This is a genomic window from Algoriphagus sp. (assembly GCF_029254265.1).
In the GTDB taxonomy this organism is placed as follows: Bacteria; Bacteroidota; Bacteroidia; order Cytophagales; family Cyclobacteriaceae; genus Algoriphagus.
Map to the genome: position 1 here is coordinate 1 of NZ_JAQWXX010000038.1, position 57,671 is coordinate 57,671.

The 57,671-nt window shown below is 40.4% G+C and carries 48 protein-coding genes (1 of these 48 running past the window's edge); 34 read left to right on the forward strand and 14 right to left on the reverse strand.

Going from position 1 to position 57,671, the window contains the following annotated elements; all coding sequences use genetic code 11:
* Positions 1 to 119 precede the first annotated feature (119 nt).
* Complete coding sequence (locus tag P8O16_RS04820) at positions 120 to 797, forward strand: DUF6090 family protein (protein WP_300311435.1); 678 nt, start codon at positions 120 to 122, stop codon at positions 795 to 797.
* A 260-nt stretch (positions 798 to 1,057) separates the two neighbouring features.
* Here the strand turns inward: P8O16_RS04820 and P8O16_RS04825 are convergent, their stop codons facing one another.
* Positions 1,058 to 1,612, reverse strand: a complete 555-nt coding sequence (locus tag P8O16_RS04825; protein WP_300311437.1) for a cupin domain-containing protein — start codon at positions 1,610 to 1,612, stop codon at positions 1,058 to 1,060.
* Between the two features lie 103 nt (positions 1,613 to 1,715).
* Here P8O16_RS04825 and P8O16_RS04830 point away from each other — a divergent pair, with 103 nt between their 5' ends.
* From P8O16_RS04830 to P8O16_RS04860, 7 genes are all read left to right on the forward strand, one after another.
* Positions 1,716 to 2,354 carry a TetR/AcrR family transcriptional regulator gene (locus P8O16_RS04830; protein ID WP_300311439.1) on the forward strand — a complete coding sequence of 213 codons (639 nt, stop codon included), beginning with the start codon at positions 1,716 to 1,718 and terminating at the stop codon, positions 2,352 to 2,354.
* Between the two features lie 214 nt (positions 2,355 to 2,568).
* Positions 2,569 to 3,573, forward strand: coding sequence for an alpha/beta hydrolase (locus P8O16_RS04835; protein WP_300311441.1), 1,005 nt, complete (start codon positions 2,569 to 2,571; stop codon positions 3,571 to 3,573).
* A gap of 160 nt (positions 3,574 to 3,733) precedes the next feature.
* Positions 3,734 to 4,027, forward strand: coding sequence for a hypothetical protein (locus P8O16_RS04840; protein ID WP_300311443.1), 294 nt, complete (start codon positions 3,734 to 3,736; stop codon positions 4,025 to 4,027).
* A 194-nt stretch (positions 4,028 to 4,221) separates the two neighbouring features.
* On the forward strand, positions 4,222 to 5,139 hold the full coding sequence (locus P8O16_RS04845; protein WP_300311445.1) for a diacylglycerol kinase family protein: 918 nt from the start codon (positions 4,222 to 4,224) through the stop codon (positions 5,137 to 5,139).
* Between the two features lie 213 nt (positions 5,140 to 5,352).
* A complete protein-coding gene (locus P8O16_RS04850; RefSeq protein ID WP_300311447.1) occupies positions 5,353 to 6,411 on the forward strand; it encodes an FAD-dependent oxidoreductase in 1,059 nt (352 codons plus the stop codon).
* Between the two features lie 304 nt (positions 6,412 to 6,715).
* Positions 6,716 to 7,858 carry a sterol desaturase family protein gene (locus P8O16_RS04855; protein ID WP_300311449.1) on the forward strand — a complete coding sequence of 381 codons (1,143 nt, stop codon included), beginning with the start codon at positions 6,716 to 6,718 and terminating at the stop codon, positions 7,856 to 7,858.
* Between the two features lie 113 nt (positions 7,859 to 7,971).
* The gene (locus tag P8O16_RS04860) at positions 7,972 to 9,399 is read left to right on the forward strand and encodes a DUF1593 domain-containing protein (protein ID WP_300311451.1); all 1,428 of its coding nucleotides are present in this window, start codon (positions 7,972 to 7,974) and stop codon (positions 9,397 to 9,399) included.
* A gap of 48 nt (positions 9,400 to 9,447) precedes the next feature.
* On the opposite strand, the gene P8O16_RS04865 is transcribed toward P8O16_RS04860, so the two are convergent.
* Positions 9,448 to 10,488 (reverse strand): putative zinc-binding peptidase, encoded by a 1,041-nt coding sequence (locus tag P8O16_RS04865; RefSeq protein ID WP_300311453.1) that lies wholly within the window; start codon positions 10,486 to 10,488, stop codon positions 9,448 to 9,450.
* Between the two features lie 252 nt (positions 10,489 to 10,740).
* Here P8O16_RS04865 and P8O16_RS04870 point away from each other — a divergent pair, with 252 nt between their 5' ends.
* The 17 genes from P8O16_RS04870 (at position 10,741) to P8O16_RS04950 (ending at position 27,325) form a co-directional block, all read left to right on the forward strand.
* A complete protein-coding gene (locus P8O16_RS04870) occupies positions 10,741 to 12,672 on the forward strand; it encodes a tetratricopeptide repeat protein (RefSeq protein ID WP_300311455.1) in 1,932 nt (643 codons plus the stop codon).
* Between the two features lie 88 nt (positions 12,673 to 12,760).
* On the forward strand, positions 12,761 to 13,387 hold the full coding sequence (locus P8O16_RS04875) for a response regulator transcription factor (protein WP_300311457.1): 627 nt from the start codon (positions 12,761 to 12,763) through the stop codon (positions 13,385 to 13,387).
* Between the two features lie 78 nt (positions 13,388 to 13,465).
* Positions 13,466 to 13,996 carry a hypothetical protein gene (locus tag P8O16_RS04880; protein WP_300311459.1) on the forward strand — a complete coding sequence of 177 codons (531 nt, stop codon included), beginning with the start codon at positions 13,466 to 13,468 and terminating at the stop codon, positions 13,994 to 13,996.
* Positions 13,997 to 14,068: 72 nt separating this feature from the next.
* Positions 14,069 to 15,868: a hypothetical protein gene (locus P8O16_RS04885; protein WP_300311460.1), complete on the forward strand. Its 1,800-nt coding sequence runs from the start codon at positions 14,069 to 14,071 to the stop codon at positions 15,866 to 15,868.
* 276 nt (positions 15,869 to 16,144) lie between these two features.
* Positions 16,145 to 16,633 carry a hypothetical protein gene (locus P8O16_RS04890; protein WP_300311462.1) on the forward strand — a complete coding sequence of 163 codons (489 nt, stop codon included), beginning with the start codon at positions 16,145 to 16,147 and terminating at the stop codon, positions 16,631 to 16,633.
* An 18-nt stretch (positions 16,634 to 16,651) separates the two neighbouring features.
* The gene (locus P8O16_RS04895; protein WP_300311464.1) at positions 16,652 to 17,497 is read left to right on the forward strand and encodes a metallophosphoesterase; all 846 of its coding nucleotides are present in this window, start codon (positions 16,652 to 16,654) and stop codon (positions 17,495 to 17,497) included.
* A gap of 63 nt (positions 17,498 to 17,560) precedes the next feature.
* On the forward strand, positions 17,561 to 19,153 hold the full coding sequence (locus P8O16_RS04900; protein WP_300311466.1) for a sulfatase: 1,593 nt from the start codon (positions 17,561 to 17,563) through the stop codon (positions 19,151 to 19,153).
* A gap of 105 nt (positions 19,154 to 19,258) precedes the next feature.
* The gene (locus P8O16_RS04905; protein WP_300311468.1) at positions 19,259 to 20,191 is read left to right on the forward strand and encodes an aldo/keto reductase; all 933 of its coding nucleotides are present in this window, start codon (positions 19,259 to 19,261) and stop codon (positions 20,189 to 20,191) included.
* A 112-nt stretch (positions 20,192 to 20,303) separates the two neighbouring features.
* Positions 20,304 to 21,329, forward strand: coding sequence for a zinc-binding alcohol dehydrogenase family protein (locus tag P8O16_RS04910; RefSeq protein ID WP_300311470.1), 1,026 nt, complete (start codon positions 20,304 to 20,306; stop codon positions 21,327 to 21,329).
* Positions 21,330 to 21,333: 4 nt separating this feature from the next.
* Positions 21,334 to 22,155 carry a sugar phosphate isomerase/epimerase family protein gene (locus P8O16_RS04915; RefSeq protein ID WP_300311472.1) on the forward strand — a complete coding sequence of 274 codons (822 nt, stop codon included), beginning with the start codon at positions 21,334 to 21,336 and terminating at the stop codon, positions 22,153 to 22,155.
* 7 nt (positions 22,156 to 22,162) lie between these two features.
* Complete coding sequence (locus P8O16_RS04920) at positions 22,163 to 22,690, forward strand: YcxB family protein (protein ID WP_300311474.1); 528 nt, start codon at positions 22,163 to 22,165, stop codon at positions 22,688 to 22,690.
* A gap of 35 nt (positions 22,691 to 22,725) precedes the next feature.
* Entirely contained in the window at positions 22,726 to 23,067 is a 342-nt protein-coding gene (locus tag P8O16_RS04925; RefSeq protein WP_300311476.1) for an L-rhamnose mutarotase, read from the forward strand.
* 64 nt (positions 23,068 to 23,131) lie between these two features.
* A complete protein-coding gene (locus tag P8O16_RS04930) occupies positions 23,132 to 24,673 on the forward strand; it encodes a M81 family metallopeptidase (RefSeq protein WP_300311543.1) in 1,542 nt (513 codons plus the stop codon).
* Positions 24,674 to 24,746: 73 nt separating this feature from the next.
* Positions 24,747 to 25,205, forward strand: coding sequence for a nuclear transport factor 2 family protein (locus P8O16_RS04935; RefSeq protein WP_300311478.1), 459 nt, complete (start codon positions 24,747 to 24,749; stop codon positions 25,203 to 25,205).
* Positions 25,206 to 25,208: 3 nt separating this feature from the next.
* On the forward strand, positions 25,209 to 26,150 hold the full coding sequence (locus P8O16_RS04940; protein WP_300311480.1) for an SGNH/GDSL hydrolase family protein: 942 nt from the start codon (positions 25,209 to 25,211) through the stop codon (positions 26,148 to 26,150).
* Positions 26,151 to 26,186: 36 nt separating this feature from the next.
* Positions 26,187 to 26,783: an alpha-ketoglutarate-dependent dioxygenase AlkB gene (locus P8O16_RS04945; protein ID WP_300311482.1), complete on the forward strand. Its 597-nt coding sequence runs from the start codon at positions 26,187 to 26,189 to the stop codon at positions 26,781 to 26,783.
* A 65-nt stretch (positions 26,784 to 26,848) separates the two neighbouring features.
* Positions 26,849 to 27,325, forward strand: a complete 477-nt coding sequence (locus tag P8O16_RS04950) for an acyl-CoA thioesterase (protein WP_300311484.1) — start codon at positions 26,849 to 26,851, stop codon at positions 27,323 to 27,325.
* A gap of 7 nt (positions 27,326 to 27,332) precedes the next feature.
* Here P8O16_RS04950 and P8O16_RS04955 read toward each other — a convergent pair whose 3' ends face one another.
* Together P8O16_RS04955 and P8O16_RS04960 are read right to left on the reverse strand one after the other, a co-directional pair.
* Positions 27,333 to 28,208, reverse strand: a complete 876-nt coding sequence (locus P8O16_RS04955) for a DUF808 domain-containing protein (protein WP_300311486.1) — start codon at positions 28,206 to 28,208, stop codon at positions 27,333 to 27,335.
* A gap of 252 nt (positions 28,209 to 28,460) precedes the next feature.
* Entirely contained in the window at positions 28,461 to 30,497 is a 2,037-nt protein-coding gene (locus tag P8O16_RS04960) for a family 20 glycosylhydrolase (protein ID WP_300311488.1), read from the reverse strand.
* A gap of 269 nt (positions 30,498 to 30,766) precedes the next feature.
* Here P8O16_RS04960 and P8O16_RS04965 point away from each other — a divergent pair, with 269 nt between their 5' ends.
* A complete protein-coding gene (locus P8O16_RS04965; RefSeq protein ID WP_300311490.1) occupies positions 30,767 to 32,098 on the forward strand; it encodes a GntP family permease in 1,332 nt (443 codons plus the stop codon).
* A 161-nt stretch (positions 32,099 to 32,259) separates the two neighbouring features.
* On the opposite strand, the gene P8O16_RS04970 is transcribed toward P8O16_RS04965, so the two are convergent.
* From P8O16_RS04970 to P8O16_RS04980, 3 genes are all read right to left on the reverse strand, one after another.
* On the reverse strand, positions 32,260 to 33,057 hold the full coding sequence (locus tag P8O16_RS04970) for an SDR family NAD(P)-dependent oxidoreductase (RefSeq protein ID WP_300311492.1): 798 nt from the start codon (positions 33,055 to 33,057) through the stop codon (positions 32,260 to 32,262).
* A gap of 201 nt (positions 33,058 to 33,258) precedes the next feature.
* On the reverse strand, positions 33,259 to 34,335 hold the full coding sequence (locus P8O16_RS04975; RefSeq protein ID WP_300311494.1) for a TIM barrel protein: 1,077 nt from the start codon (positions 34,333 to 34,335) through the stop codon (positions 33,259 to 33,261).
* Positions 34,336 to 34,367: 32 nt separating this feature from the next.
* On the reverse strand, positions 34,368 to 36,950 hold the full coding sequence (locus tag P8O16_RS04980; protein ID WP_300311496.1) for a c-type cytochrome: 2,583 nt from the start codon (positions 36,948 to 36,950) through the stop codon (positions 34,368 to 34,370).
* Between the two features lie 271 nt (positions 36,951 to 37,221).
* Here P8O16_RS04980 and P8O16_RS04985 point away from each other — a divergent pair, with 271 nt between their 5' ends.
* Positions 37,222 to 38,355, forward strand: coding sequence for a DEAD/DEAH box helicase (locus P8O16_RS04985; RefSeq protein ID WP_300311498.1), 1,134 nt, complete (start codon positions 37,222 to 37,224; stop codon positions 38,353 to 38,355).
* A 99-nt stretch (positions 38,356 to 38,454) separates the two neighbouring features.
* Entirely contained in the window at positions 38,455 to 39,294 is an 840-nt protein-coding gene (locus tag P8O16_RS04990; protein WP_300311500.1) for a metallophosphoesterase, read from the forward strand.
* A gap of 248 nt (positions 39,295 to 39,542) precedes the next feature.
* Here P8O16_RS04990 and P8O16_RS04995 read toward each other — a convergent pair whose 3' ends face one another.
* Complete coding sequence (locus P8O16_RS04995; RefSeq protein WP_300311502.1) at positions 39,543 to 40,640, reverse strand: bile acid:sodium symporter family protein; 1,098 nt, start codon at positions 40,638 to 40,640, stop codon at positions 39,543 to 39,545.
* Positions 40,641 to 41,259: 619 nt separating this feature from the next.
* Here P8O16_RS04995 and P8O16_RS05000 point away from each other — a divergent pair.
* Both P8O16_RS05000 and P8O16_RS05005 read left to right on the forward strand, forming a co-directional pair.
* Positions 41,260 to 42,558 carry an APC family permease gene (locus P8O16_RS05000; RefSeq protein ID WP_300311504.1) on the forward strand — a complete coding sequence of 433 codons (1,299 nt, stop codon included), beginning with the start codon at positions 41,260 to 41,262 and terminating at the stop codon, positions 42,556 to 42,558.
* Between the two features lie 36 nt (positions 42,559 to 42,594).
* The gene (locus P8O16_RS05005; protein ID WP_300311506.1) at positions 42,595 to 43,479 is read left to right on the forward strand and encodes a cation diffusion facilitator family transporter; all 885 of its coding nucleotides are present in this window, start codon (positions 42,595 to 42,597) and stop codon (positions 43,477 to 43,479) included.
* Here P8O16_RS05005 and P8O16_RS05010 read toward each other — a convergent pair.
* On the reverse strand, positions 43,476 to 44,672 hold the full coding sequence (locus tag P8O16_RS05010) for an acetate/propionate family kinase (RefSeq protein ID WP_300311509.1): 1,197 nt from the start codon (positions 44,670 to 44,672) through the stop codon (positions 43,476 to 43,478). The two genes, P8O16_RS05005 and P8O16_RS05010, sit on opposite strands and share 4 nt — an antisense overlap.
* Before the next feature lie 218 nt (positions 44,673 to 44,890).
* The gene (pta, locus tag P8O16_RS05015; RefSeq protein ID WP_300311511.1) at positions 44,891 to 46,981 is read right to left on the reverse strand and encodes a phosphate acetyltransferase; all 2,091 of its coding nucleotides are present in this window, start codon (positions 46,979 to 46,981) and stop codon (positions 44,891 to 44,893) included.
* A gap of 438 nt (positions 46,982 to 47,419) precedes the next feature.
* On the opposite strand from pta, the gene P8O16_RS05020 reads away from it, so the two are divergent.
* Both P8O16_RS05020 and P8O16_RS05025 read left to right on the forward strand, forming a co-directional pair.
* On the forward strand, positions 47,420 to 48,898 hold the full coding sequence (locus tag P8O16_RS05020) for an APC family permease (protein WP_300311513.1): 1,479 nt from the start codon (positions 47,420 to 47,422) through the stop codon (positions 48,896 to 48,898).
* A gap of 1 nt (position 48,899) precedes the next feature.
* Positions 48,900 to 50,351, forward strand: coding sequence for an aldo/keto reductase (locus tag P8O16_RS05025; RefSeq protein WP_300311515.1), 1,452 nt, complete (start codon positions 48,900 to 48,902; stop codon positions 50,349 to 50,351).
* A 205-nt stretch (positions 50,352 to 50,556) separates the two neighbouring features.
* On the opposite strand, the gene P8O16_RS05030 is transcribed toward P8O16_RS05025, so the two are convergent.
* The 4 genes from P8O16_RS05030 to P8O16_RS05045 form a co-directional block, all read right to left on the reverse strand.
* Positions 50,557 to 51,432 (reverse strand): bile acid:sodium symporter family protein, encoded by an 876-nt coding sequence (locus tag P8O16_RS05030; protein ID WP_300311517.1) that lies wholly within the window; start codon positions 51,430 to 51,432, stop codon positions 50,557 to 50,559.
* A 46-nt stretch (positions 51,433 to 51,478) separates the two neighbouring features.
* Positions 51,479 to 52,615: a DUF819 family protein gene (locus tag P8O16_RS05035; RefSeq protein WP_300311518.1), complete on the reverse strand. Its 1,137-nt coding sequence runs from the start codon at positions 52,613 to 52,615 to the stop codon at positions 51,479 to 51,481.
* 157 nt (positions 52,616 to 52,772) lie between these two features.
* Positions 52,773 to 54,062, reverse strand: coding sequence for a glycosyltransferase family 4 protein (locus P8O16_RS05040; protein WP_300311520.1), 1,290 nt, complete (start codon positions 54,060 to 54,062; stop codon positions 52,773 to 52,775).
* Between the two features lie 212 nt (positions 54,063 to 54,274).
* Entirely contained in the window at positions 54,275 to 55,729 is a 1,455-nt protein-coding gene (locus tag P8O16_RS05045) for an NADP-dependent isocitrate dehydrogenase (RefSeq protein ID WP_300311522.1), read from the reverse strand.
* A gap of 212 nt (positions 55,730 to 55,941) precedes the next feature.
* Between P8O16_RS05045 and P8O16_RS05050 the strand changes: the two genes are divergently transcribed.
* Both P8O16_RS05050 and P8O16_RS05055 read left to right on the forward strand, forming a co-directional pair.
* Complete coding sequence (locus P8O16_RS05050; protein ID WP_075351931.1) at positions 55,942 to 56,727, forward strand: enoyl-CoA hydratase-related protein; 786 nt, start codon at positions 55,942 to 55,944, stop codon at positions 56,725 to 56,727.
* 15 nt (positions 56,728 to 56,742) lie between these two features.
* Positions 56,743 to 57,671, forward strand: the 5' portion of a protein-coding gene (locus P8O16_RS05055; protein ID WP_300311526.1) for a lipopolysaccharide biosynthesis protein. 577 nt of this gene lie beyond the right edge of the window; the window shows 929 of its 1,506 coding nt (coding positions 1-929); the start codon lies at positions 56,743 to 56,745; the stop codon falls past the right edge of the window.

Genomic DNA, 57,671 nt, shown 5'->3' on the forward strand with positions numbered 1-57,671 from the left:
GGTAGAAGAATACAACACATTTGCTCCCCATTCTGCCTTAAATATGAAAACACCAAATGAATATTATAACTTTAAAATCGCAGCGTAACTAGTCCAACTTTTAATCGGAAAGAGCATATTTGAAATATGCTTTTGGTGAAATTGTGCTTGTTGTCATTGGGATATTAATTGCTTTGAGCATTAATAATTGGAATGAAAATAGAAAAACAGAAGAAAAAAGGAAAATTCATTATCGTCAGCTTCTTGTAGATTTAAAAACTGATAAGGATTATTGTAAAAATAGAATTGGCAATTTCGAAGCCATTTTGAAAAAATATGCAGATTATGAAAATGAATTTCAAAAAGGAGCATTAAATCTAGAGACCAGTTTAGAAAAAATAAGTGAGCTTCAGATAGGAGGAATACATTTATTCTTTAAAACAAATACAATCAAGACACTTATTAGTACTGGAGATATCAGTTTATTTCCGCAAAACATCAATAATAGCCTAACAACTTATTTAGATTTTCGAAACGAATTGATTAGTGCCAATAATACAAACGCCAATACAATGGTTGACATGATTGGGCAAATTACTTTATTAGGATATTCTTATGTTCGCAAGAGAACTGAAAGCCAACCAGAACTATCTGAAGAATTGAATATTCGAGCTAATATTCCTAAGATTTTTCTTCAACTTGAAGCCTATCATAGTTGGAAAGCGACCACACTAAAAACTTCGATAAAAAACATGAATGACTTAATTATAAATGCTGATTCAACAATAACTTTAATTAATAATGAACTAAAAAAATAACGAAAATACTAAGGCACCTATACGCAAACATAGATTTCATCTCTCGTACGACAGTTTTGTGGTTTATCAAACATCTGTTCTTCGTATGAACAGTTCACCTAATAATCCCCTGCCTGACCAATAGCTGAGGCACGTATAGCCAATGGTAGGACGCCCGTCCAGCATAGAAACACAAGATTTGGATCTCGGATAAAAAATTGACAAAAACCAACTAACTAATTTAAACGCGTGCCTTATAATGCTTCGCCATTGTTTGCAGGCTATTTTTTCGGAAAGGGGATAAAACCTCTATATCCAATTAGTTTTGCGAATCCACCTACTACTTTTGCCATAATCTTTTGAGCAGCTATTGGTGGTCCAACCACAAACAACTCGCCATAATATTCGTTCAAAATTGCAAAAAACTGCAACGTGCCCGGTAATCCGGTTTTCTTATTGCATTTGCCTTGTACGTCTAAGGCGTATAACGTTTCTAGAAAATCCTCTGTTCTTAGTGCTGGTCTAAATTCAAAAATGGCTACTACCTCTTCACTACCCTCATTCGCCCATTTATGAGCAGAATTTGCATTGGCAGTAAATTTTTCCCCCTTCTTCAAAATTCTCTTTTCTCCATCACAGGTTACACTCAATTCACCACTCACGACTTCGAAACTCTCGCTTTGGACCGGGTGATAATGTAAGGGTGGTCCTTCTCCACCTGGCCTACACCAAAATTTAAATTTCATTAATTCACCTTTTGAGTCTTCTGATGTAATTAAGAATTGACACTTATCACCAAAGGTTTTGTTTTCAATTACCTGATTTGTCTTTGCCATGATTCGCTTTTTAAGTTTAAAAATTAGGTCAGTGACCCAAAGTTAATACTTTGTTTTAAAAAATAGTACAACGACCTAATTATTTTTTATCTTTACATTCATTATGAGCAATAGAAGAGCAGATATATTGGAAACAGCCCTCGAATTATTTAATGAAAAGGGTATTGATGGTGTTACCACACGGGATATAGCAAAAAAAATAAAAATCAGTTTGGGAAATCTCACTTACTATTTCCCTGCCAAAAGTGATATGGTATATGCATTAGTGGAAGAATGGGGAAAGGCGGTTGACGAGGCACTTACCGACCATACAGATACAAATATGAATGCTTTGACCGATTATTTTTACCAGGTTAAAATTGTTTTCGAAACTCAACTAAAATATAAATGTATTCTGCAAAAACGCTATGGCGAAATAATTAACTCATTTCCGGATACGCAGAAATATTTGAGTGATTTTTTAAAAATCCGATTTGATTCGTGGGAGCAACTTAACAAACAACTGGTAAATGAAGAATTGGCAAGAAAGGAATTGGTTATAGAATCACATGCTCTAAGTGCCATGTTAAATATTCTTGCCATATTCTGGCAACAAGAATTTTTAATTTACTTCCCTGAGCTAACTGACAAGCAAAAGGTAGAAAAAGCACTGGCTATATTTTTTCAAGCATACAAGCCATATCTTACAAAGAAAGGACTTGACGAGTTGACACCATTACTAAAAGAGTTGAAGCATTACTGACAAAATGAATAAGAAAATTAACCTTGACAAAAGAACCTCTCGCTATAACACGGGTTTGGCAAAAAAGTGGGTTCAGAGGTTAATTGAGCATTCTACCTCGTATCAAAGTTCGTGCTTGGTTAACAGTGAAGTGCTTCAAAATCCGCTTCTTCGTCAATCGCCAAAACGTTAGTCAGAATTTGTCTTAAAAGAAAAATAATGGAATATTGAAACTATGAAACATCTTTTACTTCTACTATTGGTAGTTTTTGTGACTGGTTGTCAAAATGAGAACAGAAAAAATGTCCAGGAAAAAATATTTATTGAGTTAGGTGGCGAAGAACAATATGTGGAAATGACCGGTGCGTCTGAAGACTTACCTGTTTTGTTATTTCTTCATGGGGGACCAGGCTGGCCTCAGACTCCACATCTGAGGTATTTTAATGCTGATTTGACTGACGAAATGATTTTAGTTTCCTGGGATCAGGCGGGTAGCGGGCAATCTTTTATCCATAATCCCAACCCAAAAAACTTAAGCCCTGAAAGTTTGGTCAATGATGCACATGAGTTGACACAGTATCTAAAAAAGAAATTCAATAAGGAAAAAATATTTCTTGTGGGTTTTTCTTATGGTAGTGTCATTGGAATGAAATTAGCCGAAAAATACCCTGATGATTATTACGCCTATATTGGTGTCTCTCAGGTGATAAGTGTACCAGAAAGCTGGGACGTTTCTATGCAATGGTTAAAAGAGCAAGCCCAACAAAAGAATGATACAACAGCATTAAGGCGGTTGGATTTAATCGAAAAGAAGGACAGCACTGTTTGTGCTACCATTTTGAATTGTTTTATGAGCAAGTACGAACTTGTTGTAAAATACGGGGGAACAGTTTACGATACAGCTATTGCGAAAGAAATTGAGAAAGCGGAAACTATGTATGAGGATTACAAAGACTATGACAGGTTTGAAGCATTTAATTACACCTCGGCTCGAATGGATGGTGTTGCTTTCACCACTGACATTTCAAATATCACAGAATTAAAGATACCTGTTTATTTCCTTGGTGGTCGTCATGACTGGAACTTACCCAGTGTAGTAGCAGAAAACCATATAAACAAAATGACAGCTCCTGAAAAAAAATTCATTTGGTTTGAAAAATCAGGACATGAAGTACCGGATGAAGAGGCTGGAAAATTTAATCAAACCATCATTGAAATCGTGAAAGAAAAAAGCCGCTAGTCGAGTAGACGGCCTCGCCAACCATTAAGTTAGCGAGGTGCCCCTCTCACACCACTGTCGATAGCTATCGGCATATGGGTCATCCCGATAATAATCAGGACAGGCTGTATACGGCGGATATAGTAAACATGATTTAGAAAATCTTTACAGACAAAACCGGATGAATTCTTTTATTTCAATTGAATGTCCCACCAATCAATTTGAAAAAAATAATGAGTTAAGGAGAAGTTATCTTGTCGGGAATTTAAGCCGTGAAACAATCACATTAAGAGGATCGAATGATGGGAAAACCGGTGGCACGTATAAATTAAACTCTAATGAGTTTATTGATTCCAGACCTGAACATGCTGGACTTGGGGGTGATTACACCATTGTTGCAGAACAATTGGATACCAATGGTAATTGCGTGAAAAAATTTCTGGCAGTAAATAAGGGCTACCTATTAATTGATTAACAGGAATAATAAGCCAAAAAAGTAAACCAACAGGATTGACAATAATTCCCAGCTGCCTTCGCCAAAACTGAAAATGCTTACTTTTAATTGGCTTGAATTCTAGAAAGTAAATCTTAATTCAAACCTGCATTCAGATCGAGTTACCACCCAAGTTTAGGATTGTCTTACCAATCAGATTAACATATCTTTCGCTAATGAACATTGTGTTTGTAGTCAACAACAAAAATGAGCGATTGGCTAAAGAGATCCCAAAGCTGAGACAATACTGTCAAGATAAGGATCTAGGCAGTGTGCAATTCATCCCTACTATATGGAAAAAACATGCAATTGAAATCGCCAAAGAAGTCACTGAAAACGGCTGCAACTATTTAATTGCTGTTGGAGGTGATGGGACTTTGCATGAGGTCATCAATGGCGTCTTTCAAAGTAGCCTACCTGCTACTGAATACCCAGTAATCGGGCTTCTCCCTTACGGTTCGGCCAATGATTTTGCCAGGACAGCAGGCCTATCAAATTCGATCGAAGAACTGATCGGGTTAATTCAATCGAAAAGCACCCAACAAATAGATCTCGGAAAAATAGTAATCCATCAAAGCCAGGAAACTCGGTATTTTATCAATATCACAGGAATTGGGCTTGGTGCTTTAGTCATCCAGAAACTTGAAAAATCTACCAGTACGTTGAGCCCCAGCCTCAAATACTTTAAGTATATCCTAAAAGGCTTTCTTGACTATACTAAGAAGGAAGTGAACTGCACTAGCAGCCACTGGCAATGGAAGGGAAAGCTCCTTCAAATGGTGATAGCTAATGGACGTTACTTCGGAAATGCACTTTGCACCACTCCTGACGCCAAACTCACCGATGGACAGTTTCAGGTAGCCATCTTTGGGAATTTGAGCTTATGGTATTACCTAAAGAACTTAGTTAAATTGAAAACAGGAGTAAAAATCAAGCATCCACAAGTGAGCTACCATCAAACCAAAGAAATATTGATTGAAAGCATGGACGCCTGTGGGATTGAAGCTGATGGAGAATATCTAGGCCTTGCCCCAGCCACTTTAAGTGTACTTCCAAAAGCAATCAGTTTTTTAATGCATCCCGAGGCCAACTAGTGAATTGACTCACAGGTTAATTTTTCTCCACCAAATCTCGAAATACTACTCCATTTCATTCGCTTGTAAAAAGCCAGAAGCTGACATGGAAATGAGACCTTAGTTAGATGATTTAAAAAAAATAGGGCTATAAATAACCTAAAACCTTTAAACCTAAAAGATGCTAGCTATCAAATAATAGCTAAGTAAAGCTCATTAAACTATTTTCACCACATGATTATCATTATTGGAGCAGGACTTTCAGGTCTACTGACAGCATACCGATTAAAAAAAGCAGGAATTCCATTCAAAATTCTAGAGGCGAGAGATCGAATCGGAGGAAGGATAAATACGGTAAATGGAACCGATGATACGCCTGTGGAAATGGGTGCAACTTGGTTTGGTGATCAACATAAGCACCTAAAGGCATTACTGGAAGAGTTAGGGATTGAATACTTCGAGCAGTACATGGATCGCATTGTTTATTATCAGGCCTCCCCTACTTCCCCGACAGAATTGGTACAGATCCCACGCCAAGCTCCCAGTTATCGGATTTCTGACGGCACATCGAACCTTATTAATACCTTATACCAGAAACTGGATGAAAGTGACATCATCCTGAATCAATCCGTCAAGGAAATTAAATTCCTTGGAGATTCGATTCAGGTGATTACCGACAAGGTGTATGTAGGCAGCCAAGTGGTATTGGCGATTCCACCGAAATTATGGGCGAAAAGAATACAATTCGAGCCCAATCTCCCAGCCGATTTGATGCAAATAGCTGAGCAAACACATACCTGGATGGAAGACTCCATTAAAATTGCATTGACCTATAAAAGCCCTTTTTGGCTAGCTGAAGGTCGATCTGGCACTTTATTTAGCAATGCTGGCCCAATTACAGAATTCTACGACCACTGTAATCATCAAAGGTCGAAATATGCACTTTGTGGGTTCATCAACTCATCCTATAAGGAACTTCGTGATAGAGAGCGACGCGCTTTGGTTATTGCTCAATTAAAAGACGTTTTTGGAGCGAAAGCAGAAGTTTTTATGGATTATCTAGAATGTGTCTGGAGTAGGGAAGAAAACACTTTTGAAGCAGCCGAAATCCCTCATTACCCCCATCAAAATAATGGTAATCAGATTTTTAGACAATCATACTTTGGGGATAAATTAGTATTTTCCAGTTCAGAGTCAGCTTCTGAATCCCCCGGATACATGGATGGTGCAGTATGTTCGGCGAATTACATCGCCAAAAAGCTAATTGCTTTGAATGGCTTGAAATCGCTTTAATTGCCCTCAAAACCCAAACACCCTAGCCAGTTACGAATTAGTAAATGAGATGCTTCCAGATTTTGACAATCACATTGTCCAAAACTTCATTTACCCCAACAAAACATTGAAACCGATTGATTATGAGAAGTTTTTCACTGAACATTACTACATTTCATGGATAAGAGCTAATAAAAAAAAAGCAAGAAGTGATTAATATGGAATCTGAATTGATCAAGGAAACCGAGAAAGTTCTGAAATCAATGAATGCTGAATTGAACCAGTCAAATTGATAACTTACGGATCTTTCTAAAGAAAAAAGTGAATGACTCAACCCAAACGACTTAAAATAGGAGAAGGAATTATCAGTGGCTATTTATCTATTTTTTTAGCCATCCTATGTTTTGGAGGTACTGTTTGCGCTTATTTCCCTGAATACTTGACCACAAGCGACTTTCGGGAATTGTATAAGCCTGACTACGTTAAATGGGCTTTCTTAATCATTCTTACCCTCTCCTTCGGCTTCGCCTTATCCAGTTTCATTTTAAGCAAAAAAACTAAGCATGGCTTTTTTGCAACCTTACTTATCGCTGCTTCAATTTTTTTAGCAAATGGACTTCCCGAATTCCAAATCCAGGAAATTGATTCTAAATCATTCACTCTTGGAATGGATTGGCTTATTCTTGACTTATTGATTTCTGCACTAATATTCATCCCAATGGAATTGTTTTTGCCAAAAAGGTTAGAGCAAACAAAATTTCATGAGGAATGGAGAACTGATTTAGTCTATTTTATAATCAGCCATTTGCTGATCCAAGTCATCGGAGTTCTCGTCCAACTACCCGCAGTTAAATTATTTTCTAATATTGGCTTGACAGGATTACAAGAATGGGTTCAAGGAATTTGGTTTGTCCCGCAATTATTTCTTGCATTAGTAGTGTCAGACTTATTTCAGTGGATTTCACATTACTTCTTCCATAAAATCCCTTTTTTATGGCGCTTTCACTCGGTTCACCATTCCATAAAAGACATCGACTGGCTGGCTGGATCCAGAATCCATTTCGTCGATTTGATTTTGGTTCGAGCATTTTCTTTTTTACCTATTTATGTGCTTGGTTTTAGCCAATCTGTTTTTATCGCATACGTCGTTATTGTTTCCATTCAGGCAGTCCTTGCACACGCTAACACCCGAATTAATTTTGGTTTTCTTCGATATGTATTCGTCACACCACAATACCACCATTGGCATCATGCGGATGACCCAAAAGCATACAATAAGAATTTTGCCATTCATTTCCCATTTATTGACATGTTGTTTGGAACCTATTACCCTATTGGAAAGAGTTGGCCTAAAAGCACTGGACTTGGAGATGTGAAATTCCCAAAAGGATTTACCCGTCAATTTATTTTCCCTTTTTTCAAAGACCCTACTAAAAACAATAGCATTGAAGATCCCAGCGATCGCTAATTGATGAAGAAACTAAGCTCATGATGTGAATTTTAAAGTTAAATTGTTGACAAAGATTCACTATCCGATTCCCGGCCATAACTGTTGAGCTTTAAGTCCTCTAACCCTTAGCTATGAAAGTACTTTTCTTTTTTACCCTAATAGTTTTTCCGTTTAACTCCATTTTTGGGCAATCGATCCAGAAAAACAGAGTGATTATATTAACTGATATTGAGGCTGACCCAGATGATACCCAATCTTTGGTTAGGTTACTGTTGTACTCAAATCAAATCGACATCGAGGGAATTATAGCAACCACTTCCTGTTGGATGACTTCGAGTATTCACCCTGAATCTATTGAAAAAGTGATCACAGCTTATGGGAAAGTTCAACCAAACTTATTAAAACACGAATCTGGATTTCCCGAATCCAAAGCACTAGCTACTCTTATAAAAAGAGGCTTGCCTACATATGGAATGGCGGGTGTTGGCGAAGGAATGGATTCTGAAGGTTCGGATTGGATAATAAAGTCTCTGGAGGAAGATGATGATCGCCCTTTGTGGATTTCTACTTGGGGTGGCGTCAATACACTTGCTCAGGCCTTATACAAAATTGATAAAACCAAAAGCAGCTCGGAGGCAAAACGACTAATCTCAAAGCTTCGTGTTTACACCATTTCTGACCAAGATGATAGTGGGATCTGGATTAGGAACACTTTCCCTGATTTATTCTATATCGTAAGTCCCGGAGATGATTATGGCAGTGCTACTTGGACTGGAATCAATGGCGTCATCAGAGGGATTGATAATTCAAGTATCAGCAATTCATGGATCGCAAGTCATATCCAACAAAATCATGGCCCTCTAGGCGCAGAATATCCGGATGTGGCTTGGGGAGTAGAAGGTGATACGCCCGCTTTTTTATCGCTAATTCTAAATGGATTAAATAATGCCGAGCATCCCGAATGGGGTGGTTGGGGTGGTCGATACGAATTATCAAAGCCTGATTTCACCAAAACAAAAAAAGGAAATTCAATCGTACCTATAGCTCCAGAAACCAGAGCGATATGGACAAATACGAGTGATAATTATACTCCTTACCTTCTTAATGAATATGGCAGATCAGTGAAAAAGGACACTAGTTCATTTTTCAATGACAAGGTTACGCTATGGCGCTGGAGAGATGATTTCCAAAATGATTTTGCCGCCCGAATGGATTGGGGATTGATGTCTTTTGAGGAAGCCAATCACCCTCCGGTTCCAGTCTTAAGTCATCCGGACCAACTTACTGTCAAATCAGGAGCGAATTTCACCCTTGATGCTTTTGAAACTACCGATCCAGATGGAGATAGCTTTAGCTTCTTATGGTTTAATTATCCCGAAGCTGGTACCTATAAAAAGTTGATCCCGGTAAATGGCGCTGAAAATGTACACATGGTTTACTTCACAGCTCCTGAGGTAACAAAAGAAGAAACTGCTCATTTTATCCTTAAAGTGACAGACAGAGGAGAACCTCAATTATCACGATACAAGCGAGTAATCGTGACTATCTCTCCGGAATGATTAATTGTGATCAGGATTAATATCCTAGAATAAATAATTTATTCCAATCTACCTTTTAGCTACCAATCCATGAATAAACTTCATCTTTTCCACTACTCCTTGGCTGATCACAAAAGGGTAAACATCCGGTACGCCCATTGCCCGATTGATGCTATTAACAGCAAATGATAGCGGAACGCAAGTTTCTACAATCGTCTGAAAATCAGACTCAGTATATGGATCAAAACTCACATTTGCCTCCATTCCTTTCAAGGTCTCTGAAGGGTCAACTTTTACCCCAAAAAAGTGCGCAGTCTCTACCATATCCATGACGTGCAGGTAATGCGCCCAAGTCTCAGCCCAGTCTTCCCAAGCATGTGAGGTGGCATATTTACTGATAAAGGAGTTTTGCCAGTCCTCAGGAGCTCCTTTTTTGTAATAAGCTTTAAGCGATTCTCCATAAGAGACTCGCTCATCCCCAAAAACTGCTCTAAATTGAGCTAAAACATCAAGATCCGTGTAGACCAATCGATCCCAGAAATAATGTCCTACCTCGTGTCTCAAGTGACCAATTAAAGTACGATAAGGCTCCAAAAGCTGCATACGCATTTGCTCTCGGAGGACAGAGTCCGCTTCGCGGAGGAGAATGGTAATCACGCCATTTGCATGCCCGGTCATCAATTGGGAATTGGCATGGCGAGATACAAAATCAAAACAAAGTCCATTGACATCTTTCAATTTACTGGGAAGGGGTAAACCGATCTTTTGCAATTGATAAATTAGGCGGTGTTTCGCCACTTCAAGATTTTTCCATTTTGGGAAATTCTGCTCATCTGAAAGATTAGGAATCGTACGATTGAGCTGGCAGGCAGTGCAAAAGTTGGATGAGGATTCGACCGGGATCAACCAATTGCAAACATCGTGTTGATGATTTTTACAAAACTTATATTCAAGCTGTTCTCGGTCCGAAATCAATCGATCTGAATCTGCGTCAAAAGTAAGCATCTGTCGATCTGAATCGCGGTAACCAGATTTGTGTCCACAATTTCCACAGGAATAGCTTTCAAAAAACAGGGGGTGATGACAGTATCCGCATTGGAAAATCTTCATAAGATTGGAATAGGGCGTAAAGATGGAGGATTTTAAAGGGAAAGAGTAAAATTCTAAAGAATAGAATTTTTTCATTCAGTATTAAAACATCCGAAAATCAAGAATGCTTAGGAATTATATCCCTAATAATCCTACCTACCAACTGCCTGAAAAAATATGTTACGGCCTATTTTAAATTCATAATTTAATCGCCAATTTTCATAAGACCTAGCTCTTATCTGAACCTCACTTTGGGCTTTTAAAATCACCGCAATGCGTAACCTATTCGCCGCCATTCTTTTCTTATTCTGCCTTCCCTCTTTTGCCCAAAACAATGCTATAGACAGCTTGCAAACTCTATTGCAAAGCGCAAAAGGCAAAGAAAAAATTCAAATCTTAGTTGACCTTTGTTGGGAATATCGATTCTCAAATGCCGACAGTGCTAGAAAATATGGACTTGAAGCACTCGAGCTGGCCCGGAATGGGAAACTGAGAGAACTAGAAGGAGATGCCTTGCACAATCTAGGAATCACACATGAAGCCCAAGGAAATTATCAAGAGGCTTTAAAATATGAACTTCCAGCTTTAGAAATTCGAAAGGATCTAGGTAACGACTTGAAAACAGCAAACACCTTAAATAATCTAGGTATCATTCATGATGAATTAGGTAACCAGAAAAAAGCTTTGGAAAACTATTTTGAAGCACGAAAAATCTATGAACATCTAGGTGATAAATCCAAAATTGCAATGGTGATTAGCAACATTGGAATAGTGCTCAAGGCTCAGCGGGAATATGTTAAAGTTATTGGTTACTACCACGAATCGTTGAGTTTGTACAAGGAATTAAAAAATGAATTTGGTATTGCGGCATGTCATGCCAATCTGGGCTCGGTCTATTATTATACACAATCATACGATAGTGCATTATACTATGCGCTGATGAGCACTGATGAATTCAGAGCACAAAATGTAATGCAGTTTCTGCCTACCACCTTAAGTAGTGCTGCGCAAGCCTATCTTAAACTGGGCAAGACCCAAGAAGCAAATGCATGTTTGACCGAAGCAATCAAACTCAATGAAGAATTCGATAATAAATTTGACCTATCAGAAGTACTCCTAATTTTAGCATCTGTTCATCGGACTGAAAACAACTTAAAGGAAGCCAAAAAATCCGCTTTACGCGGATTGGTGATAGCAGAATCTATTCAGGCTAAGAAATTGGTGATGGATGCTCATTTCGAACTTTCTTTCATTGAGGAGCAGAGTGGAAATTTTTATGGCTCATTACAAGAATTAAAACTATACAACCAGCAAAAGGACTCGCTATTTGAGCAGGAAAAAACTAGACAAATGGCAGAATTGGAAACTCAATATGAAACTGAAAAAAAAGAGAAAGAAATTACCTTTCAGAGATTTAAACTAAGTGAACAAGCTCTAATTCTTGAGAGAAATCAAGCAATGATAGTTGGAATGATTGTTTTATTCATTTCGCTTTTAGTTGTATTCTTTTTTGTACGAAGCCAAGGGAAATTAAAAGAACAAAAATCAAAAGCCCTACAACAGCAAGCCTTTGATAAAGAGCTCACCCGATCAGTAATAGCACTTCAGGAGAGAGAGCGATCGCGTTTTTCCCAAGATCTTCATGATGGCTTCGGTTCTTTAATTACAGCGCTCAAGTTGAGCCTTGAAAATCCGAATACAGAAAAAACAAAAACTGAATCCCTTTTTAACCAAATCTACGATGAGATAAGAAATGTATCCTTTGCATTATGGCCACAAGTACTTAATCGTGATGGAATAATCCAAGCCTTACAAGAGCTTGGCGAAAGACTAAGCAAATCTGGAAAAATAAAAATAGAGGTAATCACAACCGGAATTATTGATTTAGGAGAGTTAGAAATAATGGTCTATCGAATCTGTCAAGAATGGCTTACAAATATTCTCAAGCATGGCAGCGCTTCAAAAGTCACCATTCAATTGATTTCATATCCTGATGAATTGATCTTGATGATCGAAGATAATGGCGATGGATTTGATCTAGCAATGTTAGAAATTGGAAAAGGAAATGGTTGGAAAAACATTCAATCACGCGCTCAAATTTTGAAAGCAAGACTCGATATTGATACGCAAGCTTCTAGAAAAGGAACCACTCTTACACTTACCTTAACCAATTCGATGGAAAAAATCAGTCGTGAAGTTGCTTGATTAAAGTTGATTCTGATATATAATCACTTTTAGCGTAAAAAAATCACCAAACAATTTAATAAACTCTATCACTAGAAATTATCCATTAATGTCTCCAATTCGAATTGTTCTACTGGATGATCATCATATAGTCCTAGAAGGATTAAGATTTCTCCTTGATCAGGATCCCTCATTTGTTGTTTTAGCCTCTTTTACTGAACCGGAAAAGGTAATTTCTTTTCTTGAAATACAGCAACCAGACATCTTATTGACCGATTATTCCCTTCCGGGGATGAATGGATTAGAATTGATTCAAAAAGTAAAAACTAGTTATCCATCTGTAAAATGTGTCCTGCTCAGTATGCATGATGAACCCGCTGTGGTCCGTGATGCGATAAAGAGCAAAATCAATGGATTCCTTTTTAAAAATATTTCGAAAGGTGACTTAAAAAGCGCTCTTCAAAAAATCCATTCCGGATTGGTTTATATAAGTCCAGAGATTTCAACACAATTAATAAATGTCCGTCAGAATCAAATACATAATTCGCTCACTGAAAGAGAAATGGATGTCTTGGAGCTGATCGTCAAAGAACTTCCCAATAAGCAGATTGCTGACAAACTACAGTTAAGCGAACGAACGGTAGAAACCCACAGAAAAAATATTTTTCGGAAGACTTCAACAACCAATCTCGTGGGCTTGATGAAGTACGTCTTTGAAAACAAATTGATGAGCTAGCATCCGTACCAGTACGCAATAAACTTGCGGAAAAACGGCATTGCTAGGCTTGGTATGGGGCCATAGTTTTACAGAACTATGGAAATACGAAAAATTTTAATAGCTCTAGCAATCCCTTCCCTATTCCTATCCGCATCTGCATGTGATCTAATAGACGAATTGAAGGATGAAAATGACATCGACAAAGAAGTAGCGAGAATCACTAATGAGTGGACGGTGGACAGCGTACGCGTAATCGAATATGGTTTCGTGCCAGGTCCGGGATTGACCAATGAACATCAAAATCCGATTGTTAGCGATAAGCTATTGCCTATTGTGAAAATGAAATTTATAAGGGATCCTAATTCAATCGCTTACGTGGGTAAAGTAATCGAAACTAGCTCAGAGAATGGTGTGCAAACGACAAAAGAATATCGATGGAGGTACGATCAGCCTTATATAATATTACTCTATCCATCGCCATTCAGCCCAAATGACACAGAGGTCATTTATAATATAGAGGAGATTTCTGATAAGAACTTTTATTTCTCTCGCATTGAAAACCTAGTCTCAAATACAAATGGAGGCAAATATGGTTCGCTGAAACGTTCCTGGAAAATGCGGAAGTAATCCAAACCCTGGCCTTTTTAAAATTACGCTAATCGAGTCGATAAATAGTAACTACCAAAAGACATACTTCCTATGAAAAAGCAAATTTTTCTTCTTTTCCTACTCATGACCTACATCACGGTTATTTCACATGCCCAACTGCCTAAACTCAAAATAGGCGGCAAGAAGGATAGCACTGAAGTCGCAAGTGAGCCAAAGACACCAAAAGTTAAGAGTGCTGGAGGCAGTAATTTGATGGGAAAAATCCTCACCAAAACAGCCATGCTTGCGGGCTCTCTTGGAGGATCTGCTTTTGGAATGGTCAGTTCTACAGACAACTTGGAAGAAGTGGTAATGACAGGAGGCGTTTGGCATAATTTGCGAAATAAATCTGTCGGTACCGTAGACATGACATTTTTTGGGGATTGGTCTTCTGGAGGAAATATGACGATGCTTTCATTTACTCAAAAATCAAGAACTGGATGGACAAAAATTGAGGGTGACATCACGGTGAATGGCAAAATAATAGAAGGCGATAATTTTGGGATATATTCAAGTTTTGAACCAGCAAATCTTTCTTCACCAAAGGAAGTATTAATAAAGACAAACAGTGGACAAGAGGCGTCATTCACCATCCCTGCTGCTAGTCAAACTTTTGAATTACTTTCCATTAACGGTCAGAATGAAAACCCTTCGGTTGATTTTTCTCAAGATGTCACGCTAGAGCTCTCGCTTGGTGAAAATTTCGATAAAAACATTCCCATGTTCGTTCAAATGACGGCCAGGGTTCTTGGTATTAGCACTTTTTATCCGGTAGGTTACTTTGAACCAGCCACCACACTGGTGATTCCAGCAGCAGCTTTTAGAAATATTGGTATCGATCCAACCAACGACAAACTCGCCAATTACAGTAGCATCTATTTAGAAATCGCACGCGCAGAAATCCTCAAACCAACCGATCTTATTGGGGAGATTTCCATCCCTCAACTGGTAGTAAACTATGCGGATGGAAGGTCCTTGAATATTGTAAAGGGTCCAGAAATGAATAACGGCATTAAATACAAGGGCACAGAAAAATTTCAAAATGGTGGAATGGATTACGACTTTTTGAAGCCAAATGCATTCTACAGCCGCCCACTATCCCAAATCAAAAAAGCAGGTGTTTTATCACTTAGTATTACGGGGACAACTTATGTACAAGGAAAAACTACCTCCTCATCATCTTCATTCAGCGCCGGTGGCACTACCTACACGAGTACTACAACTACGACCACTTCGGCCTCATTTCCACAGATAGCGGATGAACTCTGGGAGGATGTCTTAGAAAGTTTTTACAACGACTTCACCAAAATCATTGAATCAGAATACAATACCACGTTTGTACCAATTGATATGATCACGGATAGCGATGCTTATCAGAATCTAATACCTTACTCAAGTGATGATGAAAATACCACCACAGAATTTCAATATTCCTATAAAAACACGGTTGCACTCCAAAAGGTATTACCCTTCGTACCATTGACTGGAGGACCAAATGATGTCATGAAGGAAACTGGTGTAAATGCACTTTTCAAAATAATGCTGGATCTAAAAATCGCCTTCGATCGAGGAAATCCTGTGATGATTCCTACACTAAACGTTGAACTTTTGGGCGTATCCAATGGAGACCCGAATGATGTGTTAGCTAGTCCGACTAAATATTTTCAAGGAGAAATTGTTGGCGATGGAGTTCGATATCCCGCCGCAAATCTTTCGAAAGAGGATCTTGATAAAGTAATCAGAAAATCAAATTTGTTAGATCTTTTTCAACGGAGCATCCAGGAATTAAAAACCAGAGAATTAGCTAATCCAGATTACCAAACTGTTTGGGAGAAGTCCTTCAATAGGTAGAAAAGCGGAAAACTATATCGTAATTGACTAAAGCTAATCGGGATTTTCGTTAACCCGATTAGCTTTTTCGTAATTTGAAGTATTTACAACGACTTTTATAACTGTACTATTTTTAGAAATTAGCTCAAATCATTTTGAGCTATTGTGCAAAAATTCATTCCTTCTAAAACAGTTGAATAGCACAAATAAATAGACTTAAATTCGCTAAGATTAGCCTGATGGGCTTCCAAAACTTGTAAATTATGGTGAAAATAATTTTACAAGCCTAGTCACTCCATGCCTCACCCCTCCAATAAATCCTTTTATTCCTTTATGTTTTTCACGCTATTACTTATTGGATGCCAATCAAAATCCAGCACCGAGGAACAAGTAGAACCGAGGCAATTTGATCAATCCCTAGCAGATGAACTCAAAGCTTTGGCCGAAGTAGATCAGGTTGCGGCTAATATTCCACAGGGTGAATACACCAAACTCAGCAAAAGGGATTGGCACAACTTTAAAGACAGTGTCTTTCGAGCCAATCAAATCCGAGCAGCTCAGCTACTCGAAAAACATGGATTTATTGGATATGATTTTGAAATTGGGCGTGCTTTCCCAATTAATCTAGGGGATAGTGCTTCGGTCGATGTACGTAGAAAGGCACTCGGAATGGAATCCTTAGAATCATACCTCAACGAAATGACTGAGATGCATTTTATGATGAATAAAGGCTATTATTCCGAAAAGGGAATTACCTCACCAAGTTTTTATCCAATTGAAAAATAAATCCAAACCATCCAAATAATGAAACGCCGGCCATTTATAAAAAATCTAGGATCACTTTCAGGAGCATTGACAGGCTTAAGTTTTTTGAGCTTTCCTGCATTAGGTTCTGAAAAAGAGAAATCATTAAAACTGATAAAAAGCTTTCAAGAAACTCAGCCAGTTTTCAAATTCATCACTGCATCCGATGGACACTTTGGCCAGCCAAACACAGATTTTGTAACGTCTCATCAAAACTTACTAGCAGCGATAAAACGAGAATCGGATGTAGACTTTGTCGTCTTTAATGGTGATTTGATTCATGACGATCCAGTATACATGCCGGAAGTCAAGAAAGTTTATGATCAACTAACCCTGCCCTACTATGTGGTAAAGGGAAATCATGATCGGGTATCCGAGTCCAAATGGCAGGAAATCTGGGGTCAGCCGGCAGACTACTTTTTTCCTTTCAATTCCAAGCAAGGCGTAATGATTCTCAACTCTTCCAATGAAGCAGGAGATTACCGCTGTGTAGATCTCGAGTTTTTGAGACTGGGTTTGGAAGAAAGCAGCAAGCTGGAGCAAGTGTTTATTTTTATCCATATCTCCCAAAATGATTGGACAAGACATGGAGTAGATTGCCAGGAAGTTTTGGATTTGATTGCGAGCTATCCCAATGTGAAAGCAACTTTCCACGGGCACGATCACGACGTGGATGGATTGATGTGGGATCAGAAAAAACCTTATTTCTGGTCGGGGCATTTCGGAGGTAACTGGGGCAATCCCTTTCCAAGCTATAGAGTCTGCCAAGTGGATGAATCCGGCAAAGTAACTACCGCTTTAAAGCGTGTGTCTGATGGGCAGATTTTGAATGCGCATTCCGTTTAAATAAATTGAAGGTGCGTGCTGTTTTTCCCTTGGAGAAAAGCACCAAAACACCCAATTAAGACTATGAATTCATCTAAACTCCTTTACATTGCATTTTCAGTTTTCTTTCTGGAAAGTTGTTCTCCAGAGCCAACTCAGGTAAAAAGCGAACCAAACATTCTCTTTATCCTTGTCGATGACCTCGGTTACAGTGATGTAGGCTTTATGGGTTCGGATTTTTATGAGACTCCCAATCTGGATCGACTAGCTACCAAAGGAATGATCTTTACCAATGGCTATGCAGCGAGTGCGGTTTGCAGTCCTTCACGAGCAAGTATTTTAACCGGGAAATTTGTAGCCAGTCATGGAATTACTGACTGGATCGGTGCACCCGAGGGAGAGGGTTGGCGAAAATACAATCGCCATTCTAAGTTGCTTCCAGCCACCTATGAACACGCTTTACCCCAGCAATTGATCACAATCCCTGAAGCTTTAAAAGCCGTTGGTTATAAGACTTTTTTCGCTGGAAAATGGCACTTGGGAGGAAAAGAGAACAATTCACTTCCCACAGATCATGGATTCGAAATTAACAAAGGAGGATTTGAGGTAGGCAGCCCAGCAGGAGGCCGATACTTTTCCCCATTTTCAAATCCGTATCTCGAGGATTTTCCTGAAGAAAAAGGAATGAATCTTCTGATGAGGTTAGCCCAAGAAACCAATGCCTTTATCGAGCAAAATCAGGATCAAAAATTCCTGGCCTACTTGAGTTTTTATGCGGTTCACGGTCCTATCCAAACAACTGAGGAACGATGGAATAAATATCAGGCTAAGGCAGAAGCAAAAGGAATCGATTCCATAGGCTTTGAAATGGAGCGTGTACTTCCAGCCAGAAAGCATCAAGACAACCCAGTTTATGCAGGTTTGATCGAGCAAATGGATGAAGCTGTAGGATCTGTGATTTCAAAGTTGGAGGAACTCGGCTTAGCTGATAATACCATTATTGTATTTACATCTGATAATGGCGGTGTAGTTTCTGGTGATAATTACTCCACCAACCTAGACCCACTTCGAGGTGGCAAAGGCTATCAGTGGGAAGGAGGAACACGAGTTCCCTATTTGATCTATGTACCTTGGTTGGACAGCAAAGGCAAGAAGAATGACACGCCTGTTTCAGGTGTGGATTTTTTACCGACACTTTTGGATTATGCTGGCGAAAAAATTCAACAGGAATCGATAGATGGGAAAAGTTTAAGAACAATTCTTGAAGGTGGAAATATGGCAGAGCGCCCGCTATTTTGGCACTATCCTCACTATGGGAATCAAGGTGGCGAACCCAACGCAACGATTCGAAAAGGAGATTGGAAATTGATTCATTATTGGGAAGATGGACATCAGGAACTTTATAAGTTGTCTGAAGATATTGGAGAACTGAATGACTTGTCGACCCAAAATCCTGAGAAAGCTAAAGACCTTTCGCAAGAACTGATGGCATGGCTTCAAAAAAGTGGTGCCAATTATGCCAGTCCAGACCCGATCTACTCCCCGGACTCAGCTGCTATGGTTAACCTTCGCTACCGGACTACTCTTTTGAATCGTCTGGAAGAAGAACGTAGAAAAATGCTCTCTAGAGACTTTAAACCTAATTTGGATTGGTGGGGAAGTAAAACAGTAGATTGAAAATCCATTTTCCTTTCATCAAAAACTCATCAGTTTTAAATCCTGCCCATAAGATTCTTTTTATATTGAATTTAGCTTTTCAAACTTAAACCCACCCAAAAGAATATGAAGTACCGACAGCTCGGCAAGACAGGTTTAGAAGTTTCCATTCTTGGCTTCGGTGCCTCCCCTTTGGGAAATGTTTTTGATGTTTGCGACGAAAAGGAAGGAATTCAATCCGTTCACTATGCCATCGATCATGGGGTAAATTTCTTTGACGTCTCCCCCTTTTATGGATTGACCTTGGCAGAAACAAGACTTGGAAAAGCACTGGAAGGAAAACGAAAAGAAATCATTCTCGCCACAAAATGCGGTCGCTATGATTTGCAAGACTTTGACTTTTCCAGAGAACGTATTTTAAAAAGCATTGATGAATCACTCTCTCGGTTGAAAACTGATTACGTGGATTTATTCCAACTCCATGACATCGAATTTGTAGATAAAAATCAAATCATCGACATCGCAATTCCAGCGATTCGGGAAGTCCAACAATCCGGAAAAGCAAGATATATTGGAATTACCGGTTTGCCCGTTCGCTACCTCGCTCAAATCGCCCGTGAAGTAGAAATCGACACTGTACTTTCCTGGGCGCATTTCAATTTGCTGGAAGACGAGATCAACGATGAGTTAGTGCCACTTTCTAAGGAAAAGGGCTTTGGATTGATGAATGCCGCGCCATTGATGCAACGAATCCTCTCTCCTGCTCCACTTCCGGAATGGCATCGCTCTCCAGACGAAGTCAAAGCTATGCAACCCATTTTATTGGCTATTTGTGAGAAATATGGAGTATCCCTTTCGCAGGTAGCATTGCGATTTGCGATGGGACATCCGGATATTGCTACAACTATAGTAGGAATGAATTCCATGGAAACCATTCGAGAAAATGTAGTTGCTGTAGATTTTCAGATTCCGCAAGGACTTTTGGAAGAAATTGATGCTTTGCTCGCTCCAGTGAAGAACAAAATGTGGTTTGAAGGAAAAGCAGAGAATAATCTGTAGCAGTGTCACAGTGGGCAGTTGGCAGTTGGCAGTTAACAAAATCAAATTAAACAATTGACATTTTCAGGGGCCTGTTGACTGTCTATAATTTTAATTAAATCCAATAAAACCTATGAAAGCACTTGTCCTTACACAAATCGGAAAATCCGAAATTCAGGAAATTGAAAAGCCCATTCCGAAATCGGGTGAGGTTCTGCTCAAAGTAGGGATGGTAGGTTTTTGTGGTGGGGACATGAACAGCTTCAAGGGACTTTTTCCACTTCAGGAATACCCAAATATTCTCGGCCATGAAGTCGGCGGCACGATTGAAAGTCTAGGTTCGGATGTTCCAGATCATATCCAGATAGGCGAAAAAGTCACTGTTTACCCTTATCTCGCCTGCGGAAAATGCGTGGCCTGCCGAAAAGGTCAAATCAACTCCTGCAAAGAAAATAAAACTATGGGCGTGCGTCGCCCAGGAGCAATGACAAGATATATCACCTTGCCTTGGACAGATATTTTTCCATCATCAAAACTTTCATTGCGCGAACTGGCCTTGGCCGAACCACTAACTGTGGGGTTTCATGCAGCCGATAGAGGAAGTATATCTGAGCAAGACAATGTAGCAATCATCGGCTGTGGAATTGTGGGCTTGGGAGCGGTAGCCTCAGCAGTCAATCGGGGGGCAAAAGTGATAGCTGTGGATCTCGACGACAGTAAATTGGCAATTGCCAAAAAGATTGGAGTCGCTTACACTATCAATCCAAGTCGAGAAAACCTCCACGAAAAGCTTCAAGAATACACGAATGGAGACGGGCCTGATTTCATCATTGAAGCAGTCGGAAGTCCACAAACTTACAGACAGGCTGTTGAGGAAGTCGCTTTCACAGGCCGAGTGGTCTGCATCGGCTATGCCAAAAAAGAGGTGGAATTTAACACTTCACTTTTTGTCCAGAAGGAAATCGAGATTTTGGGTTCAAGAAATTGTGTAGGAAAAAAGGATTTTCCTGAAGTAATAAGCTACCTAGAAACCGGGAAATTTCCAGTTGATGAAGTAATCAGCAAAGTGATTTCTATAGATGAAGCTCCAGAAACACTAGCAAATTGGGCTGCAAATCCAGCTGGAATCATTAAAATTATGATTGACTTTGACCGATAAACCCATGATCAAATCCGCAGTAACCGTTGCCCTCGTCCCTCAAATCAAATCCGGCCCTTGGATTTTTTGGGAGAATTTGGAGCAAGCCATGGCCAAAGCCGAGAATTTAGGTTTCGATGGAATCGAGCTTTTCACTGCTGATGCCAATGCAATTGATCCCGAAGAATTAAGCTATTCATTGAATATGCACAAGCTGGAATTAGCTGCTGTGGGAACGGGTGCAGGAAAAGTGATTCATGGTCTGACGCTAACCGACCCCAACCCTGAAATTCGAAAAAAAGCCATTTCATTTATTTCTGAGATGATTTCGTTTGGAGCCAAGTTCAATGCTCCGGCAATTATCGGATCGATGCAAGGAAATGTATTACCCGGAAATGATCGTGAATTGACTTTGAGTTGGCTGGCGGAAGGATTGGAAATTCTCGGGGAAAAGGCTTCTGCCGAAGGAGTATTTCTAATTTACGAACCACTCAATCGCTACGAAACCAACCTTTTCAATACCCTGGAATCAGGAGCAAGTTTTCTGGAAAAACTGGAAACCCAAAATGTGAAATTACTTGCTGATCTCTTTCATATGAATATTGAAGAAGCTGATATCGCAAAAAGCATTTTGGAAAATGGAAAGTATATCGGACACATCCATTTTGCAGACAGTAATCGCCAGCCAATTGGAATGGGACATACTGAGATGGAATCTGTTGCTGAAGCAATCAAGTCGATTAATTACGAAGGCTTCATTTCAGCAGAGGCTTTCCCATTCCCTGATCCGGATGCTGCTTCAATCCAGACCATGCATGCATTTAAAAAGTATTTTGAAAACTGTTAATTGAATAATGAAATTAGAATACATCATCGAGGAAAAGGACTTCTTGAACTTTCAACTATTCACCTATTCCACTTCAGAAAGACTTCAAAAGAAAAAACAAAAAGAGTGGCTTTTTTTGACAGGAGGGTCAGCCTTAGGAGTCGCATTTTCTTACTTCAATGATTTACACTTTTCAACTATTTATTTTGGAATATTCACTGTAATGGTAGGATTATTCTATCGAAAGTATTTTGATTGGAGGTTTGAAACAACCTACAAAAACCATGTCAAAGAACATCATTCAAACTCTTTTGGAGAATTAGAATCTCTTGAAATTCAGGAAAATGGAATATGTTCAAAAAACAAAATCGGAGAAACCAAAATCAATATCTCACAAATAGAAAAAGTCGATGAGACAAAAAATTATTTCTTTTGGAAAATCTCAAATGGATTTTCTTTGATAGTCCCAAAGGATAGAATAAATGACTCAGATACATTAAGGCATAAAATTCATGAGTTACAAATTAAATTAGTGTCAAATACTTCTATTTACTAAGTTCCCCCTTACTGTAATTCTAAGAATCTAACGCTATGAAACGCTACTGCCTTACCCTTGACCTCATCGACGAACCGGAATCTATTCGGGTTTATGAAAATCATCATGCCGCTGGAAATGCTTGGCCGGAAGTCACTCAGCATGACAAAGATTGTGGTATTCTGGACATGGAAATCTACCGAACCGGTAATCGGATGTTTATGATTATGGAGACAACCGATGATTTTTCTCTGGAAGAAAAAGCCCATAAAGATTCCCAAAGTCCAATTATCCAAAAATGGGAAGAATTGATGTGGACTTTCCAGCAACCCATCCCTTGGGCCAAACCCGGTGAAAAATGGGTGCTGATGGATCGGATATTCAAATCTGGTTCATAGTCCGCACCTCAACCTATTTCAATTCTCTGTTCTCCTTATCTCTATTCTCTTGAAAAACTTATTTATCTTTTTCCTCGCCATTTTAGCTTTTGCTTGCAGTCCTGAAGAAAAAACTAAAGAAATTCCCCGAATCGCTATAGCCGGATTAGCCATTGAGTCAAGTACATTTTCGCCAGCTCTTACCGAAGAAGAAGCCTTCAAAGCTCGCAGAGGTACCGAGGTGTTTACGTTTTATCCCTTTTTAGCTGAAGATTCACTGGATCGAAAGCGTGCAAATTGGATCCCAACCCTTCGAGCTCACGCACTGCCGGGAGGCACCGTAACTCGAGAAGCTTACGAATCTTTGGTCAATGAAACCTTGGATCGATTGAAAGTCGACCTTCCGTATGATGGTTTGTTTTTCGATATCCATGGCGCCATGAGTGTGGTGGGTTTGGATGATCCGGAAGGAGATTTTATAGTGCGAGTTCGGGAAGTCATAGGTTACGAAACACTAATTTCAACCTCCATGGACCTCCATGGAAATGTCTCTCCAAGATTAGCAGAAAACTCCGATTTGATCACTTGCTACCGAATGGCTCCTCACGAAGATGCGCTCGATTCCAAAAAAAGAGCGGTAGAAAATCTGCTCGATCGATTGGAAAGCGGAAAAGGAAAACCAGCTTTCAAGGCTTGGATTCCTGTTCCAATTTTGCTTCCAGGTGAAAAAACCAGCACTCGAATTGAACCTGGGAAAGGACTTTATGCTAAAATCCCAGCTTTGACAGCAAAAGAAGGGGTGATAGATGCCGCTATTTGGATGGGGTATCCTTGGGCGGATGAGCCCCGAAATCACGGTGTGGTAATGGTCACTGGAGATGATGAAGCCGAAGTAAAAGCCGCCGCTGAGTATTTAGCTAAAAGCTATTGGGAAGTTCGGAATGAATTTGAATTCGTAGCTCCCGTTGCCACGCTTGATGAGAGTTTGGCCATGGCATTGAAAAGCGACAAGAAGCCATTTATGATTTCAGATATGGGGGACAATCCCACTGCCGGTGGTGCTGGAGATGTGACTTGGACATTGAATGAAATCCTGAAAAGGCCAGAGTTCAAATCGGCAACTGGTCCTTCAGTAATTTATGCCTCCATTCCAGGTCCAGACTTGGTTGAGAAGGCGATGGCGGCAGGAGTGGGAAATCAAGTAACTGGAATGGCTGGAGCAATGGTAGATAATCGCTTTGCACCACCATTAAATCTAACTGGTACAGTGGAAGCAATTTTAGAAGGCGACATTGATGCCGGAGTGGAAGTGGTTGTAAAAATTGGCTCTGTACACGTGATCGTAACTCAAAAACGCAAACCTTATCATAACGAGTCTGATTTCACCAATCTCGGTTTGGACCCAAGAAACACAAATATAGTCTTGGTGAAGATCGGCTACCTTGTCCCTGAACTTTACGATATGCGAGGGGATTGGATCATGGCTTTGACACCAGGTGGCGTCGATCAAGATTTGGAGCGTCTGGGTTACAAGCGGATCAATAGACCGATGTTTCCACTGGATAAGGATATGGCGGACCCGGATCTTGCTGCTCAATTTATACCTGCTTCAGGTCAAACGAAGTAAGTTTTGAAAAATTAAATTCAAATGCTGTTCCAAACGGAGCTGCATTTTTTCAACTTAAACTCAACTAATTACCATGAAAAAACTGTTTTTACTTCTATTTTTCCTCGGTTCCCACTTAACCACTTTTGCCCAGCAGAAGGCTCTTTCCGATGAAATTCAAATTCAAAACCTGATTCAGGAATCGTTTGACACACTCTTCTCCACATTCAATGCAGGTGCTATTGAACGCTATTACACCCAAGACTTTATCCTTTTGGAGGATGGGGAAATATGGGATAATGAATTCATTAAAAATTACTTCAATGAAGCCATCAAAAAACAGCCTATTCCAACCCGGGTGAATAAGTTTGACTTTATCAAAACTGAAGTAGATGGAAATATGGCCTGGATAGCCTATAATAACTATGCAACCATTTCTCGAAATGGAGAAATTATACGTGACATTCATTGGATTGAAAGTGCGGTTGCGATCAAAACACCCAATGGTTGGAGATTGAAAATGCTTCACTCCACTCCTGCCAAAAAAGAATAAGCGATGGCTTTTTTGAAAACCATTTTCATATTATTCTTAGTCTCTCTAATTTCTTTTTGTAACGCATTGGCACAGAAGAATTATGAAATTTCAGATGATGCCAAACAGATTCTATTCCTCGGAAACAGCATCACCTACAGCGGAGAATACCTCGCCTATGTAGAGACAATATACCGTTTGAATAATCCAGAAAGCAAACTAGAATGGATTAATCTAGGCTTGCCTAGCGAGACAGTTTCGGGACTCTCAGAAGAAGGTCATGCTGGAGGAGCTTTCCCAAGACCGGACTTGCACGAACGATTGGATCGAATCTTCTCTCAAATTCAGCCCGATTTGGTATTTGCGAATTATGGTATGAATGATGGGATTTACCTGCCTTTTGACACCACGCGTTTTAACAAATATGCAGGTGGAATGAGATGGCTAAACTCAAAAATTCAGGCAATTAATGCTACTCCAATCTTCGTTACGCCACCAATTTATGATCCTGAAAAAGGCATCCCCTACTCGCTTACTCTAGACTTCTATGCGGATTGGTTAATCGCTCAAAAATCTGAAAAGGATTGGAATGTAATCGATATCCATTTCCCAATGAAAGCCTATTTGGAGACCCAACGAAAAACAAACCCAAGTTTCTACCTGGCCAAAGACGGAGTGCATCCAAATTCAACAGGTCATTGGTTGATGGCAAAGCCAATATTGGAATTTCTTGGAATTACCGATTCTGATTCATTTATAACTTTTGAAGAATCGATAGCTGACTATCCAAATGGCTTAGAGGTATTTATTTTGATTTTGCAAAAGCAAAAAATCCTTCGTGATGCGTACTTGAGTAAGACCCAACATTTACGTCCAGGAATACCAGAAGGGCTACCTTTAATAGAAGCTGAAAAACAAGTGGAGCTTCTAGAAAATCAAATCCGAGACTTATTGGTTAGTAAGTAGCAATTCAATCCTTCGCTTTAAAAAATTTAAGTTTTAATGGATTTATTTAGCTCTGACAAAAATCTTCTCCCATTCGATGGCACAGTGAATTACTTCGGCTATGTCCTACCTAAACCTGAAGCTGATCACTTCTATCAGCGCTTGATGGAAACAATCGAATGGAAAAATGATCAAGCAATGATGTTTGGGAAATTGATTGAAACCAAGCGAAAAGTGGCATGGTACGGTTCAGAACCCTTTCAATACACCTATTCCAAAATCACCAAACAAGCACTTCCTTGGACAGCCGAATTAAAAAGCCTGAAAGAAATCTGCGAAAAACATACGGGAGAAACCTACAATTCTTGTCTTCTGAACCTTTACCATGACGGTTCGGAAGGAATGGCTTGGCATAGCGACGGGGAAAAGGATTTGAAAAAGAACGGTTCGATCGCCTCGATGAGTTTTGGTGCGGTTCGGAAATTCGCTTTTAAGCATAAAGAAACCGGAGAAAAAGTGGATGTGATTCTGGAGCATGGTAGTTTGCTTGAAATGGCTGGTACCTGCCAAACGCATTGGCTTCATCGACTTCCTCCTACCACCAAAGTGACGCAACCAAGGATCAATTTGACTTTTCGGACAATCGAAAAATAATTCATCAAGAAGGAAGCTAAATCATTTTTACATTTAGCTTAGCTTATAATTCAAAATCTCATCTCATGGACTATCCTCACAAAACCACCTTCCAGTTTATCAGCGAACCTTCAGATATCAATTTTGGAGGAAAAGTTCATGGAGGTTCTGTGATGAAATGGATAGATCAAGCCGCTTACACTTGTGCTCGAACTTGGGCAGAAAGCTACTGTGTCACCGTCTATGTGGGTGGTATCCGGTTTTATAAGCCGATCAGCATTGGTGAAGTAATCAAGATCGAATGTGCGGTGATTTACACCGGTTCTTCCAGTATTCATATTATGGTGGAAGTGTATTCCCGGGATTTCTCAGAGCATGTCTTCGAAAAAAAGACGCATTGCATTATCATCTTTGTGGCTGTGGATGAAAAAGGTGAGCCAAAGAAAGTTAAACCTTGGGTCCCTCAGACGGATCAAGAAAAGCATTTGGAAGAATACGCAATTCGCCTAAAAGATTTGAGAGAAAATATTCACAATGAGATGAAGCCGTTTTTTAATGAGTGATGGCTACTTAATGTTCCTTTTTTGAGAAAATCTTTTTTACAAGATTGATCAAAACCAACACCACAAAACCAACCGCCAATCCAATCAAAAACTCCTTGATAATCGATGGCCAACTTTCCAGCAAATGATGGAAAAATTCAATATTATGAGCAAAAATCCCTCCTGATACAAGCAGCAAAGCAATCGTCCCAATCACTGTCATGCTCTTGATAATCTTAGGCAAAGCACTTACTAATACCCTTCCAACTTTGTCTGAAAAGCTATTTTCTTGTTCATTTAAATTGATCAACCTTACTCCAAATTCATCCATCCGGACAATCAACGCCACTAAGCCATACACGCCAACAGTCGCCAAAATTGCAATAATTGAAACTACTGCAATCTGTGTAGAGATCGGTTTTTCAACCACAGTGCCTAGCGCTATTATTACAATCTCGACCGAAAGAATAAAATCAGTCAAAATTGCTGACTTTACCTTTACCTTTTCAGCAGCCATAACTTCTTCAGTAGTCAAATCCTCCACAGCAGTTACTTTCGTAAAGTGTTCATGAGGAAAGAAGTATTCATAGATCTTTTCTGCACCTTCAAATGCCAAATAAAGTCCACCCAAAACTAGAATAACGGTTACTGCGGTTGGCAAAAAAGCACTTAACAAAAAGGCAAAAGGGAGAATTATCAGCTTATTCAAAAAGGAGCCTTTCGTAATAGCCCACAAAACCGGAAGCTCACGATCGGTCACAAAACCCGATGCTTTCTCTGCATTTACAGCCAAGTCATCCCCTAGAATTCCGGCAGTTTTTTTGGCTGCTACTTTACTCATCACGGCCACGTCATCCATGACAGTAGCGATATCATCCAAAAGGGCAAAGAATCCTGAAGCCATAAGTAATTTTGAAATTTGAAAATCGAACGTGAAGATAATCGAGAACTTGGAGCGTACCAAAAGCGATTTGATCTTGAAATGAATCTCTTCATTATTAAAGTTTATGCATATCCCCGATTACACCAGTAAAAGGTAAAAGCGACTTAATGTATTGTAAACACTAGCATAGCTGGTACTTCCGTCATCGGTCTTCCAGCCTGATACGCCAAGAAAAAGTGGAAACTGGCATCGTTGCGGATAATCAGATTAAAGTTATTTCGCAATCTTCTCCAAAAACAGCTTTTCTACATAAAACTGCCAATCAGAAAAACCCTTGGCCTGATTGGCTAAATGGACATGATGGTCTTGATCCAAAATATAATCAGCCGGTTTATTCAAACTTCTCGTCTTCCCATAAACCGCTTCCAAATTGCTTTGAATTGCATTCCATTCTTCCGCCATTCCAGCAAGCTTTTGCTCCGCCATAGCACGCTTTTCTCCCGATGGATCATCCAACTCAGCTAAAGTAATCAGCGCCCGATTGGAAAACTGAACCGCCTGAGCGACCTGCTCATAGACTTCCAAGGTATAAATATTTCGATTTGCCAGCTTCTTAGATTCAGCTATTCGCTCCAATACGAGATCGACTTGAGAAAGACTCAATTCCGCTTTGGTTAGTTTTTCTTTGTATTTAGAAGTCCAAACTCCCGCTGAATCCGGGTTCGGGAGTTTAATCAGCGCTTGATTTACAGGATCAGTCAACTTCCTAAGCCGATTCCGGTCTTTCCCATCCAGTAAGGCATTTTTCCAAAAGTCAACAGGCGCCTCCAAGTCATCAATAAAAGCCAAGTCAACTGAAGCTAAGTCCGCCCCGAATTGACGTTGGATAAATGACTGATGAACTTCAGCTATACTCCGGGTTCCTCCAGACCAGGTATATTCTGCAAAGGTGGCAATGCCACGCTGATATAACTCAAAATGTGGAGAATCATCGTCCCAAAGGGTGAGCAGCAGACCAGAAGTTTTATTTTCAATAGAACTTAAAGCAAAGTCACGAATATTTTGAGCGTTGCTTTGCTCCTGCGGCATGAGATTCCAGCGAGTCTGTCCTGCAGTCGCGCCCATGACTTCAAAGCCATTGGAAGTAAACCAGTTCATGGCTTTGGCATTTCCTGGAGACTCAGGCATATCATAATTCCAACGCATATAGACACAGTTTTTTGGGAAAAGGTCTATGTATTTATTCAGGTTTTCTTCTTTTGCCGCCCAGATGCTATCCACCTGGCTTGATGTAAGCTCCCGGTTATAGATCGTGCCATAGAGCTCAGCGTTTTTCAAAGGCATGTCATCCCAAAAGATTGGCTTCAGGCCTTTAGTCGCAGCATACTCACTCACTCTGTTGAGCCAAAGTAATTGGAGTTCTAAAGCAGATTTCCCGCTATTTCGCCCAGTAGTATTCACCTCATCTCCTCCTACATGGAGATAGTTTGCATGTGGAAAAGCCTTTAAAGCATCAGTATACAAATCAAACTGAACTTGATAGGTCTTTTCATTCAAAGGGTTGAATGCCCAGTCGCTCTCCGGATCATCTCGAAGATCTAAATATTCAGGATGCTTTAGGATAAAGGACGCATGACCAAGCCCTTGTACAAGCGGACTCATTCGGATATTCCGAGCCATGGCATAATCGGCAATTTCCTTCCATTCAGCTATGGAGAAAGCATCAGAGGAACCCACTTTTGGCTGAAGTTCATAAGTCAGTTTATCTTCAATTTCGATTATAATTGCATTGATTTTTAATGAGGCTAATCGATCCATTAGCTCGAAATAATATTCCTTTTTTTCAAGATGATGTTTCACATCAAGGTGTACAGCCCGATAAGCCAAAGCGGGTTCATCAAAAATTTGACCGCCTGGAAGGTTTACATCTTGATCGAGCGCATCTTGGATAACTTGTCCCAAAGTCATCAGCGCATTCCAAAGTCCAACTTCAGTTTGGGCTTTAATTTTGACTTCATCATCAAAAAGGTCTAATTGATATGCCTCGGTATTCCCAATCAAATTGGGGTCAAGTTCGAATTGAATTAATTCGCCTTCGAAAGACTCCAGTCCCTTTCCGTCTATAAAACTCGCCTTCGCCAACTCAAACTCCGATTGAATCAAGCGAGGGCTTAGCTCGGTGGAGCGACTCAAGCTCATTACTTTTGGCGATGGCAAAAGATCAAAAACAGCGGTAATTTTTTCTTTTTTCTGACAGGAAAAATTTACTAGAAAAAGAATAGCGAGAACTAAAAGAGATAGCTTCTTCATTGAATCAAGATTAGTATTAGGCGAAAGGAATTTACTCAGACATAAAAAATTCCCTCTTACAATTTGCCGAAATAATTTTTCAATCCAAGACAGTTCAGTACCCATTTAAAGCTTATCTGGCTCTTTTATTAAAATAATTTTTCAAACCGTTATTTCAAATACTTGATCAGCGGATACTAATTCCCAGCATTTTTACTTAGATTTTGAATTGATACAGAGGCAAATGTTGATCTCAGCTTGCGCTTCACCCACCCAAAAAACCGATTTGAATGCTAACTCTTTTAATTATCCTTTTTGCCTTAGCGCTAATTTTAATCGCCATAATCAAATTTGATATCCATCCTTTTTTAGCCCTTTTTGTTGGGGCAATTATCTATGGCCTACTTATGGGAATGTCGCCAGACCTCATTGTCAAATCAATTTCGGATGGTTTTGGAGGAGTGCTTGGAAGTGTCGGATTATTGATTTTACTGGGCGTGATTTTGGGTACATTCCTAGAAAAAACAGGCGGCGCCATGGTGATCGCTGAAAAAATACTTAAATGGGTTGGTGAGAAATCCGTGAATTTATCCCTTATGCTGAGTGGTTGGATTCTTTCTATTCCGGTCTTTGGGGACAGCACGATTATCATGCTCAACCCAATTGCCAAATCCCTTTCTTCTAAAAGCGGAATCTCCTATGCAGCCACCATTGTGGCAGTTTCCCTAGGAGCAATGGCAAGTCACTCCTTGGTCCCTCCTACTCCCGGGCCTATCGCGACGGCCGGAATTCTAGGGGCAGACTTGGGACAAGTTATTTTCTATGGGGGTTTAGTTTCCTTATTAACCCTGATCCCGCTTTACATTTTTATTCAAAAATGGGTGACCAAAATTCCTTTGAAGCCTGTTCTGGTAGCAAATGAAAATGAATTAAAGAAAGAAGATCGCCCGAAGTTTATCAGTTCGTTGATTCCTATTCTGGTGCCCTTGACTTTGATTATTATTGCTTCAATAGCCAACTATCCTTCCAAACCATTAGGCGAAGGAAGCTTAATCAAGGCTATACAATTTCTAGGCACCCCGGTCATTGCGCTTTTGATCGGAGCGGTTTTGTCTTTTACTCTTCCGAAGAAGTTTGATCGCAAATTACTTTCATCATCCGGTTGGGTTGGTGAAGCGATTTTATTGGCAGCACCGGTTATATTGATTACCGGTGCAGGTGCAGTTTTTGGGAAGATGCTCCAAAATTCCGGTGTGGGAGATTTGGTTACCTCCAAGATGAGTGATGCCAACTGGGGGATTTTTCTACCGTTCCTGATTGCCTTTGGACTAAAGACCGCGCAAGGATCGACGACAGTAGCAATGATCACAACTGCCTCGATCATCGCTCCGATTCTTGGACCGCTGGGATTAGACTCTGAGACGATGAAAGTCTTTACCACCGTTGCAATTGGAGCAGGTGCTTTGGGGATTTCCCATGCCAACGATAGCGGATTCTGGGTAGTAACCCAGCTCTCAGGGATGAGTACCAAACAGGGAAACCTATCGCATAGTCTTGGCACCATGATCGCCGGAGTTACTGCGATTACCTTGGTGTATATATTGAGTTTGGTGGTGGGTTGAGGTAAGATTGACGGGTGTCAGATGACCGATGTTATTGCCGAAATAAGGACGGTACAAAGATTAAAAAATGATTTCTACTTCCTTAGGAACCCCTCTTTTTTAGCAAAGTTTGAAATCCATTCTTGCAGATTAAAAGTTGAACTTCTAATCTGCAAGAATTTTTACCTCGCGGTCCAACCCCCATCCACAGTCAGCATAGAGCCAACCATATAGGTACCTGCTGGTGAGGCTAAGAAAATCGCAGCTCCTTGAATTTCCGCAAGTTTGCCCCAGCGCCCTAGTGCAGTGGCCCCAACCACAAACTTTTTACCTTCCTCTGTATCTGCTATTGGGAGATTCATCTCTGTCAAAAATGGTCCGGGGCAAATTGCATTCACTGTAATCCCAAAAGGCGCCAACTCCAAAGCCAAACCTCGGGTCATTTGTACCACAGCTCCTTTACTGGAAGTGTAGGGGGTTCGATTAGCCAATCCAACCAGACCAAGTGTGCTTGCCAAATTGATAATGGCGCCTTTGTTAGCTTTTTTCATATAGGGAGTTACTGCTTTGCACGCAAGCCAAGTTCCATTGACGTTAATCTTCATGACTTTATCGAAGTCTTCATACGTCAATTCATCAATTGCTCCCCGGATATTGATTCCTGCAGAATTGATCAGTGTATCGATCCGACCAAAAGTATCAAAAGCCAATTTCGCCATCGCCTCCATTTGGGCCTCATTACTCACATCACCGGCAAAAGCTATCGCTTTCACGCCATATTCTTTCTCTATTTCTGCAGCTGCGGCTTTCCCTTCTTCCAGCGTTCTGCTCACCAGCATCACATTGCTTCCTGCCGAAGCTAATCCTGCTGCCATTGCTTGGCCTAATCCTTTGGAGCCTCCGGTGATGATTGCTGCTTGCCCAGTTAAATCGAAAAGTTTAACTCCTGGTAATTGGGTGAAATCTGTTGCTTGGTTCATGGTTTATTTTTGGTTTTCGGTTGTCGTCTCTCGTATAGTTTAGGGAGGAAGGATTAAGAATCTGTTTTAATTTTTAAAATTTTTCCCTAATCCGAAGCAATCTGTTCGTCTTTCTATTCTCGATTTGATTTTTAAATCTCTTATTCTCTCAATCTCTTATCTCTAAAACATGGTACTTTGTAATTGATACCTTGTAAAAAACTAAATTATTTTTCGCGAGACCTTCAAGCATTCCAACACATTAGCTTCTTCGAAGGCTAATTTTCCTTCCGAATCAAGATTGCTTGTACTTGGAAGATCTGTTTTGAATTCGTTCTTCTCAACCATAGCCATGGTTTTTTCAAAATCCTCACCTTTCATTTCTTCAAAAGTAGCCCAATACCCCTCAGTCATGCATGGGATTTTCAAAGGGTCTCGTGTGATCATTTCCAAGCTAAAAGTGATGGCAGGATTGTATTTTCTGCAGAGCTTCACCCCTTCTTTTACATCCACGATTCCTTGTCCCAGCGGAACCTCGGAAAGCAAAAAGCCATCAGAATATTTTTTCACTCCCATATCTTTTATGTGCGTAGAAAAAGCCAAAGGAGCCAAAGTCCGGATCACTTCCATCGGGTCTTCAAGCAAGGAAACATTATTTCCAAAATCCAAGGTGACACCCAGCCATTCACTGTCAATATCCCGAATGATTGCAGCTAGTTCAGCGGCTTTCCAGTCCTTATGGTTTTCTACCGCAAGTTTGATTTTATGCTTTTCTACAATTGGAATTGCTAAATGAATGGATTGTAAGGCTTGAGTTTTGAAGGCCTGAAACTCCTCAGCGGAGTGGAAATTCTCATAACGACGACCAGACAAACAGACCGTTCGAAGGATTGTGGCACCCGCTTCTTTGGCTGCTTTGACTTCCATTTCAAAAGCAGCAACTTCTGATGATGACTTGGGAAGTCCAATGCTACCTTCCAGATACATACCCATTTGCTCCCGCTGATCCCTCACCTTTTTTGCGAAGTCACTCTGCCAACCATTCACGCCGACCTGAATTCCCCCTGCTCCGATTTGATGGCAATGTGCCATTAAATCCAGCGCATCCTGAAATCCCCGATAGCTTGAACTTTCTACTTTCGAATGCCACCTCGCCCCATAGGAATGAACTACTACACCCATTGGCACATCTTTCAAATAGTCTGGTACTAGTTGAAACGGGAATGCCAAAGCGGCTATTCCAAGTCCTGAAGTTTTTAAAAAACTCCGTCGATCTTCCTGTCTTATATTTGTCTTCATAGTAAATGGGGCTGGATTTTGGGTGAAAAGGCTTACTCAGTTTTTGGGGGAGGAAGCGACTCAATATGTTTATTTAATTCGGCTGGACTCCACGGATATACCCGACCCTGAGAAGTATGTCGAGTTCCACCAACCAAGCCACGCGTTATCGCAGGGGCTTGATTTCCCCATTCATTTCTAATGTAGGTCAAGATCGCTGCGATACTTTCATCATCCATCGTGGAATGTGAGGGCATCACAGGTAAAATCTCCGGCGCATCATACTTCTTACCAGCTACTTCAATCGGTCCCTCAATACCATGGAGGATAATCAAGGCAAGCCTCTTCTCATCACCTAAGACCCAATCCGAAGCTACCAAAGGAGGTGCCATTCGAGGGACGCCTTTTCCATTGGATCCATGGCAACCTGCACAACTTACGAGGTATTTCTTACGGCCTTCTGCAAATTGAATCTGTGCCTTTTCATCCAAAGAGCTTGCGGTAATGATTATTTCGCTTGGCACATAACCCGGCCAGCTAAATCTTCTTTTCAGCGTTTCGAGTTTATTTTGATCGATAGGAAGATCATCCCGCTTGAAAATATCCGGTTCGCCAGCTAACATCACCGCTTTTTGGTTTTGAGCATTTCCTGCTTGAATGGCCATCCCTATTAAAACCGTTTCTTGCATCCAATTCATTTCTGAATCCTTTCCTTCGACCATGGCCAAGAGCGATTTAATTTCTTGAGAATCTCCTCCTTTCATGATCGAAGAAGTCAAAGTCTCTAGAAAAATCTCCTTGGTTTGATCTGAATTTTCCCAATTTGGAGCAGCCCAAAGCCGAGTTAAGAAACCATATTCCCGATCAGCCAAACTACTCATCACTGCATCTTGGATCAAAGCTTGGTCTCCGAAAGTATTTAAAATCTCCTCTAAAATTTGCCAGGAAGTTTCTTCTCCGAGTACCGCACTGCTCAAGGCTAATTGCAAAGCTGTTGTCACATCCTTGGTTTTAGCCAGTTCACTCATTTTGGTTTCCAGCTTTAATTTAGTCTCTGGATCGCTCTTGGCGAAAGTCTCCAGCAACCGAATCGAGGTATTTTTCACCAAAGAATTTTGGTCTTCCAGAGTTTCAAAAAGCAAATCTGCATTCAAGGAATTCATTCCCTCCAATGTCCAGAGGGCATGAAACCTTCCCAGCTCATCCTCTCCGGACTTTGCTAGATTCATTAATTCCGGAATACTAGTAGGATCATTTCGCTCCACTAATAGTCGTTGCGCCATATCACGATGCCAACCGTCTGGATTCGAAAGACGAGAAATGAGTTCTGAATTACTTTCATTCCCAAGCTTCGGAAAAGGTTCTGGTTCCCAATCTTCGGGTACAATCCGCCAGATTCTCCCCAAATGAACTGGTAATTCCAATCCTCGTTCCAGAGTTTGTTCTTTTAAATAAGGCGTCATATACGAACCGTGTTGCACGACTCCTCTATACATATCTGCAATGTAAAGCGCTCCATCGGGGCCCATTGCTCCATGAACTGGCCGAAATCGCTCATCGGTAGAAGCCATAAATTCCCGACCAGAATTAGGATCAAAAGCTTCCAAAAGAATCCCATTTTGCTTAACTACGTTTCGCTTGATGATATTTCCCGCATTTTCCATGACGAAAATATTCCCGAAGTATTCCGAAGGAAAAAGATGACTCCGATTGACAGTCGGCGAGCACGCAGAGGTAAACTCTAATAATTTCCCATCTTCCGTCAAGGTCCCAGGAATATATCCACGGTTGATAGCTGGGTTAGTGCGAATTGGAAAAATCTTCCGATCGATAGTCAAGCCATGATCAATCCCTGTCGAAGGCTCATGATTGGGATTTCGTGAAAGGTAATTTGCCGGCACCAAATCGCCATGCAATTGCGACCAATTGTAATTATAAATCAGTCGTCCTTGATCATCTTGGGAGATTCCCCACTGTCCACGAAACTCCGTACTGTCACGAATCCATTCACCTTGATCAAATTTATATCGAAGCCTAGACTTAGCACTGTAATACCAATTATCCACATTTCGCACAAAACCATTATCCGAATGCTCGGGAACACCATTGGAGGCATAGGTTGAATCTAACAAGGTTTTTGTATCAGCTTTCAGGTCACCATCAATGTCATACGTTACCCAAAGCGAATTATTCTCAGCCACCAAAGCTCCGCCTTTTATAAATCCAAGAGCTCTTGGCATAATCAGATTATCGAGGTAAATGGTGCTTTTATCCATTTCCCCATCGCCATTTTCATCTTCCAAAATGGAAATTCGACCAATAGGCAGATCTTCCTCACTTCCCTCAATATCGGTCATATAGCCTCGCATTTCTACCACCCAAAGTCTCCCGTTTTCATCAAACTGAATCAAAACAGGGTCTTCGATAAGAGGTTCGGAAGCAACCAATTGAACTTTAAACCCCGGTTCAATTTGAAAAGTCTCCATTTCCTCTGCAGCAGTGCGCGCTGGAGAATCGGCAGTTTCAGGGATCGGTCCTTTTTTACCACAGGAAAAAGCTAAGATTAGGAATAGCAAGAGAAGAATGCTTCTGAATTGCATTGCAATAGAATATTTTGGGTTTGATTGCTGATTCAAAGTTTTTCTTCAATTCAAAAAACCATTCAGCAACTTCTAATTTGGCTTTTATTCTGTTGATTGACAAAAAAGCAGGAGTTTTAAACCCTGATTTTGGATGAATGGAAGAAAAAGCTTCGCGAAAAACAGCTTCGCTGAAATACGCCTTCGGCGAAATATGCTCCGCGAAACAGGACTAAAATCCACTATTTCATCGAGCAAAGCGAGATGTATTTCTACCGTATTTCAACTTTATTTCCATAGTATTTCACAATTGAAGTACCTTTGATTTATGAAATTTTCCGAACTAGGCCTTTCCAAAGAGTTACTCACAGCGACTGAGCGAGCTAATTATTCTAGTCCTTACCCCATTCAAGTACAGGCGATTCCTGCATTGATCAAAGGGAAAGATCTCCTCGGAATTGCACCAACAGGTTCTGGAAAAACGGCAGCATACATCCTACCCATTCTCCAGTTTTTGCAAAAAAACCCAGGTACAAAACATCGTGCTGTTCCGGTCTTGGTATTGGTCCCTACCCGAGAGTTGGCTGCTCAAGTGGCGGAAGTGTCGGATAATTTTTCAAGATTCTTGAGCAGAAAAGTAAAAACCCTTGCCGTCTATGGAGGTGTTTCGATCAATCCCCAAATGCAAAAGCTCATGGGAACAGATATTCTGATCGCCACCCCAGGAAGATTATTGGACTTACTGTCGCAAAATGCGCTGCAACTTAACCAAGTAGAAATCCTGGTTTTGGATGAAATGGATAAGGTCTTGAATATGGGTTTCCGCGAGGAAATCGATCAGATTTTGGCAGAACTTCCAAAAAAGCGGCAAAACATCCTTTTCTCCGCTACCATGGAGGAAACTTTGGAAGAAATGATCGCCTCTCTTCTAACCGATCCAGTAAAAGTCTCCGTAGAAGCAGAGACTGTCGACGCAGACCTGATCGAGCAATATGCTTATCGGATAGCTGCTGAGAAAAAAGGTCCTTTTCTTAGATATTTGGTGAATTCGGGAGATTGGTCACAGATTCTAATATTCGTGTCCTCAATCCGGACAGCTGATAATGTTGTGACCAAATTGAATAAGAATGGCATTGATGCGATTGCTTTTCATGGGGATAAAAGCCAAGGAGCACGAACCGAAGCTTTGGCGAAATTCAAATCAGGTAAGACCCGAATCTTGGTAGCTACTGATCTTGCCGGTCGTGGAATCGATATCAAATTTTTACCCTTGGTCATCAATTACGAATTGCCTCGATCTCCAAAAGATTATGTGCACCGCATTGGCCGAACAGGTCGAGCCGGAGCAACTGGGGAAGCGATTTCACTAATTACTGAAGAGGATCTTCACCACTTCAAGATCATTCAGAAAAAAATGGGGAAGCATGTGCAGCTTAGGAGCACCGATGAGATAGAATTTTAAGTGAGAAATCTTAATTCTGAAATCTGAAACTGACTGAAACAATGAAATTGGAAGAATTTCTAAAAGTGAGAGTTAGGTTTACTAATTATTATAACCTAAATGAATCGTAGAAACTTTATCAAATCAGGAATAGGATTAGGAGCGACTGCTGCACTTACCGGGATTTATTCTTGGCAGATTGCCCCTTACAACCTTGAGTTTGTGAAGTTGAGTATGCCGGTCGAGAATCTTCCTTCAGAACTTATTGGGAAATCACTGATTCAGGTTTCCGACTTGCATGTCGGCAATCGGTTTGACTGGAATTACCTTATTGAATCACTGGAACTTGCAAAATCATTCAAGCCTGATTTTGTTGTTTACACCGGTGATTTCACCTCATTTGAAAATGAGGAGCAATACAGCCAATTGCAAAAGGTGCTTAAATCAGCCGTCTTGGGAACTATTGGTACTTTTGCTGTTCTTGGAAATCACGATTACGGTCACAGTTGGTCCAATGAAACAGTAGCCTCCACCACCTGTGAAATTCTTGAAAAGGCTAGGATCAACCCTTTACGAAATGAAATTGGAAAGTCAGATGGTATCAATTTTTTGGGTATGGATGATTACTGGGGCTTAAATTTTGGGCCTGAGAAAATGATGGCAATGCATGATTCAAATGCTGCTAACATTGTCCTTTGCCATAATCCGGATGTATGTGACTTGAATGTTTGGAATAATTATCAAGGCTGGATTCTAGCAGGACATACCCATGGAGGACAAGTCAAAGCTCCTTTTCTTCCTCCCCCAATTTTGCCTGTTAAAAACCGGGCTTACTCTGCCGGAGAAATTGATCTCAAAGATGGTCGAACTTTGTACATCAATCGCGCTCTTGGTCATATGTATCCGATTCGCTTTAATGTAAGGCCGGAGATCACGGTTTTCGAACTCAAGCAAGCTTAAGGAATAAGTAACTAGCACTATCAGAAAGAAGCAGAAGCTGTTTTCAATATAATTTTTAGATTGATTGGGAATTTCTAAAACCGACTTCTTCTACATCTGAAAAATTTAGCTACCCTCTTTTTCTTTCTGATTTAATTTACTGCCTTTTCTCAAAATCAAAAAGACCAGGAAAAGACTATGGAAGAGTTTAGGTCGGAGGCTATTAGTAAGAAAAGAGTTCAAACGGTGAAATATTCAAATTCATCAGACTATCTTTTGCGGCTTTCCTCTTCATTTAAACCCTTTTTCTGCCAGAAGGAAGCCAAAATAGAACCTGAGATATTCATCAGCGGACCAAAAACCGCAGAAGCCAAACCCAGAGTAGCTATCTTTCCCATCTCCTTTGCGATGCCAGCTGCGAGTCCGGAATTTTGCATTCCTACCTCAAGCGCTATTGTTCGGCAATCTTTTTCACTCATTTTAAACAAGCGTGCATATCCATAGCCAATTGAATAGCCAGAAATATTATGAATCAAGACAATCAGGATTAACAATCCTCCGATATCCAGCAAGCTATCCCGACCCGCAGCGGTGATGATCACAATGATCATCGCTATACCAAACATAGAAACAAGAGGCATTACCACATCCAGCCATTTTGCTTTTCCTTTTAGGAATTTGTTGAAAATTAATCCTGCTCCGATAGGTATAATCACCATCTTGATAATATCCCACATCATTTTCAACACATCAATTTCGATAAATTCCCCCGCCAGAAGTTTCATCAGAAGAGGCGTAAATAACGGTGCCAAAAGCGTAGAAATAGCCGTGATTGTGATGGAAAGGGCCAAATTCGCTTTTGCCAGATAGCTCATCACATTGGAAGCCAAGCCACTTGGAGAACAGCCAACTAAGATGATCCCAGCAGCTATTTCTGCAGAAAAACCACTCAGACTAGCCAAAACAAATCCAATCATAGGCATAATCATCAACTGAGCAGACAATCCTATGAAGACTCCTTTGGGCGTTTTTACTACCCCATAAAAATCCTGTAAACTCATTGAAGTTCCCATACCGAACATGATAAGCTGGATCAAAGGAGTAATCAGATTGGAAAGTTTATAATCTCCAACCTCTACAAAATAAGCCGGATAAAACATTGCCATAGTGACTGAAGCAAAAATGATCAAGGAAAAAGCAAATCCTTTGAGCTTTTCAAATCCCCTAAATGAGATCGCCAGACCTAGAAAAAAAGCAACCAGAAATTGGCCGGAAGTAGCTATGCCTTTTGTGAAATACATGATCAAGGCTAAAGCTAAAAACACGAAGCTTGCACCTAAAGCAATTTTATAGCCTTGATTTTTCAAATCTGGGAAAAATTAAAAAGGGTGAATATTTAAAGGTCAAAATATCGATTTATCAGTATAAGTTTAAGCTCTATTAAAATCTTTCTGAAAATCCATGATTTAAACTTGACTATGATTTCACGGTAAAATAGTCTACTGCTGAAGTCAAAACTTCAGATTTTGATTTGGGAGTATATGTATATCCGCTTTTCTGCCAGTAAAGATCTTTCCAAAGGATCAAAACAATTCGTAACCCCGGACGGAATAGCCGGGGGTGAAGTCAAAACAATAAAAGGGAGCTCTGAAGGGTCGATACTTTGAAGTTTCACCCTTTAAGGGCTTAAAGGAATGGAAATCAATTGCTACCCTGCACTTCGTACAGGGTCATAAATGGTTGAGCTCCTTCAGAGCTAGCTAAGAAGTCGATTTGAAATTTTGTAGAACTATCTACTTCACAAATCTTATTCTGCTTTCAGCTATGTACTGACATCATTGCGGATAATCATATAGGAGTATTGATCGGGAATTCATTTGAGGTGTTTCATTTCATACCATTCATCGCCGGTAAATCAAAATGAAGTTCCCCAAATTCTTTTTTTGAATTATCTTCCCAAAAATCTTTTTACCAATCCCAGTTCTCGTGCAAAAAAATCCCACTGGAGAAATTCAAGAAAAATTACCCCGTAACCTTGGCCTTTGGGGCGTATGGATGCTTGTAGTAAATGGTTTGATTGGGGCCGGGATATTTGGACTGCCATCAGGCGCAGCCAAGTTAGCCGGAGAATATAGCGTATTAGTTTACCTGTTTTGTGCGCTTTTGATCTTACCAGTGATTCTTAGTTTTGCAGAGATCGGAAGCTATTTCCGTGGAACAGGTGGCCCAATTCGATATGGAAAGTTAGCATTTGGGTCATTTGTTGGTTTTCAGGGAGGTTGGCTTTATTACTTGGCTCGTTTGATTTCTTTTGCAGCAAACACGGTATTGCTTACTGACAGCATCGCTTATTTTTTTCCAATCATGGGAGAAGGTTTTGGTCGTCTGATTTCATTGGGACTGACTTGTGGCTTATTGAGCCTAATTAATATTCTTGGTTCTTCAGAGTCCATCAAATCGATGACTCTTTTTACTATTATCAAATTCTCAGTGTTGATCGGGTTGATTTTTGGAGGTTTTCTTCTTATCGGCCCAGATGTAATTCCAAGTTTTGATAGTCCTATACCAGCCGGATCAGATTTAGGAGCTGCGGCTTTATTATTAATCTATGCATTTGTGGGTTTCGAGGGTGCAATTGTACCCGCAGGCGAGGCAAAGCGGCCTGAGCGGGATATGCCTTTGGGATTATTACTTGGCTTAGCTATCGTGGCCATTATTTATATGTTGATCCAATTGGTGTCTCAGGCAGCAGTTCCGAATTTGGCGGAAAGTACAAGCCCGCTTTTGGATGCCTCATCTGCCCTATTTGGAAATACCGGAGCGGTAATCTTGATGATAGGAGTAGCCACTTCAGTTTTAGCAAACCTGATCAGCTCCATGTTTTCTGCCTCCAGAATCACATACGCTTTGGCTTTGGAGAATTCACTCCCAGCTTGGTTTGGCGAGGTAAATCCAAAATTTCTCACGCCAGCTAATTCGGTTTTATTCTTTGGCATCGCAGCATTTGCTTTGGCAGCAATGGGCTCTTTCACCTTCTTGGCGGCCATGACGGTACTTTCCAGATTATTTTTATTTATCATGACTTGTGCTGCAATTCCTGTTTTGAGACCAAGATTTCGAGATCAAGGTTACTTCATTTTGAAAGGTGGATACTTGATTCCGATTTTAGGAATATTAGCTTGTCTCTGGCTGATGCTTCAGGTAAGTTGGACTTCAATTTGGCTCACAGGAGTTTTGATTGGAATTGGTACTGGCTTGTATTGGTTGGGTAAATCTCAAAAGTAAGCTCAACCCTCTCCCATTTTTCCCTACTTTCGCATCATGCCTCGACCTACTCTTGCCATACGAACAGTTATTTTTAGCATGGTCAGCAGTGTGTTTCTGGCTGCAATCAAGTTTCTAGCTGGGATTTTCGGAAACTCCTATGCTTTGATTGCCGATGGAATCGAATCAGTCGTTGATGTGTTTTCCTCGATTTTGGTCCTAATCGGTTTACGGTATGCCGAGCGACCTGCTGACGAAAACCATCCTTATGGGCATGGAAAAGCCGAACCTTTGATTACTTTTTTGGTCGTAGTATTCCTAGTGATGTCAGCTGCGACAATCGCTTGGCAGGCGATTTCGCATATTCAAACTCCTCATGAACTCCCAAAACCTTTTACGCTTATCATTTTGGGAGCAATTATCATTTGGAAAGAAATTTCATTTCAGATCGTAATCAAACGAAGCAGGAAATTAAAAAGCTCTGCTTTGAAAGCTGAAGCTTGGCATCACCGCTCTGATTCGATCACTTCCATCGCAGCTTTTATAGGGATTTCAATAGCTATTTTTGGTGGAGAAGGATTTGAAATAGCCGATGACTATGCCGCTTTAGTTGCTGTGGCTTTCATTCTCTACAACTGCTACCAAATCTTCCGCCCCGCGCTCGGCGAGGTGATGGATGAGAATGTTTATGAAGATCTTACGGAGAAAATCCGAAAAATTTCAGTAAAGGTCAAAGGTGTAAAAGACACTGAAAAATGCTTTATTCGGAAAGCTGGAATGAAGTATCATGTGGATTTGCATGCAATTGTGGATGGGGAGATTTCCGTAAAAGAGGGGCATGATATTTCTCATCAATTAAAAGATCGGCTCCATAAAGAAATCCCCGAACTAGGGCACATTTTGATTCATGTGGAGCCTTTTATTCCAATTCAAGTAGATTAAACTAGCAGATCAAAACATTGCCTGGCTATTTCCAATTCTTCGTTGGTCGGTATGATTAGAATTTTGACTTTGGCGCTCGCTTCCTGAATCTCAGCCGAACCTTTATCATGAGTTTTGTTTTTGGACTCATCCAGGTAAATCCCGAGAAACCCCATTTCTTCACAAACCAGTTTACGGGTCAGGTCATCATTTTCTCCAACTCCTGCAGTGAAAACTATAGCATCTAATCCATTGAGAATTGCCGCAAATGATCCGATGTATTTTTTGATTCGATATGCATAGAGCTGATAAGCTAACACAGCTTCGGGATCTCCATCTTCATATTTTTTGCGAATATCTCGCATGTCACTGAATCCGGTCAGGCCAAGCATTCCGCTTTTTTTGTTCAAGATCGAATTCACCTCGTCTAAGCTAAAGCCCAGCACATTGACTAAATGAAATATCACTGATTGATCAATATCTCCAGCTCGAGTCCCCATGACCAGCCCATTCATTGGACCGAAACCCATGCTGGTATCGATGCATTTTCCGGCACGAATAGCCGCCATGCTGCAGCCATTCCCCAAGTGAATCGTGATTATTTTCGAGTCTGGCTTTTGCAAAAGATTCACTGCGATTTCAGAAACAAATTTGTGACTGGTTCCATGAAAGCCATAAGCTCGTATTCCATGTTTTTCATAGAATTCATTTGGAATAGGCATCCGGAAGGCCACTGGCGTCATTGTTTGATGAAATGCAGTATCAAAAACAGCTACTTGTTTTGCATTTTTAAAAATATATTCTGCTACTTCTATCCCAAGGTAATTTGCGGGATTATGTAAAGGAGCCAAAGGGAAAAGCTCTCGGATTTTGGTTTTGGTTTCTTCAGTGACGAGTTGAGTTTTAGAAAATTTCTCTCCGCCATGGACCACACGATGGCCTACTACCTCGACCTCTTGGGGATCTGACAATACCCCGAAATCGGAATGAGTTAACCAAGCTGCGACAGCATGAAGGCCAGTTGTATGATCCGGGATATTAAAAGTTTCAGATTTCTTAAATTCTCCTGATTCAAGATTTGCTAAATAATCCAATCTAGACCCTTCCAAACCAATCCGATCTACCATTCCCGAACAGATAACTCTGGCCTCCGGCATTACTATCAATTGAAACTTAATTGAGCTACTTCCCGAGTTGATTACAAATACTTTCATCTGTTTATAATTTGATTTTTATAGGTCATAAGGAATCTCGTAAGGCTTATAATCATCCCTCTGTGTGTCGAATACGACATGCTCGATTTCATATGATTATAATTTGTTTTTTATAGGCCATATAGCCTGTCCCGTCCCGATGAATCGGGATCGGGAGAATCTCGCAGATTATAATCATCCCAGTGTGTGTCGCTTGAGTCATGCTCGGTTTCATTGAATTAGGATTCTTGGGCTTGGATGGCCGTAATCACTACAGTATTAAATATATCAGCCACCGTACAACCTCGACTTAGGTCATTGACAGGTTTATTGAGTCCTTGTAGCATCGGACCTATTGCTAAAGCGCCAGTCTCTCTTTGCACCGCTTTATATGTATTGTTTCCAGTATTGAGATCAGGGAAAATAAGCACGCTCGCCTGACCTGCTACTGAAGATTTTGGGAGTTTCTGTTTACCCACCGCAGGGTCAACTGCAGCATCATATTGGATGGGTCCCTCTATTTTCAAATCTGGTCTTCTGGATTTTACAAGATCTGTTGCTTTTCTGACCTTTTCTACGTCTTCCCCAGCCCCGGAAGTACCAGAAGAATAAGAAAGCATGGCTATTTTGGGTTCAATTCCAAACATCAAGGCTGATTCAGCTGAGGAAATGGCAATATCTGCAAGCTGCTCTGAACTGGGATTTGGGACCACTGCACAGTCTCCAAAAACAGAAACTCTATTTGGAAGACACATAAAAAACACAGAGGATACCGTCGATACTCCAGGTTTGGTCTTGACAAATTGCAAAGCAGGTCTTATGGTATGTTGAGTGGTATTAATGGCTCCTGAAACCATGCCATCAGCCTCTCCAAGGAAAACCATCATAGTACCAAAATAAGAAATGTCCAGCATCAGATCTTTTGCCATTTCTAAAGTCAGTCCTTTACTTTTTCTAAGCTCATAAAGTTTTTTGGCATATTTCTCTAACCGAGGTGAGGTGGCTGGGTCTTCAATTTCCACATTCGCCAAGTCCAAAGAAAGGTTCAGCCGCTTCACGGAGGTCTCAATAGATTCACGATTGCCTAGAATTGTCAAACTGACCACAGACTGCTGAATAAGCCGGTCTGCAGCGATTAAAATCCGATCATCTTCACCCTCTGGCAAAACGATGTGCTTTTTATGTTCTTTCGCTCGCTTAACTATTTGGTACTGAAACATCCTTGGGGTAAGGGTTTCCGAATGAAACAAAACAAGCCGCTGGCTCAAAGCTTCTTCATCTACCGCCTCTTCAAAAAGCCGAATTGCCAAAGCTATTTTTTCTTTATCATCCGCAGAAATTCGTGCATGGATTTCATTGACACTGGTGACCACGTTGAAGGTCCCTTCATCTACCTGTAAAACTGGCAAAACAGTCTCTAAACCTTCAAGAAGCTTGATTATCGGAGGTTCTGGCAAAATCCCTCCAGTGAGCACCATTCCTGCAATTTTCCCAAAATTGCGGGAAACATTAGCTTGAAAAGCCCCTAAGATCAAATCTCCTCTATCTCCTAGAGTTACCACCAAGGTATTTGGCTCCAGTCGATGTAGAAAATTTCGTAACTGCATAGCACCGACAATAGATTTATCGACTCGATTGGAAAGCAGATTCTCTCCGAAAAGCACTTTGGCGCCCAAAGAATCTCGAATCTCCTCCATGGTAGCATTACTCAGTTCCTCACGCATTGGAATGGCTGTGACCAGAATCTCTTTCGGCAATACTTCTATCAATCTTTCAGTAATTTCTTTTTCTTGCCCAGGCGCAACTTTGTTAGCCACCAAAAACAAAACCTGAACACCCCTATTCAAAAATCCATTGGTCGTAGCTTGTGCCATATCCACTATTTCCGAAACCGACCTTTTAGCTCCATTCAGAATTATTGCAGCAGGGATCCCCAAGTTTTTGGCTATTGAAATATTCCCGTCAAATTCCACATTGGTATTGACATCCAAAAAATCCGTACCCTCCACCACTGTAAAATCTGCCTTTTCCTGTAGTTTTTTGAAATGATCTATTACAGAATCAATCAAAAATGATTCATTACCCTTATTGATCTCTTTAATGGCCCTCTTTCTGGAAAAGACAAACATTTCTTCATAGGATTGCGCAAGCTTGAAATGTTCTTTAATCAGTTCTAGCCTCCGATCTTTGTCTTTCATACCTCCCGAAACAATGGGTTTGAGATAGGCTAGCTTGTCTGTCTTACTTGCCAAAAGATTCATTAATCCCAAAGCGATAATGGATTTTCCGGAAAAGGGCTCTGTGGTGGTCAGGTAAATTGCGTTGGTCATCAGTCGAAAAGAAATAGTTTTTCGGGAAATCTGCTTATCCCGATCTACAAATTAGGAAATTACTCTTGGGAAATATCCTGACAAAGATCATGTCAAGCCATTTTCCGGGGTGATTCATGTTTTTTGGCTGGAAGCCGGGTAACAGAAGACCGAAGTTTCCCAAATCTGAACTTCTATCGCACTTTTAGACCGTGAGTTCAAGCTATTGGTAAGAAAGGGAATAATAATATTTGTCTTCCCGCTTTTATCCCAGAACTTAGATTTTCCCTTTAAAAATTAGGTTATAGCCTGATTTTGGTATGCATCGGAAACCGTCTAATAAAGCGAAGAAAATAATTCTACTGGCATAATTGCGGATAATCATATTTAAAAAGCTAAAAAAGGAGGTTCCAGATTTCTCCTAGTCTGATTTTTTTTATCTTCCTCCTTTCAAAGCGAATGAATTCTCCCAAAGCCCACCTCACCCGAAATCTCAGCCTCTTAGGGCTTACAGCTACTGGAATCTGCTCTATGATCGGCGCATCGATCTATGTGGTGCCTTTTATGATTCAGCGGAATGTCCCGGGTATCGGTCCATACGTACTTCCGGCATTTCTTTTCGCGGCGGTCCCTGCACTTTTTGCCGCTTTAGCCTATGCGATATTGGCGACTGCAATGCCTAGAGCGGGAGGATCTTATCTCTATGCGAGTCGTTCACTTAACCCTTATTTAGGTTTTGTAGCCAGCTTTTCGCAATGGTTTGGACTCTCTATAGTCATCGGAGTCATAGCTTATGTGATTGTTCCCTTTTTCAGGGATTTTTTCGCAGCAATAGGTTGGACAGACCTTGCCTCCCAACTCGAGATAGGTTGGATTCGTGTTACTATTTCCCTTGGAATTCTATGGGCTTTTTTATGGGTCAATATTCGAGGAGTAAAACTTTACGAAAAAACACTGATCCCCCTGATGATCCTGATGTTTGGTCTGGGAGCCATAGTAATTATTTCCGGTTTGAGTTTCGATCAAACTGATTTCGCAAAAGCTCTTTTGGAGGAAGAAGGAAAAACCATTCCTACCATCAAAAACAACTTCGACTGGTCGGTTTTTCTCACTGCGGCAGCGCTGCTTTTTTCCAGTTTTATAGGGTTTGACTCGATTGCTCAAGCTGGAGGAGAAGCTAAAAACCCCACAAAAAATCTACCCAGGGCAATTGGACTAGCTATTTTTGGGGTTGGTCTGTTTTACATTTTATTTTCATTTGCGGTTTATCACACTGTTCCTTGGGAATTTGTGGCTAATGAAGCATTGAATAAAGACATTACCGCTGCGGGGTTATTGAGCTACGTGCTTCCCACAAGTTTGGGAGTTTTGATATTGTTTGGAGCTGCAATCGCCTTGTTAAATGATCTTCCAGCCATGATACTTTCCGTTTCCAGATTGATTTTTTCTTGGGCCGAGGATGGAATCTTTGCAAAAGGCTTTTCAGTCATACATCCAGTTCATCACACGCCGCATCGAGCTATTCTACTAAGTGGAGCTATGGCTACCTTGGGTATTTTAGGAAGTCACTTTGCCGGGGATTTCTTTTTGGGAATTGATATTATGGTGACATCCATGTTAGTCAATTTCCTTTTGATGTCGATATCACTTCTATTTTTACCCAAGCGAAACCCTGTCCTTGCTGCTAAAATCAGCATCTTCAAATCCCGAATCACACAACAAATCATTGCTTTATTTGGGATCGTTTTCCTTTCGGGATTTCTGATCATTCATACTGCAAAAGATATCAAGGCTGAAGTTTCTGCCTGGTATTTCCATTCCACTCCTGTTTGGTTGATAGTTATGTCCGGAGCGTCGGTTTTCTTTTTTTATCGATGGCAAAAGCTCAAAAAAGAAGGAGTAAACACAAAAGAACGTTTTTCAAAATTACCTGATTAAGATGATTTCAAAATACACAGAACTTGCACCGGGATTGACCATTTGCAAAGCCTTGACAGGACTTTGGCAGATTGCGGACTTAGAACGAGATGGAAATAAAATAGATCCCATCGCAGCAGCAAAAGCAATGAATGAATATGCAGAAGCTGGATTTACCACTTTTGACATGGCGGACCATTATGGATCAGCTGAAGAAATTTCCGGAGTTTTCAGAAAGACTTATGGAGAAAACAAAGCCCAACTTTTCACAAAATGGGTTCCTAGTCCAGGGAATATCACTAAATCACAAGTGAGAGATGCTGTCCAACTTGCACTCACTCGTATGCAATCCGAGCAATTGGATCTGATGCAATTTCATGCGTGGAATTACGCTCATCCTTCTTGGGTGGACTGTCTGTTTTGGCTTCAGGAATTAAAAGAAGAAGGATTGATCAAGCATCTGGGATTAACGAATTTTGATGCAGCGCATCTTCAGATCGTAGTAAATTCTGGGATAAAAGTAGTCAGTAACCAAGTCTGCTATTCCCTGCTGGATCAGCGAGCTGCTGGAAAAATGACCCAAGTCTGCGAAAAACACGGAGTGAAATTGTTGGCTTTCGGGACTGTTGCCGGAGGGTTTCTTTCTGAGAAATGGCTGAATCAACCCGAACCCAAGCTAGACGAATCCCTCACTTGGTCTCAAATGAAATACAAACGATTCATCGACTCAGCTGGTGGTTGGCAAAGTTTTCAAACTCTGCTCCAAACTTTGGATCAAATCGCAAAAAAGCATCAAGTAGGAATCGCCAATATCGCAAGTAGCTATATCCTTAATCAACCTGCAGTGGCAGGAGTAATCATCGGAGCTCGACTGGGAAAAAGTGAGCACATCCAAGACAATGAAGCACTATTTTCTTTTGATTTAGATGAGAAAGACAAACAACAGATCAATGCGATCATCGGAGGTTTCAAAGCAATTCCTGGTGACTGCGGAGATGAATATCGGAAGCCTCCTTTTCTGACCGCTTCTGGAGATTTGAGTCATCATGTCGAAAGCTTTCCTTCACCCTATCCAACTGTAAAAGGCAGTGACGGAAGAATAAAAGCTTTGAGCGGTACAGTTTGGGAAGACCTGGCAGGCTTTAGCCGAGCAGTCAGGAAAGGAAATCGAATCCTGATTTCCGGCACTACAGCAACTCATGGCCCTAAAGCAATGGGCGGGAATGACCCGGCTGCACAGACTCATTTTATCATCGATAAACTAGAAGGAGCAATCCAAAGCTTGGGAGGAAAATTAGAACAAGTAGTGAGAACTCGAATCTTTATCCGAAATATCGCAGATTGGGAAGCCATTGCCAGAGCTCATGGTGAGCGATTTGCAGAAATTCAACCAGCCAACACCATGGTCAAAGCTGAATTAATCGGTGAAGAATATTTGGTGGAAATCGAAGCAGAAGCAATTATAGAAAAGTAAAGCTTGGTTCAATAGGCGCCAGTACTTTTTCCAGAGTAAAAAAGTAAGAGAAAATCAAAATAAGTTTTCTAAACCAAGCTACCTAAACCCTCAATAAAAATTGTTATTACAGTTGTTATTGAGGGTTTTCACCTTTTCAGGCTAATTTCAAATTAAATAATTTATTGGTAATTCAGATGATGTACTATGAACTTCAATCCTACATTTACTCTCCTTCCAAAACAACCTTTTTGCGATTTCCCCAATAAATTAATGCTCCTGCAGTCCCAAACATCAGTAAGCCATAAATTACCGATGGAATAGGCATTACACTATTACCAATAAGAGTTGCTGCGATGGTAATTCCAAGCGTACCGTTTTGAATTCCAGATTCAATGGAAATTGTCCGACTTTGTTTTTCATTGACCCCAAAAGCCTTTGCCATATAGAAGCCAAGCGCAAGGGTGATGATATTCAACGAAATCGCCACAGGTCCTGCTTGAACAAAGTATTCAACAACATGTGCACGTTCCTTTAAGATTGCTGCAAGGATGATTAACACAAAGAAAAGTGCTGATAACTTCCTTAAGGGTTGATCCATTTTCTTTGCTAGATCAGGAGATTTTTGAAGCAAAACCATTCCGATGATTACAGGAATAATGGTTATGGCCAAAACGGAAATAACTGTATTAAGAACATCAAGTTGCTGCTCACTTCCATTTGGGATAAAATGTAGAATAGCGAAGTTTACGATAATCGGAATTGTAAAAACCGTAATAATCGAAGAAAAAGCTGTCAGTGTAACGGATAAAGCAGTATCCCCTTTAGCCAGATGTGCAATCAAATTGGAAGTAGCCCCTCCTGGACAAGCTGCAAGAATCATCATTCCCACTGAAAGTTCCGGGCTAAGATCAAACAGTTTACATAAGCCAAAGGCAATTAAAGGCAGTAAGATCATCTGATTCACCAAGCCGATTGTCACAGCTTTTGGATAGATCAAAATTCGCTTGAAGTCTGCAAGAGTGAGAGAGAGCCCCATTCCAAACATAATAATCGCTAGAGAAAGTGGGAGAAAAACTTGTGTCAAAACGTTAGCTTCCATTTTTTTAAATTTCAGTTAAAAATCAATCAGGCACTACATCTCACTTTTAAAGTATTCCTGCAATAAAGAATCCGGCATAGGTACCAAGAGCATTTCCGAGACTACCTACCAAGACGCCCGGAATTAACAAATCTGGACGATCCAAGCTTTCTGCAGCAGCTATTGCGGTAGTATTACCACCAACATTCGCTTGGGAAGCAACAGCAATTACATCCCAATCTATTTTCAGCAAAGCTCCGACTCCAAAAATGAACAAACCATGGATAAGCATTAGCAAACTCACAAATAGAATTAGCGTACCTGCTAGCCCCCCCAAACCTGAAAGTGTATTTAAATCACAAAGTGTTCCGATGGTCGCCAAAAAAATCAAGATGATAAAAAAGCCAATCGTATGAGCTCCCTGAAGTTTTTTGACCACCGGGATTTGAGCCAAAATCAAGGCTAAAGTAGTAAGGATAATAATCTCAGGAACTTCAGGAAAAAAGCTAATCATCCATTTGGAAAAAGCCATCGCCAGAAAAGCCATTCCCAAAATCGCAGCGAAACTTGGAATAGAAATAGATTCTGATTTTTTGATTTTTTCCAGCTTTCCAGAATTTGGTATTAATTTTTTTCTGGGAAATAAGGATTGTAAATACTTCGGTAAAATCAGACAGATTATAATCCAAGGAGTACCAATCAAATTGTCCACCACTGTACTGGCAGCGTACAAATCCGGCTGAGAATTTACTTGATAATGAAGTGCAACTGCATTGAAATTAATACTTCCACCAATATAAGTTCCGGTAAACATACCCGCCAAAGCATTTGCCAAAGGTCCAATCTCCGCAGCTGGTTGTACCACAAACCAAGAAACCAAAACTCCAATCATTGTCCCAATTCCCCCGATTATAAACATCAGCAAAATAGGTCCACCTGCATTTTTTAAGCTTTTCAAATCGACCTCCAACAATGCAATAAAAATCCCCATCGGGGCCAAATAAATGAATACACTATCATAAATCGGATGCCCCGCAGTGGCAGTTGGAATGATTCCAATATTGGCAACTATTGCGGTTATGACGATTACCAGAATAGGTGTTCCAATGGTTTTCCATCCTTTGAACGTGGCTAACCAAGTTGAAAAAAGCACCAAAATGCATAGCATTCCACTGACATAAATCGGGTCACTCGTCCAAGTCATTTGGGAAAATAGAGAAAAATTTCTATTTCAAAACATCATTTTTTATCTATGAGTCATTTAACCATCAAAAAGTCAAAACCTGAAAATATGTGAGAAAATTATTCAATTAAACTTGTAATAAAAGTTTTTTTTGAGACTGATATCAAATCGCTTAAGGTCAAGAAACGGAATCTCCATTCAATATTTCAGTTAGTTGATAAGTCAGGTTTTTTCTGGAAAAACGATCAATTGCCGAGACAGGAGAATCTGATTCAGCACTTTCAGCCAAGTTACGGAGTGCGATTTGGATGGAGGCATGTGCTGTGTGAGGCAAAACCTGTCCTGCTCCCCCTTCTTTTAAAATCACAGCAGAATCTCCTTTTGGATCTCCGATCGCCAAAATTGGAAGGCCTGTCGCTAAGTATTCGAATACTTTTCCCGGAATATTTCCCTTGGCGTTTTTGGTGTCGGTTAAAATCAAGATTAAAGCATCTGCTTTTCCATAAAAGCCAAAAACCTCACTGTGAATTACATAACCAGGAAAATTAACAGTTTTTGAAAGCCAGGCATCTTCCTTCACATATTCTTTTACTTGATCACTTACTCGGCCGACGAATGTGAAATTCACAATATCCGAGGTCTGTTCAAACTCTTCTTTCATGGCATTCAAAAGTGGAATTGGATTCCGAATTGCATCGATAATTCCTGTGTATACCAAATGCAATTCTCCTTTCCGCTTTGTTTTTCGCTTGAAATCAATAGGTAAATCCTCAGTATCAAAACCGTTTGTAAGTAATTTAACCTCTCGGTTTCCTAAGCTGGAAAGATCGGTTTGAAATGTCGGAGAGATTGTAATAACCTCATCTGCTTCTTTCAAGACACTTTTCTCAAGAGCTAGGTGTTTTTTCCGAATTCGTGTAGACATAGGAAGCGTATCAAGAAACTCCCACCCAGACCAAGGATCGCGGAAATCAGCAATCCATCTTATCCCGTGCTTTCGCTTCAATTCCAAACCAATCAAATGCATCGAATGGGGAGGTCCGGTCGTGACTACAGCGTCAAATTGACCTTTTTCTATCAGATCAGAAAGAAATTTTACAGATGGCTTCACCCAAAATACTCTTGGATCCGGCACTAAAAGATTTGCTCTCGCCCAAATGGCAGCTCGCTCGATCAAACCTTTTTCCTTTTGCTCCATCAGTCTTCCCGGATGAGTTTTCTTTTTTCCTCTGATTTTATTCAAAAGTTGATAAGGTTCCCATATCGGGAATTTCAACACCTCTAAAGTTTTAGGAATTTGTTTTAAAAGTGACTCGTCTTTTAAGTCAAAATCCGGATTTTCTGGGGTAAAGATGACTGGTTCCCAACCGAATTCAGGCAAGTATTTGGCGAATTTCAACCAACGCTGCACGCCAGAGCCTCCACTTGGAGGCCAATAATAAGTAATGATGAGGACCCGCTTTGTCATGAGCTTACAAGATACTTCGGAGAACTTAGACTTGGAAGTGGATGATTGAGTTTAGCTGATTGAGAGATTTGAATTCGGAGAAAAGAAATTGAGAGAATTTGAGTTTGGAGATAGAACCATATTCAGGATTGAAACATAAAAAAAAAACCGGTTATCCAAATTTAATTGGATCACAGGTCTTCAATCTAACTTCTCTACTCTTACTTGATTTTTTATTCTCCTTGAGCAAGCGAATAACCTCTTACGCCGTCAAAAGTGTATAAATGCTCGGTTTTGATAAAATCAAAACCAAGGTCTTGGATCTGCTTCAACAATTCCAAAACAGTATCATGAGTGATTACTTCTTGATCAGCAGTTTTGAATCTACATCTCCAGTGATCGGTACAGAAAGTCTCACGCATTCCTTCCGGGAATACTTTCACACCTCTATTTGTGATCAACTGCAACTGCAATCCATCGGCATTTGCCTTTCTCAATCGCTCTCCAATCACATTGAAATCCCGATTATCCTCATCCCAATCGATAAAAACATCGACACCGATTAATTCTTTCTTCTGTTTTTTATAAGGCTTGAGCTTGATCACCATCGGCTCGGTATCTTCTTTGTCATATTCCACCGGAGTCATCTTGACAGGTTTTTGACCTAATCGCTCAATCACAGCCTGTGCAAATTCCTGAGTTCCTACCTTCTTGGAGGATAATCCTTCCTGATAAATATCTCCAGTATGAATTCCGTCCTCCAAAGTTTTCATCCAAGCATTAGAGATTTTCTCTGCCATCTCCGGCATGCCGATATGAACCAACATCATGATGGCACCATTCAATAATCCTGAAGGATTGGCAATACCCATTCCTGAAATATCAGGAGCAGAACCGTGAATTGCTTCAAACATGGCTACTTCTTCGCCTACGTTTGCAGATCCACCGAGGCCAACCGAGCCAGTAACTTGAGCGGCTACATCAGAAATAATGTCTCCATATAAATTCAGTGTGACGATCACGTCAAAGATTTCAGGACGATCTGCAATCAGAGCTGTTCCGATATCGATAATTTTATGGTCATTTTCGATCTCTGGATATTCCTTAGCGATCTCGTCGAATTTCTTATGGAAAAGACCATCAGCCAACTTCATAATATTGTCTTTGGTCATACAGGTCACTTTCTTTCTGCCATTCTTCTTAGCATACTCAAAAGCATAACGGATGATTTTCTCCGATCCTGGCTCAGAAATCAATTTTAAAGTTTGGTAAACTTCCTGGGTCTGTCTATGCTCTATTCCGGCATAAAGATCTTCTTCATTTTCCCGAATTATGACTAGATCAGTCTTTGGGAAATGAGTTTTAACAAAGGGTGAAAACGCACGACATGGGCGAACATTTGCAAAAAGTCCAAAAGATTTTCTCGTAGTTACATTCAGGGATTTGAATCCACCTCCCTGAGGGGTAGTAATTGGTGATTTTAAAAAGACTTTGGTCTCCCGAAGCGAGTCAAAAGACTTGGGCTCCATCCCTGAGCTAATTCCTTTTAGGTAAACCTGCTCCCCGATCTCGATTACATCGTATTCAAGTTGAGCGCCAGCTGCTTCAAGGATATTCAAGGTGGCTTTCATGATTTCCGGCCCAATGCCGTCACCATAAGCCACAGTAATTTTTCTTTTGGAAGACATATTTAATAAATTATTTAGTTGAAAATTAATACTGCAAAAGTATATAAAAATGAGGAAAGAGGGAGTCGAAAAATCCCAAAATTCCACTTATGGAAGCTAAAAAAACCCTTTTAAAAAATGAGGCTCTGAGATTCAACCTAGTTTTTCTATTCGCTTTGATTTGGGATTGATTCACCTGCTTGTATATTTGTTTAATAACCACCTTTGCAATTATGGCTGATTCCACAAATATTCTTACCGAAGAAAAAAATGGTGTTCTCTATTTGACTATCAACAGAGAGGACAAAATGAATGCTTTAAACTTTGATACGCTAGAGGAGCTTAGATCAATTTTTGAAGAGGTAGTGGATAATAAAAGTATAAAAGCTGCCATCATCACCGGAGCTGGAGAGCGCGCATTTGTGGCAGGGGCTGACATCAGTGAGATTGCGAATCTCAATGAAGTTAATGCGAGAAAATTTGCTGAAAATGGCCAGGAGATTTTTGCCATGATTGAAAATTGCCAAAAACCAGTAATAGCTGTGACCAACGGTTTTACTCTAGGAGGAGGTTGTGAACTTGCAATGGCCTGTCATATGAGAATTGCAACAGCAAATGCTCGATTCGGTCAACCTGAGGTAAATCTTGGGATTATCCCAGGCTATGGGGGCACACAGCGCTTAACAATTTTGATAGGCAGAGGGAAAGCAAATGAACTGATGATGACTGGAGATCTAATCGACGCTAATGAAGCCAAAGCGCTTGGATTGGTAAATCACATCTTACCTACCAAAGCTGAAGCAATGGAAAAAGCTGAAGAATTAATTGGTAAAATCATGAGTAAAGCTCCACTTGCCATTGGTATGATCGTAGACTGCGTTAATGCCGTTTATCTTGCTGAAGAAAATGGATACCAAACGGAAGCCAATAGCTTTGCCAGATGTGTCAAATCGGGTGATTACAAAGAAGGGACTTCTGCTTTTCTGGAAAAAAGAAAGCCTTTCTTCAAAGGAGAATAAGCTCTTTTAGTTCGAATGAGCAATCTCAAAAAACTTGCCGGCCAAACAGCTATTTATGGGTTGAGTAGTATTCTTGGCAGGTCCATTAATTTTTTACTGATCATAGTCTATACTGCCTATCTGAGCAAAGAAGAGCTAGGAGCATTTACAGGTATTTATGCGTTGATCGGTTTTTTAAATATAGTCTTCACTTATGGTATGGAGACATCTTTTTTCAGGTACGCTACAGGCAAAAACCTGAATCCCGAAAAAGTCTACCACACCACTCAATCACTGCTCATTACAAGTTCACTTATTTTAGGTTCTGGACTTTACTTATTAGCGCCAGTTATTGCCGAGGCAATGAATTATCCCGGTCAAGCCTACCTTTTCAGGTGGACCGCTCTTTTGCTGGCTTTCGATGCAATTTTAGCTATTCCCTTTGCCAAACTTAGACTCGACAATAAAGCATTTGCCTTTGCTGGTGCGAAAATTCTCAATATTCTGCTTAATGTAGTTTTGAACCTGACCTTGATTATAGGCATTCCTTATTTGATGGATTCAGGAAAAATCCCCGAAGGATTTTTAGGATATCGAAGAGATTGGGGAGTCGAATACATACTCCTTTCTAACCTTGTAGCAAATGGTTTGATTATCCCTTTCGTATGGCTAAAGGCAGGTTTTTTTCAATTCACGCTGGACAAAGCCATCCTTCGTCCAATGTGGGGCTATTCAATCCCATTGCTTTTTATGGGTCTTGCTGGGGTTACCAACGAACTCATATCTAGACTTCTATTTGAATATTTAATTCCGGCGAATTTCTATCCTGGTTTGAGTAGCCGTGAAGCAGCTGGGGTTTTTGGAGCAAACTTCAAACTGGCAATTCTCATGAATTTGGTGATCCAAGCTTTCAAGTATGCCGCAGAACCATTTTTCTTCAAACAATCCGGAAGCAAAGATTCACC

Coding starts and splice junctions, on each gene's coding strand:
- P8O16_RS04840 (WP_300311443.1), top strand. CDS start 3,734: ATGAATTCTTTTATTTCAATTGAATGTCCCACCAATCAATTTGAAAAA.
- P8O16_RS04835 (WP_300311441.1), top strand. CDS start 2,569: ATGAAACATCTTTTACTTCTACTATTGGTAGTTTTTGTGACTGGTTGT.
- P8O16_RS04890 (WP_300311462.1), top strand. CDS start 16,145: ATGCCTCACCCCTCCAATAAATCCTTTTATTCCTTTATGTTTTTCACG.
- P8O16_RS04940 (WP_300311480.1), top strand. CDS start 25,209: ATGGCTTTTTTGAAAACCATTTTCATATTATTCTTAGTCTCTCTAATT.
- P8O16_RS04860 (WP_300311451.1), top strand. CDS start 7,972: ATGAAAGTACTTTTCTTTTTTACCCTAATAGTTTTTCCGTTTAACTCC.
- P8O16_RS04900 (WP_300311466.1), top strand. CDS start 17,561: ATGAATTCATCTAAACTCCTTTACATTGCATTTTCAGTTTTCTTTCTG.
- P8O16_RS04865 (WP_300311453.1), bottom strand. CDS start 10,488: ATGAAGATTTTCCAATGCGGATACTGTCATCACCCCCTGTTTTTTGAA.
- P8O16_RS04880 (WP_300311459.1), top strand. CDS start 13,466: ATGGAAATACGAAAAATTTTAATAGCTCTAGCAATCCCTTCCCTATTC.
- P8O16_RS04870 (WP_300311455.1), top strand. CDS start 10,741: ATGCGTAACCTATTCGCCGCCATTCTTTTCTTATTCTGCCTTCCCTCT.
- P8O16_RS05005 (WP_300311506.1), top strand. CDS start 42,595: ATGCCTCGACCTACTCTTGCCATACGAACAGTTATTTTTAGCATGGTC.
- P8O16_RS05010 (WP_300311509.1), bottom strand. CDS start 44,672: ATGAAAGTATTTGTAATCAACTCGGGAAGTAGCTCAATTAAGTTTCAA.
- P8O16_RS04960 (WP_300311488.1), bottom strand. CDS start 30,497: ATGAAGAAGCTATCTCTTTTAGTTCTCGCTATTCTTTTTCTAGTAAAT.
- P8O16_RS04965 (WP_300311490.1), top strand. CDS start 30,767: ATGCTAACTCTTTTAATTATCCTTTTTGCCTTAGCGCTAATTTTAATC.
- P8O16_RS04915 (WP_300311472.1), top strand. CDS start 21,334: ATGATCAAATCCGCAGTAACCGTTGCCCTCGTCCCTCAAATCAAATCC.
- P8O16_RS04830 (WP_300311439.1), top strand. CDS start 1,716: ATGAGCAATAGAAGAGCAGATATATTGGAAACAGCCCTCGAATTATTT.
- P8O16_RS04875 (WP_300311457.1), top strand. CDS start 12,761: ATGTCTCCAATTCGAATTGTTCTACTGGATGATCATCATATAGTCCTA.
- P8O16_RS05025 (WP_300311515.1), top strand. CDS start 48,900: ATGATTTCAAAATACACAGAACTTGCACCGGGATTGACCATTTGCAAA.
- P8O16_RS05040 (WP_300311520.1), bottom strand. CDS start 54,062: ATGACAAAGCGGGTCCTCATCATTACTTATTATTGGCCTCCAAGTGGA.
- P8O16_RS04825 (WP_300311437.1), bottom strand. CDS start 1,612: ATGGCAAAGACAAATCAGGTAATTGAAAACAAAACCTTTGGTGATAAG.
- P8O16_RS04905 (WP_300311468.1), top strand. CDS start 19,259: ATGAAGTACCGACAGCTCGGCAAGACAGGTTTAGAAGTTTCCATTCTT.
- P8O16_RS04925 (WP_300311476.1), top strand. CDS start 22,726: ATGAAACGCTACTGCCTTACCCTTGACCTCATCGACGAACCGGAATCT.
- P8O16_RS04895 (WP_300311464.1), top strand. CDS start 16,652: ATGAAACGCCGGCCATTTATAAAAAATCTAGGATCACTTTCAGGAGCA.
- pta (WP_300311511.1), bottom strand. CDS start 46,981: ATGACCAACGCAATTTACCTGACCACCACAGAGCCCTTTTCCGGAAAA.
- P8O16_RS04910 (WP_300311470.1), top strand. CDS start 20,304: ATGAAAGCACTTGTCCTTACACAAATCGGAAAATCCGAAATTCAGGAA.
- P8O16_RS04945 (WP_300311482.1), top strand. CDS start 26,187: ATGGATTTATTTAGCTCTGACAAAAATCTTCTCCCATTCGATGGCACA.
- P8O16_RS04955 (WP_300311486.1), bottom strand. CDS start 28,208: ATGGCTTCAGGATTCTTTGCCCTTTTGGATGATATCGCTACTGTCATG.
- P8O16_RS05035 (WP_300311518.1), bottom strand. CDS start 52,615: ATGACTTGGACGAGTGACCCGATTTATGTCAGTGGAATGCTATGCATT.
- P8O16_RS05045 (WP_300311522.1), bottom strand. CDS start 55,729: ATGTCTTCCAAAAGAAAAATTACTGTGGCTTATGGTGACGGCATTGGG.
- P8O16_RS05020 (WP_300311513.1), top strand. CDS start 47,420: ATGAATTCTCCCAAAGCCCACCTCACCCGAAATCTCAGCCTCTTAGGG.
- P8O16_RS04855 (WP_300311449.1), top strand. CDS start 6,716: ATGACTCAACCCAAACGACTTAAAATAGGAGAAGGAATTATCAGTGGC.
- P8O16_RS04935 (WP_300311478.1), top strand. CDS start 24,747: ATGAAAAAACTGTTTTTACTTCTATTTTTCCTCGGTTCCCACTTAACC.
- P8O16_RS04885 (WP_300311460.1), top strand. CDS start 14,069: ATGAAAAAGCAAATTTTTCTTCTTTTCCTACTCATGACCTACATCACG.
- P8O16_RS04920 (WP_300311474.1), top strand. CDS start 22,163: ATGAAATTAGAATACATCATCGAGGAAAAGGACTTCTTGAACTTTCAA.
- P8O16_RS04985 (WP_300311498.1), top strand. CDS start 37,222: ATGAAATTTTCCGAACTAGGCCTTTCCAAAGAGTTACTCACAGCGACT.
- P8O16_RS04975 (WP_300311494.1), bottom strand. CDS start 34,335: ATGAAGACAAATATAAGACAGGAAGATCGACGGAGTTTTTTAAAAACT.
- P8O16_RS04850 (WP_300311447.1), top strand. CDS start 5,353: ATGATTATCATTATTGGAGCAGGACTTTCAGGTCTACTGACAGCATAC.
- P8O16_RS05050 (WP_075351931.1), top strand. CDS start 55,942: ATGGCTGATTCCACAAATATTCTTACCGAAGAAAAAAATGGTGTTCTC.
- P8O16_RS04990 (WP_300311500.1), top strand. CDS start 38,455: ATGAATCGTAGAAACTTTATCAAATCAGGAATAGGATTAGGAGCGACT.
- P8O16_RS04970 (WP_300311492.1), bottom strand. CDS start 33,057: ATGAACCAAGCAACAGATTTCACCCAATTACCAGGAGTTAAACTTTTC.
- P8O16_RS04950 (WP_300311484.1), top strand. CDS start 26,849: ATGGACTATCCTCACAAAACCACCTTCCAGTTTATCAGCGAACCTTCA.
- P8O16_RS05030 (WP_300311517.1), bottom strand. CDS start 51,432: ATGGAAGCTAACGTTTTGACACAAGTTTTTCTCCCACTTTCTCTAGCG.
- P8O16_RS04845 (WP_300311445.1), top strand. CDS start 4,222: ATGAACATTGTGTTTGTAGTCAACAACAAAAATGAGCGATTGGCTAAA.